Genomic DNA, 55,277 nt, shown 5'->3' with positions numbered 1-55,277 from the left:
CCCGCCCTCGAACATGAAGCACAGCGCGCTCGCCGCGGACAGCCCCAGCGCACACAGCAACACCGGGCGCCGGCCCACCTCGTCGGAGAAGTTGCCCGCGAACAGGAGGACGGTGATCACGCCGATTGCGTACACGGCGAAGACCACGGTCACCATCAGCTCGGAGAACCCGAGCTGCTCGCGGTAGAGCCCGTACAGGGGGGTGGGCAGTGTCGTGCCGGCCATGCCGATCGCGAACACGCCCGCCGCCACCGGATAGCCGAGACGCTGATTCCCGTTATGGCGATCGATGGTCATGGCCTCAAACGTAGGCTCCGGCCGGCCGCGCGCCGTCGAGGCCCACCGGACGGACCCGGTGGCCGAGAGACTGAACGAGGGCCGGACGGCCGAGAAGCCATGGTGCCCCCGCAGGACAGCGGGGGCACCACATCGGGCCAGGTGTCAGTGCTTGGCCGACGGAGCGTTGGCTGCCGTCACATTGGCGGCGGCCCAGGCCTTGTCCACCGTCTTGTACTCGGTGCTGCCGGCCCCGTACAGGTCCTTGGCCGCACGCAGGGTCGCGGTCCGGGCGTCGTGGAAGTCGGTCGTGGAGACCATGTACCGGGTGAGCGCCTGGTAGAAGATCGCGGTCGCCTTGTCACGGCCGATTCCGGTCACCTTGGAACCGTCGTAGGTAGGGGAGTCGTAGGAGACACCGCCGATCACCTTCTTCCCGCTGCCCTCGGCGAGAAGGTAGTAGGCGTGCGAGGAGACACCGGAACCGGCGTGCACCTCGGTGTCGAAGGACTCCTTCGACCAGTAGTCGACGGTGCCTTCGAGCTTGTCCAGCGACGGCTTGTCCAGCCGGCGCAGGAACTTCTGCTCAAGACCGAGCTTCTCGCCCATCAGGTAGTTCGGCGGGTTCTTCGGGTTGTTGGTGGAGAACTCGACCGCGCTGCCGAAGATGTCCGCCAGCGACTCGTTGAGGGAGCCCGGTTCGCCGAACTGGTTCCCCTCCGCGTCGACGCGGGTGGGCTGGAGGCGGGCGGTCGCATCGACGACCCCATGGGTGAGCTCATGCCCGGTGACGTCCAGTACGACCAGCGGCTTGGCGAAGGTGTTGCCGTCACCGTCGCCGTAGAGCATGCATCCGCAGTCGGAGGACCAGAAGGCGTTGCCGATCTTCTTGCCGAAGTGCACCAGGGCGCGCGCCCCGCGGCCGTCGTTGTTGATGCCCTTGCGGCCGAAGGTCTTCTTGTAGAAGTCGAGGGTGCTGGTGATGCCGTACTGGGCGTCCACGGCGGCGGTCGCCCGGTCGCTCGTGGTGCCGTTGCCCCAGCGGTTGTTGGTGCTGGTGAACGCCTTGCCGCTGGAGAACTTCTCCAGTTCCTTGTCGCCGGCGTCCCGGGTCTCGGTGTTCCCGCGGGTGGAGTCCTTCAGGGTGAAGGCGTTCTTCGCGGTCTGGGTGGTGGACAGCGGGACACTGCCGACGAAGAAGGACGAGCCGGTGCCGTTGGCCGCGGCCGGGAAGCCGGCGGTCTTGGCCGGCTTGCCCGTGGCGGGCGGGGTGGGGGCGAGCAGGCGGGTCGAGGGGTTGAGCCGCTCGCCGCGCTTGCGCAGCTTTTCCTGGAGCGCGGGCGACAGGAACGAGTCGTTGGCCGGGATGTTGCTGAGCACCGCTCCCGTCTCCGCGTCGATGACGACCGTACGGGCGCCGCCGGCTTCGGCGGTACGGCTGTCGGCCACCTGCACCTGGTAGGCCAGCGTCGTCCGGTCGTCCCGGGCGTCCACGACCAGTTCGGCCTGGCCGGCGTCGCCCTTCGCCACGGCGGCGGCCTTGGCCTCGGCCTGTCCGGCCGACAGCTTCGGGTCCGTGGTGGAAACGGCGACCTGGTGGCGGTAGGCCCGGGTCACGCTCTCGTACGCCGACTTGGCGGTGAGGTGGACGACGAGGTCGCCGCCGAGGACCGGCAGCCCGCGGTGGGTCCGGATGAAGCGGACGTGCTGCTTGCCGTCCCGGTCGATGAGTGTGTCGACGGCCTTGAGGGTGTCCTTCTTGCCGATGCCGGTGGCCGAAGCGTGCGTATACGCGGCGGCGCGGGCCGTGTCCACGACCTTCTGGAGGCCGGGCGATGAGGAGAGGGAGGAGGGGGCGGCGGCCGGCGAGGCCGCGGTGATCGCGGAGGCGGTGCCCGCCACGCCCGCCGTGAGGGTCGCTGCCGTGGTCACGGCGATGGCGACAGCCAGGCGAGGCCTGCGTATGTGGGGTCTACGCACTGCTGTGGGTCCTTAGCGCTGCGGGGGCGGTCGGCTGGCCAACCGCCCGTACACGCGGTGCTGTTGTGCACCGCGGGGGCCGTGTGGCCCCGCGCAAACCCTGGTGGGTCTGGCATGAGCATGTAAAGCGAAATGATCAGATTTCAAGATTCCTGGGCGAAATTTAACAATTGATCAGCTTTAGGTAGCCGCAAGGTGACCAACTGTGCTCCATGGGAGGAGACATGATGTGGCGCGAATTGGTTGCTCCGTCGTCGCGCAGATATGTGTCGGCGATTCCCGGGAGGGCGCGCGCCGCCCGAAAGGCCCGCTAAGGGATCAAGTTGACCAGTTCCAGCGGGATTTCAGCGAAGATGTCCCGGTACGGGCCGGGGCTGGTGCCGAAAGCCTCGGCGGCGCGGGCGAGTTCGCGAAGTGCCCGGGGAGGAGGGAGCAGGGCGACCACCGCAGGACGACGATGCGCGAGCAGGTGCTGTGCAGAGCGCATACCGCGGATCGCGGATCGCGGATCGCGGATCGCGGATCGCAGATCGGTGCGGGGAAGGAGCGGAAGGGCGCTGTCAAGGGTGCTGTCCGGACCGAGGACGGGGAGCGGGCGGCCAGAAGTGCATGTGCGCGCCGCCAGGGAGTGCTCCTACGGTGCTGTCAGCGTGGCCGCCGGGGCCGGGGCCGGGGCCGGGGCCGGGGTCGGTCCGGGCCGTGGGCGGCGGGTGGCCTCAAGGGTTGAAGAGCTCTTCGAGGGAGGCCTCGGCGCGCTCTCCGCCCCGTACCGCTTCGACCACGGCCTGGTGAAAGGCGCGGCTGGCCTCCTCGGAAGGGCAGGGGACGGGGCTGCCGGCCATGGTGTACCAGTCCGACGCGCCGCTGTATTGCACGGCGACGTGCGCCATGTTGTCCGACCAGGTCGTGTGGATGGTCAGGTCGCCGTTGATCACGCCGTTCTCCACGGTTCGCACCACGCCAGGGAGCGCGTGGATCCCGACAGTGGTCCAAGATGCCCAGGTCATGATGTTCCCCTCGGCGACAAGGGCCCCGGCCGGCGGCAGGGCGCGGTGTCTCAAGTTTGGCACTTGGTGTGCGGTGGCGCACCGCATGCGGGGCCGCCGATTCCGCAATCGGCCGCTCAGCCCGCGGGGGCCGGCTCTTCCCTGGTGAGACAGGCGTGCAGGGCACGGGATCCTGCGAGCATCGCCGTCGAGCGCCGGGTGAGCTCCTCCTGGCGCTGGGTGATCGAGCGCCTCGCTCGCCGCTTGCAGGGAGAGCCGCTGCTCATCCAGCGCTGCATGACCGGCATCGACGTGGGTGAGCGCCAGGGGGGCGTCCCCGGCGTGCACGGCCTGCATGAGCGCTTGCGTGGCGCCCGTGCCGTACCCCCGTGCGAGCGACCGGTACGTCAGCAGAGCGTGCCGGTGCCCGGCTCCGAACGCGCGGTAACCGGCCGGGGGCCGCGGGCAAGGGCGGCAGGATCCCGGCGTCGCGTACTTTCCGCACGATTTGAAGGTTACCCACGCTGGATCACGGCTCAGTACGCCTCCTCGGGCGAAAAGTCTCAAGAAGAATGCACAGGAACACTTGAAGGCATGGATGCCAGCAGCCACGCGATCCGCATCAAGGGCACGCGCCTGCACCACGCACTACGGCTTCACCTTCGACACCCGGCTGCCGGTGCACGCGCTTGCCGACGCCCAGCGCGTCGACGCCGCCGCCTACCGCGAGAAGGCCCATCGGCCTGCACCCGGCCGACACCACCCGCCCGATCGAAGTGCTGTGCCGGCTGCGGGACTTGGGCAACACCGTGCCGGTCATCGAGCACGACGTCGAGGTGCTGCCGTCATCCGCGCCTCCGACCGGGTCATCGATCTCGGCCCGGCAGGCGGCGCCGCGGGGGGTGAGATCGTGGCCGAAGGCACACCGAAAGAAATTGCGCCGCAATCGGCCGTCTCGCGGACGGGGGCGTATCTTCACGGATAGCGCCGTTTATCAGCGGAGCGTGCCATGAATATCCCGGGCGGGAACTCACGACCCCATACCTCAGTCGATGACCGTATGGAAAAAGGTGACGCCGGCACCGAATGCAGCGCCGCCGACGAGGGCCGCGGAAGCAAGGGTGCCGCCGTTGCAGCAGGTGAGTACACCGGCGCCCAGGGCGATCAGGGCGCCCAGGAGAAAAATGACGGCGGCGCGCTGGCTGAGCAGGGCTGATCTGTTGTCGGACACATCAACTCCGATCTGCGCAGGAGCGTGGAATCGCTCGGTGCGGATGCTGATGCTCTGGTTGATCTTCTCATCCCACCCGCCGGAAGTTCCGCAGCACACGAAGAAATTCCGAAAGGGGTATGAAAAAGGGTCAACCTGGCCCCTGGGGCATGGGTTTTACCTTTGCCGCATTGCCGAGGGGCTGCCGGGTGATCGCCAGGACCGCCATATCGTCGTCGCGCGGCCCGCCGGTCCAGCGTTCGACCTCCCGCGCCAACAGGCCGATCACTTCCTCGGGATCTTGGAACGGCCCGTGGCCCGCCAGCTGCGTCGCCGGATCGTAGAACGCTCCGGCGTGGTCCCGGGCCTCCGTCACACCGTCGGTGACCAGCAGCAGCGTGCTGCCCGCCGGGAACGGCCAGTCGACGGGGGCCGGCCGTGCCACGCCCAGCGCGCCCATCCCCAGCGGAAGGCCCGGATCGACGGCCTCCAGGGCGCGCACCTCGTCGTCGTGGCAGAGGTACGGCGGGGGATGGCCGCAGTTCAGCACCCGCAGCCCCGTGGCGTCCGGGAGAATTTCACAGAGCAGGGCCGTGATGAAGCCCTCCAGCCGGTTCTCCTCCGAGAGTTGCTCGCTCTCCCGCAGCAGCGCGCGTTCCATCCGGTCGGCGAGCGCCGTCAGCTCCGGCTCCTGCTCTGCGGCCTCGCGGAACGCGCCGAGCAGCACCGACACCGCGCTCACCGCGCCCAGCCCCTTGCCGCGTACGTCGGCGATCAGCAGCCGGACACCGAAGGGGGTCCGCTGGACGGCGTAGGCATCACCGCCGATGTGCGCCTCGGTCTGCGCGGCCTGGTAGCGCGCCGCGATGGTCAGCGAACCGATGCGCTCCGGCGGGGCGGGCAGCACGGCACGCTGGGCGGCCTCTGCCACCGTACGCACCACGTCCAGATGGCGTCCGTGGCGGGCGATCACCCGGTTCACGCCGAGACCCATGAGCGCGGCGAACAGGGTGTTGACGAGCTCCAGATGGCCCTCGATGCCGTGGGCGGTGCCGTCCTTCACCGTCAGTGCGAAGACGCCGACGACGATCGCGGCGCCGACCGCGAGGGTGTGCCGCAGGGAGAGCAGCGCACCGGCCGTCACGCTGGCCGCCGTCAGCATGGGATCTCCCCAGTAGTCCTGCGGCGACAGCGAGTCCCAGACGAGCCCTCCGGCGACCAGGACGCTCGGCGCGAACTCGACGTACCGGGGCCACCGGGTGGGGAGCGGGTCGGTAGGCACCCCGTGTGCTCAGCGATGCTCGGGGTTGGGGGAGTCCGCCCGGCAGCCGGCGTCCCACTCGGTGCGCCGGCTGCCATGTGCCGGGATGCCGCCCGCCTGCTTGAGCATCGCCGCGATGGGCATCAGGTTCCCGGACATGAACGTCGTGTTGCGGTTGGTGAAGTCGTTGTCCGGGCCGCCCGACCCCGGATCCAGATACGAGGGTCCGGGCCCGGCCTCACCGATCCAGCCGGCGTCGGCCTGCGGCGGAATGGTGTAGCCGAGGTGCTGAAGGCTGTAGGGGACGTTCATGGCGCGGTGCTTGATCCCGTCCTCGTTTCCGGTGATCGGACAGCCGCCCGCCCGGCTGTAGTAGGCGTACCGGCCACGGTCGTTGAGCACGCTGGAGCAGGCGTAGAGCCGCTCGATGACCTGCTTCATCACCGAGCTGTTGTCGCCGAGCCAGATCGGCCCGCACAGCGCCAGCATGTCGGCGGCCTGCACCTTGGCATACAGCTCGGGCCAGGCATCGGACTGCCGGCCGGGCTCCGTCATGTCCGGCCACACACCGGTCGCGATGTCGTGGTCGATCGCGCGGATCACCTCGGTCGTGACACCGTTCTCCGCCATCAGACCGCGGCTCTTGTCGACCAGCCCCTCGGTGTTGCTCGTCTCCGGGGAACGCTTGAGCGTGCAGTTGATGAACAGCGCGCTCAGCTCGTCGTAGCGGTACGTGGGGGCCATCGAGAACTCCTTGGGCGGTACGGACGCGCCCTCAGCCTTCAGCCACCGGCCCCGGCGGGCCACCCGGACGACCCGAATGCATGAGGCGCTCCCTCACCCGGCCGGCCCACCCGGGAGCTTGTCTCCCCGCCCGCCCCACCCTTTCTGCCTCACCCCTTCGATACGAGCCGGGCGTACGCGCGGACATCGGCGTCCGGGTCCTCGGCGACCGAGGCCAGCGCGCGCAGGGCGTCCGCCCGCCCGGAGTGGGCGCGCAGTGCGAGGACCCCGGCCTTGCGCACGTCCGCATGCGGGTCGGAGAGGGCGGAGCGCAACGCGGGCACGGCGAGTTCGGGTTCGGCGGCGGCCAGGGCCGTGGCGGCGCCGGCCCGGACCTGCCAGGCGGTGTCGCCGAGTGCCGCGACGGCCATCGCGTCGTAGGGCGGCGGGCAGCCGGTGGTGGCCAGGGCCGCCAGCGCCGCGGCCCGTACGAGGAGATCCTCGTCGCGCACCAGCGCCGCCAGGTCGCCGGCGCTCCCGACGGTGCCGAGGCCGTGTGCGGCGGCCACCCGGACCTCGCGGGAAGGGTCCGTGGCGGCGCTCTGGAGTTCGTCGGCCGCGTCGATGGAGACCAGGGCACGGACGGCCTGGATACGGACCTCCACGGCAGGGTCGGTGAGCGCGGCGGCGAACAGCGCCCGGTCGCCGAGCCGGAGCGCGCGCAGTACGTCCACGGCCGCCGACCGGACGGGGGCATCGGGCCCGTGCACGGCGGCGACCAGCGGTTCCCGCAGATCGGGTTCCGGCGGGAGGACCTCGACCAGTTCGCGCAGCGAGGCGCCGGCGGCCGCCCGTACGGCAGGGTCGGTATCGGCGAGGGCGGTGGCGAGGGCCCGGCCCGTGCCGGCGGGGACGCTTTCGGTGAGCGTGTCGACGGCGGCGCGGCGGACGGCCGGGTCGGGGTCGGCGAGGTACGGGCGCAGCGTGGGGAGGTCCGGCTGGTCCTCGGCGAGGGCGAGCAGGTCGAGGATGCGGGGGGAGGGGCCGGGGGCGGGATCGGCTCCTGCCGGGGCTCCGGCCGCGCGTACGGAACCGGCTCCGGCCCCGACACCGGCACCCGTCGCCCCGGCACCCGTCCCCGCGGAAACCTTCGCCGCAGAAGCCTTCTCCGCCGAGCCCGCGTCCGCCGAACCCACCGGCGGTGTATCCCGCCGTCCCGCCGTCGCGACCTGCTCGGGATGGACCTCGCCGATGAACCGGGGAGCGCCGCCCGTCGGGGCGTACTCCTCGACCGGGACGAGGTACGGCTCCACCGGGCGCGCGCTGAACTCCATCCGTCCCGTGGCGGATTTGCGCAGGTCGAGATGGTGCAGCCAGTCGCTGTCGTTGCGCTGCGGATGGTCCGTCCGCTCGTGGTAGAGGCCCCAGCGGGACTCGGTGCGGGCCAGTGACGACCGGGCGGCCATCTCGGCGCAGTCGCGGATGAAGGTGACCTCGGCGCAGCGCATCAGTTCGTGCGGGGTGCGGGCGCCCATGCCGGCGATGTCGGCGCGCATCCGCTCGAAGTGCTCGACGGCCAGCGACAGACGGGCGCCGCTCTTGGGCGGGGCGACATAGTCGTTGACGAAACGGCGGAGCTTGTACTCGACCTGCGGCTGGGGCGGGCCGTCGGGGTGGCGCAGCGGCCGGTAGATCAGCTCATGGGCATCGTGCAGCTGGTCGGCGGGCAACTCGCCCTCGTACGCCCGGTGCCGGGCCGCGTCCGCGCCCGCCAGATCGCCGAAGACGAACGCGCCGATCATGTAGTTGTGCGGGACACAGGCCAGGTCGCCGGCCGCGTACAGGCCCGGCACGGTGGTCCGGGCATGCTCGTCCACGCGTACGCCCGACGCCGAATGTCCCCCGCACAGACCGATCTCGGAGATGTGCATCTCCACGTCATGGGTGCGGTAGTCGTGGCCGCGCCCGGCGTGGAAGGTGCCGCGGGTGGGACGCTCGGTGGTGTGCAGAATCGTCTCCAGCGCGGAGACGGACTCCTCCGGAAGGTGGCTCAGCTTCAGATAGACCGGGCCGCGCTCGGAGGCGACCTCGGCCGCGAACTCCGCCATCATCTGCCCCGACCAGTAGTCGGACTCGACGAACCGCTCGCCGTGCCGGTTGACCTGGTAGCCGCCGAACGGGTTGGCGACGTACGCGCAGGCCGGGCCGTTGTAGTCCTTGATCAGCGGGTTGATCTGGAAGCACTCGATGCCGGTCAGCTCGGCGCCTGCGTGATAGGCCATGGCGTAGCCGTCGCCCGCATTGGTGGGGTTCTCGTACGTGCCGTAGAGGTAGCCGGAGGCCGGAAGGCCGAGCCGTCCGCAGGCGCCGGTCGCGAGGATCACCGCGCCCGCGCGGACGCGGACGAACCGTCCCGTACGGGTGTGGAAGCCCGCCGCGCCCACCGCGCGCCCGTCCGCCGTCAGCACCCGCACCGGCATCACGCGGTTCTCGATGCGGATCCGCTCGCGCATCTCACGGCGCCGCAGCTGCCGGTAGAGGACCTTCTTGACGTCCTTGCCCTCCGGCATCGGCAGTACGTACGAGCCGGAGCGGTGCACCTGCCGGACCGCGTACTCGCCGTGTTCGTCCTTCTCGAACTTCACGCCGTACGACTCCAGCCGCTGCACCATCGCGAAGCCTCGGGTCGCGGTCTGGCGGACGGTGGACTGGTCGACGATGCCGTCGTTGGCGCGGGTGATCTCCGCGACGTAGTCGTCGGGCTCCGCGCGGCCGGGGACGACGGCGTTGTTGACGCCGTCCATGCCCATGGCGAGCGCGCCGGAGTGGCGGACATGCGCCTTCTCCAACAGCAGGACGGATGCGCCGTGTTCGGCGGCGGTGAGCGCCGCCATGGTCCCGGCGGTGCCACCGCCGATGACGAGGACGTCGCAGGACAGCTCCTCGGCGGAAGCGAGCGGGGGGATCTCCATGGCGGTGCCTTTCGGTTGCCGGGGCACGTCGGATACGGCGCCGGTCGGGTAGAGGGGACGGTGAGGGGCGAATCCCGGGCCGGTCGGTCAGGCGCCGGGCCGGTCGCCCAGGGATGCCAGGACCTCGCGGCGCAGTGCGACCGTCGCCGGGTCGGCGGATGCCCCGCGGTCGCGCGGCCGCGGTACGTCCAGCACCCGGCCGGTGCCCAGCAGCGCGACCCGGTCACCCAGGAACAGCGCCTCGTCCACGTCGTGGGTGACGAAGACGACCGTGGCCCGAGTGCCGTGCAGCACCGTCACCAGCAACTGCTGCATCCCCGCCCGGGTCTGTGCGTCCAGTGCGCCGAAAGGCTCGTCCATCAGGACGGCGCGCGGCCGTCCGGCCAGTGCGCGGGCCAGTTGGGCGCGCTGTCGCTGGCCCCCGGAGACGTGGTGCGGCAGCCGGCCGGCGTGCTCGGTGAGACCGACCCGGGCCAGCCAGTCCTCGGCCCGCGCACGGCGCTCCGTGCGCGCCACTCCCCGGACGGCCAGCGGGAGTTCGACGTTGGCCCGCAGGCTGCGCCAGGGCAGCAGCGCGTCCTCCTGGAAGACCAGCGCACGGTCGGCGGCGGGGCCTTCGAGAGGCGCGCCGTCCTGGCTCAGCCGGCCGCCGAGCGGCGGCAGCAGACCGGCCAGGGTGCGGAGCAGGGTGGACTTGCCGCAGCCGGAGGGACCGACGACGGTGAGGATCTCGCCCGGCGCGACATCGAGGTCCAGGCCGCGCAGGACGGGGGCGCCGGGCCGGCCGAGGACGGCATCGGCGAGGGTCAGCCGCATGCCCTGTCCAGGAGCCTGAGTGGGAGCCGCGATGGTGACGGTGACATCGGTGCCGGTCACGATGGCTCTCGCTCTCTGCGGAGGGTTGCTGCGTCGACCGCACCACCGGCCCCGGCCCGCACCCGTCCGGCCGCACGTCGGTGGAGACGGCCGCCCGGATATGTGACCGTGCCGCTCGCGGTCCGCGGCAGCCACCGGGTCAGGCGCCGGCCCAGCAGTTCCACCGCCGTGGAGGTGAGCCGGCCGAGCAGGCCGATGGTGGCCATCCCGACGAAGACGCCCGGGTAGTCGACGATGGTGTAGTCCTGCCAGGTGCGGTACCCCACGCCGTACTCGCCGGAGATCATCTCGGCGGAGATCACACAGATCCACGAGACGCCGATGCCCACCGACAGCCCGCCCAGGATCCCGGGCAGCGCCCCCGGCAGCACCACCGACCACAGGACCCGCCACCGGCCGCCGCCCATCGTGCGGACCGCCTCCTCCCAGACGGGCGTCAGCGCCCGCACCGCATGCCGGGTGGAGACCGTGACCGGGAAGAACGCCGCGGCGAAGGTGATGAAGACGATGCCCTGTTCATTGCTGGGGAACAGCAGGATCGCCACCGGCACCAGTGCGATCGCCGGTATCGGCCGCAGCACTTCGAGCAGCGGGCCGAGCAGATCGGAGGCGACGGAGGAGCGCGCGATCGCGGTACCGACGGCCACACCCAGGACGGCCGCGAGGGCGAAACCGGCGACGATCCGGGTCAGGCTGTCGGAGACGTCCTGCCAGTACGTGGCGGTGCCGAGCCGCCGGCCGAACTCGCGAGCCGTCTCGATGACCGTCGGGAACTGCGAGAACCGCAGCCATAGGTCCACCCGGAACTGGGCGAGCAACTGCCATACGGCGAGCGCCGCGAGGACCGCCGCCGTACGCCGGGCGTGGCGGGCCCCGGGCCAGGGCCGGCGGCCTGGGAACACCGGCCCTGGAACGACGGCTGCCGGTGGTGCGGGCACCGAGCGGGCGGAGGCGGGCGCGCTCACCGGGACTGTTCCAGCGCGGTGGCGTAGCTCAGGGTGTGCGCACCGGGGTGGCGCCGTGTCCAGGCGTCGGCGGTGGCCGGGGTGGCGAAGGGCAGCAGCCGCGCGCCGTCGCGGACCCAGACCGACTTGTCGGCGAACCAGCGGCTGCCGGTCGTCGCGTCCGCCACATACGCGGCCCGCACCGTGCCCCGGTGCGCGGCAACGAACCGCAGCAGGGCCGGCGGGCCGTCGAAGGAGTGGGTGCGCACCTCACCGCGCAGCCATACCTCGTCGGCCGACGGGTGGGCGGTGGAGCGCAGGGCCTTGGCGTACCCGCTGCCGTAACTCTCCTTGACGTAACGGTCATCGACAAACGAGTCAACGAACGAGTCAACATTGACCGGCCCGGTCAGCTTGGCCGCCCGCAGCACCGGTACGTCCTTCTTCAGCGCGGCAATCAGCTGCGGCTTGAGGGTGGGATCGAAGGTGGCGAGGCCGCCGGCTCCGTCGTAGAGGTAGACCACCTCGGGCGGCAGCCCCGTGGCCTTCGCGACCTGCTGGGCGGCGTCGACCGGGTGGGCCTGCAGAGAGCGGGTCGCGTCCCGCTGCGCGGCGAGGAACGCCTTGACCACGGCGGGGTGCAAGTCGGCGAAGCCGCCCCGTACGGTCACGCCGTGGAAGGTGGGCAGGCCGAGCGCGCCGCCGTCGTAGAGCGCCTGCGCCTTGCCCTGGAAGGCGAGCAGCCCCGGCCAGGCAACGAACTGCGAAAGGGCGTCCACGCTGCCCGACTGGAGCGCCGAGGCGCCCACGGCCGGCTGCTGGTTGAGCTTGTGGATGTCCTGTTCCGGGTCGAGCCCGGCCCGTTGCAGGGCCCGTACGAGGGTGCCGTCGGCGGCCGAACCGACGCTGCTGGAGACGTTCTTGCCGCGCAGGTCCGACAGCGAGCGCAGGCCGGATCCGGGTTTGGTGACAATGGTGTTGAGCGCCCCGCGCAGGTTGTAGCCGGTGACCGAGACCAGCCGGGTCGGGGCGTGCAGCTGTTTGCCGCGGGCGGCGTTGATGAGCAGCGGGAAGTCGCCCATCGAACCGATGTCGACCTTCCCGGCGACCATCTGCGCGGTGATCGGGGCACCGGTCGCGTAGTCCTGCCACCGCACCCGGTACGTCTTGCCGTCGCGCCTGCCCTGGGCGCGCAGTTCACGTTCGAAGGAGCCGAGCGAGCGCAGCAGGGTGCCGGCGGTGACGGTGTTGATGGTCTTGGACTGATAGCCGACGGTCACCGTGACGGTTCTGCCGTCGCCCGCCGCCGCTTCGCTGCCGCAGCCGGTGAGAGCGAGGGGGAGGAGCAGGACCGCGGCCGCGAGGGGGATCGTGCGCTTCATGAAGACGTACTGCATGGGACGTGCCTCTCATCGCAACAAATAGGGCATGTTGACCGTGACCGCGCCGGTGGGACAGCGAGCGGCGCACGGGCCGCAGTACCAGCACTCGTCGACGTGCATATACGCCTTGTTGCCGGCCGGATCGATGGCGAGCGAGTCGAGCGGGCACATGTCGACGCACAGCGTGCAGCCGTCGATGCACTTGGACTCGTCGATCGTCACGGGCACATCGGCCCGCTGGGGCGCAAGAGGCATGGCGGTCTCCAGGACACGGGTGGCGGAGAGGGAAAGGGGAGTGCGGAGGAGGGCACCCGCCGGCACGTCGGCCGGCATGCGGAGGACCATACCGACGCCATCCGGCCGGAGGTGTTGCCGCAATATTGCGCCACCTACGGCCCTGCGGACACCGGCGCTGACCTGGTGGTTCTGTGCTGCCGCGGCAAGATCTGCCACCGGGCGGCCAAGGTGGCGGACGCCGGATGCGGTCGTCCGGCGCAGCGAATGCGGCCGTCCGGCGCCCGTGTCGGCAGGCGGTCCACGGCGCCGCACGGATAGCGTCAAAGCCGAGTGCCGGCGCCGCCCCGGTGTCTGGGCGGCCGACGAGGAGGTAGGTGCGTAGCCATGTGGCCGGCCGTGCTGTTCGCACTGCTCGCGGCGGCCAGCAATGCGCTGGCCACGGTGTTGCAGCGACGTGCGGCGCGCACGGTGCCGCTGTCCACCGGCCTGCGCCTCGGCCTGTTCGTCGATCTGCTGCACCGCGCCGCATGGCTCGGCGGGATGCTCGCGGTCATCGCCGCGGCCTGCTTCCAGGCGCTGGCGCTGTCCCAGGGCGCGCTGTCGGTGGTCCAGCCCATCTTCGTCCTCGAACTGCCGCTCGCCCTGCTCATCGGACGGCTGCTCCTCGGAGGACGGATCCCGCGCGGCGGCTGGACGGGGGTGGGCCTGCTCGTCGTCGGACTCGGCACCGCCCTGGCGTCCGCCGCGCCCACCATCGGCACCGACCATGCCCCGTTCAGCCGCTGGGTGCCCGCCCTCGTCGTCTGCGCCGTGGTGATCGCCACGGCGGTCGGCGCCGCGCTGCGCCAAGGGGCGGGCGGGGTACGGGCGGCCTGCTTCGCCGCGGCGGCAGCGGTCGCGTACGCACTCACCGCGGCCCTGATGAAGGACGCCACCTATACCTGGCAGATCGGCGGCCCTGCCGAATTCTTCGTCTCATGGCAGACCTACGCCTTCGCGGCCGTCGGAGTGGCGGCCCTCTTCCTCTTCGAAAACGCCATGCAGTCCGGCCCGCTGACCGCCTCGCAGCCGGTCCTCACCCTCGGAGACGCGCTGGTCAGCCTGTCGCTGGGCGTCACCCTCTTCGACGAACGGCTCCGCGCCGGCTGGTGGCTGGTCCCCGAATGTCTGGGCATCGCGCTGGTCCTGTGGGGCGCCGTACTGCTCTCCCGCGTCGCACTGGCCCGCGAGCTGGCGGGCGGTCAGGACACCGCACCCACAGCCGCCCGCACAGCCGGCACGGACCCGGCTCCAGGCTCCCCGGATACGTGAGCGCGCGCTGTACCGAGCGGCCCAGCGACAGGTGACCGACCCTCACGACGGTCGTTTCCAGGTGGTGAAAGAAACGATCACCGCAGAGCCCACCACGGCGCACCCCCTCCCCGCCAAGACGAACCCCACAAAGACCCTCCTCACAAAGACGGTCACCGCGAAGGCCGTCACCGCCGTAGCCCTGACCCTCTCCGCGCTGGCACTGGCCGGTGTGGCCCACGCCGACGGAAGGACCATGCCCGACGTGACCGGCAAGGGCCTGGTCAACGCTTACCAGGCGCTGAACTACGACACCACCATTCAGTTCAAGGACGGCCTCGGGGCGCGCCGCCTGGTGCTCTGGCCCGGCTCCTGGAAGGTCTGCGGCCAGAACCCGGCGCCGGGCACGCCCCTGGAAGGCAAGAAGATCACGCTCACCGTGGTCAAGGACCACGAACAGTGCGGGGCCCCCGCCGCCGGATGACCGGCAGCCACCCGCCACCTGCCGCCATGTGATCATCTCGGGATGGGCGCAATCGGTGGCAGCACAGCGATGCAGGGGGCCGGGACGACCGAGCCCGCGCCCCCTGTGTTCACGGGGGACTTCGAGGTGCATCTCACCGTCCGGGACGACGGCGACCGCGCCGGTGCGCAGCGGCTGGCCGGTTACGCGGCGGCGCGGGGACTGAAGTGCGTGCACATCGTGCTGGAGCAGGGGGAGGTGCCCTCGCAGCCGATGCTGACGATGCGCGGCTCCGGGACGTACGACACGGTCCGGGCCGAGGCCGCCGCGGAGGCGGACGGACTGCGCGCCGCGGGTCTCGACGTGGTGCGGACAAAGATCGAGGCGACGCCGTGGAGCGCGGGCGTACCCCGCACGGACGAGGAAGCCGCGCGCCTCGGGCCGCACTACTACTTCGAACATCACCTCAAGCTGCTGCTGGAGCGCTCCGCTCCGCTCGCCCCGCTGCTGTCCCTCGTCGAGGGACACTGCGCGCACCTCTCACGCAACGCCCGCAGGGTGCGGGCGGACGGCCGGCTGGAGCGGTTTGTGACGCAGCGGTGCCGGATGGCCGGCATACGGACGGCGGGGCAGCGGCTGGACGAGCTGGCGGGCCGGCTGAGTGCAGCGGGCTACGAAATCGCCTCCACCGAGCGGGAGTTCGTGGTCCACGACGGCAACGAGGCGCTCGACACGGGCTGGTTGGATGCGCCGTACGCAGCGGCAGCGCCCCCGACCCACCCGCACTAGCTAACCCATGCTGCTGATGCTCTCCGGTTCGATGACGAAGAGCACGCGCACTTCGTCGCGGCCTCCGTACCAGGGGTAGGGAGTGCCGAGGTATTTCTGGGCGAGCGTCTCGATGTGGTCCACCGCGCCCTCGGTGGTGATCTTGACCACCCGGCCGCGCACCTGGAAGTAGCGCGAGGGGTTGTCCGGGGATGAGATGGCGACGGCCACACGGGGATCGCGCCCGATGTTCCTGGTCTTTACATGGCTCTGGACGCTGTTGATGAGCACATGCTCGCCGTCCGTGTCGACCCAGGTCTGGGTCAGCTGCGGCGAACCGTCCGGCATCGAGGTGGCCAGGTAGCAGATGCTCGGCCGGCGCAGCAGCGTGAGGAGTTCGGGGGGAAGGTGCACAAGGGTCTCCCGGGTGGGCGTCACGGCCGGGGGATGTCGGCCGGTTTGCGGGCCATCAGACAGGCCTGCTGGGTGGTCTCCGCGCCCTCGTCGGGCTCGCGCCGGGCGAACGCGACCATCTGCGGTGACAGGTCGATCCCGAATACGGACAGCCCCAGGGCGTCGAGGTGCGCCGTCACACGGCCGGGGCCGCACCCGAGGTCGGCGACCGGCCCGGCATCGGCGGCCCGCACGAGTTCGGCGAACCCGGCGAGCACCGCCCGGTCCAGCGGCCTGGCCGCCAGCGCGTCGCGGAAACGATCGGCATAGTCGGTGGCCACGGCGTCGTAGAACGTCCGGGTGGTGCGCAGGAAGTCCGGTTCGGTCACGGTCGGGCACCCTACTCCGTGGGCGTCGGGGGTCGGCGGGTGGGGATACGTGCCGCTGCGGGGCGTGTTCTGCGGGTGGTGCCCCGGACGGGGGCGGCGGGTGGACGGGGCCGCGCGCCGCCCCGCGGCCCCATCTCCTCTTCCTGGCACCGTTGTTGGGCGGTGCGGAGCAGTCATCCCCAGCCGATAGGCTTGCTAGGTACAAGCAATGTATTCAGCGGATTCGACAGAACGTCACCGCGGCACTGCACCACCGCATCACTGCATCAATGCGAAGGATCACGACGATGAGTAACGGCACGCTCCATGCCTGCGACGGGGCGGCCCCGCAGGTCACCGCCTCGTCGAAGCTGGATGAGGCTGCTGCCGGGCTGGGGGCGGAGATCGTCCGCTTCTCCCGGCTGATCGCGGCCTGGAAACAGCGCGCCAAGACCGACGGTGGCGCCGCCGACCGGGTGCTGCTGGCCCGGCTGGTGGTCGGCGGGGACCGGCGGGCGACCGACCTGGCCGCCGATGCGTTCCTCGACCTGTCGACGGTCAGCCGCCAGGTGCGCTCACTGGTCGAGCGGGGTCTGGTCGCCCGTCGCCCGGACCCGGAGGACCGCCGTGGTGTGTTGCTGGCCGCGACCGATGCGGGGCGTGCCGCCTTCGAGAACTACCGCCGTCAGCGCGATGCCGAACTGGCCGGGCTGCTCGCATCGTGGTCGCCCCAGGACCGGGCCGATCTGATCCGGCTGATGGGCCGGCTCAACGAGGACATGGCAGAACGACAACACACACGGCTGGGCCCCGGGGGAGACCAGGGCGCATCCGTGGAGCAGGGAGAGACACGTACATGAGCACAGCCACCTCTCCGCCCGAGGCGGGGGCCAAGGCGATACCCGGACCGGTAGACCTGAGTCACCGTCAGATACTCACCATCCTCAGCGGCCTGATGCTGGGGATGTTCCTGGCCGCCCTCGACCAGACCATCGTCAGCACCTCCATCCGGACCATCGCCGACGATCTGCACGGCCTCAGCCAGCAGGCCTGGGCGACCACTGCGTATCTGATCACCTCGACGATCGCCACACCGCTGTACGGCAAGCTGTCCGACCTGTACGGCCGCAAGCCGTACTACCTGGCCGCGATCAGCATCTTCGTCGTGGGCTCGGTCCTGTGCACCTTCTCCACCTCGATGAACGAAATGGCCGCGTTCCGGGCGGTGCAGGGTCTCGGCGCCGGTGGTCTGATGTCGCTGGCGCTGGCGATCATCGGTGACATCGTCCCGCCCCGGGAACGCGCCCGGTACCAGGGCTACATGCTGGGCACCTTCGCCACGTCCAGCGTGGCGGGGCCGCTGATCGGCGGGGCCCTCGCCGGGCAGGACCAGCTGCTGGGCATCACCGGCTGGCGTTGGGTCTTCCTGGTCAACGTACCGATCGGCATTCTCGCGCTGTTCGTGGTCGCCAAGGTCCTCAACATCCCGCACACCAGGCGCGATCACCGCATCGACTGGTGGGGCGCGCTCACCATCTCCGTCGGCGTCGTGCCGCTGCTGCTCGTCGCGGAGCAGGGCCGGGAGTGGGGCTGGGACTCGTCCCGGTCGATCGCGTGCTACGCCATCGGCGCCGTCGGCATCATCGCCTGGATCTTCGTCGAGCGGTGGGTCGGCGACGATGCGCTGATCCCGATGCGGCTGTTCCGCAACGGCACCTTCAGCAAGACCAGCCTGCTGTCCGTGCTGATCGGTATGGGCATGTTCGGCGGGATGTTGATGATCCCGCAGTACCTCCAGATCGTGAAGGGCGCCAGCCCCACCAAGTCCGGCCTGGAAATGCTGCCGTTGATGGCGGGCATGCTGATCTCCTCGATCGCCTCCGGCCAGATCACCGCCAAGACCGGCCGCTACAAGATCTTCCCGATCATCGGTACCGCGCTGATGATCCTGGCGATGCTCCTCTTCCACTTCGAGGTCCAGTGGGACACCCCGCTGTGGGAGACCATGCTCTTCATGCTGGTTTTCGGCCTCGGTCTGGGCGGTTGTATGCAGACCCTGGTGCTGGCCGTGCAGAACGCGGTGCCGCCTCGCGACATGGGAGTGGCGACCGCCTCGTCCACGTTCTTCCGTCAGATGGGCGCCACCGCGGGTACCGCGATTTTCCTGTCGGTGCTGTTCAGCACGGTCGGTGACAAGATTGCCGCGGCGTTCCGCAGCGCCGCGTCCACCGAGGGCTTCCGGGCCGCGCTGCACGACCCCGCCGTGCTGCGCGATCCCGCCAACAAGCCCGTGCTGGACATGCTCAAGCACCCCGGCAACGGAAACTCCTCGGGGGTGCTCAGCGACTCGTCGTTCATCCAGCACCTCGATCCGCGACTGGCCGAGCCGTTCAAGCGCGGCTTCGCCGACTCGATGCACACCGTGTTCCTCATGGGGGCGATCGTTGTCGCACTCGCCTTCCTGCTGATGCTGTTCATCAAGGAGGTGCCGCTGCGGCAGCTCTCCGGTCTGCAGGCACGCGCCGAGGCCGAGGCCGAGGCGGCGGCCGGCGCTGCCGACGGCGCCCGCACCCCGGCGGGGACCGAGCCGTCCGACACCCCGGCCGCCGACGCCGTACCGGCCGTCGCCGAGCCCCCCGCGGACCCGGAACCCGCCCCTCATCCCGACACGGCCACCTCCGTGGCCGACGCGACCGGCCCTCTGATCCGGGGAACGGTCCGGGACGGCGACGGCAGGCCGGTGGCGCAGGCCGCGGTCACCCTGATCAGCGTGGGCGGCCGGCAGCTCGGCCGTACCTCGACCGCTGCCGACGGCGGCTACGCACTGCCCACGACCGGCGCCGGCACCTATGTCCTGATCGGCTCCGCGGGCGCCCGCCGGCCGCAGGCCATGACCGTCGTGGTGGGCAACGAGCCGCTCTCCTACGACCTGACCCTCAGCGGCGCGGCCGGCCTGGCCGGTGAGGTCCGTGCGGAGAAGGGCGACGCCCCGATGCCCGGCGCACTCGTCGTGGCCACGGACGTACGCGGCGAGGTCGTGGCCTCGGACGTGGCAGGCCAGGACGGCGGCTTCGCGTTCGGCGAACTGACCCCGGGCAGCTACACCCTGGCCGTCAGCGCCGAGCACCACCGCCCGTCCGCCCTCCAGGTCGAGGTCACCGCCGGCACCCGCAACCGGTATGTGATCCGGCTGACGCCCGGCGCTCGGGTCCGCGGCACCGTACGCACGGTGCGCGGCGTCCCGGTGGACGACGCCCGGGTGACCCTGCTCGACCCCGCGGGCAATGTGGTGGGCACCGCCACCAGCGGCCAGGACGGCGAGTACGTCTTCACCGACCTCGACGGCGGCGACTACACACTGATCGCCAGCGGCTACCCGCCGGTCGCCGCCCCGCTGCGCCTGAGGTCGGCCGGACACACCGAATACGACATCGAGCTGAGTCACGACTCGGTGAGGTGATGTGACAACTCACGGTTGAGGCATGACAAGGGCCCGGCGCTAGCGAAGACGCTGTTGGTTAATTCGGGCCTTGGTTACTTCGCCCCGTCGTTATGCGGCGGGGCGAAGTGCTGCGAGGGGGCTGGTGCGGGTGCGGGCGTGGGGTTGGCCGGTAAGCCAGGCATTGATGCGGATGAGGTTGGTCGCGGCGCCGGTGAGCTGGTGCTGAAGGCTGGTCCTGGCTAGGCCGCGGTAGCGGGATCTACGCAGACCACAGGCTGTACCGCCTGGGAGACAGTGCCCTCTACCCCGGCACGGATCTTGTAGCGGTCCTTCCACTCATCGGTCTGCTGGAGCTTGCGGGCCTGCTGAAGCGCTTCGTATTCCTCGCGGGGTTTGAGGTTGATCTCCCGGCGTTGGGCGTTGGGGGAGTTGACGCATGCCCGCAGCTGGGGGCAGGTGCGGCAGTCGGCCGGAGAGAACCGGACCCGGATGGCCGGCAGCCCGTCTTCCGAACGGCGCTGGTGCCACTGTGTGCTGGTGACACCGTTTGGGCAGGCACGTGCTGGTTGTCCCAGTCGATGGTGAACGCGTCCTGCCCGTAGGCGGCCTCACCACGGGCGTGCGGGACGGTCACGGACTTCAGCGGTCCGTGCAGCGCGATCCCGTGATCACGCTGGGCGGCGGCCAGGGCGCCGGCATTGGCATAGCCGGTGTCGACCCAGTGCTCGCCGGGCAGGAGGTCTCGTTCGGCAAGGCCCGTATGCACGACGGCGGCCATCCGGTCGTCGGGCACGGTGGCGGCGGTGGTGGCCACATTCGTGACGAGGTGCACCGTCCCCGGCTCGCACGTCTCGGTGAGATGGACCTTGAAGCCGTCCCAGAAGATGTCGCGTTTGACGCTTCCCCGGGCCTCGATGTCATAGGGGGTGACCAGGCGTTGGGCGCCCGGCGGCCGGTCTTTTGGGTCCCGCCGCTCCACCTCGCCCTCCACCACGTGGAACTGCTGGATCCACAGCTGCCGCAGGAGCTCCACCTCCGGCAGTGCCCGAAGCGCCAAGGGGGCGTCATCGGCCCGCATCATCTCCAGCAGCCGCATGCCGTCCCTGCCGATCCGGCGCCCCACCTCAGCCCGCTTGGCCTGGGCCTTGGGGAAACGGGAGTCTTCGATGCGGGTCGAGTAGTGGGTGAACCAGTCCGGCAGGGCGTGCGCGCCGAGCCAGTCCGGTTCGGTGCACGCCACCGCGTTCAGTGCCGCCCGCAGACTCTCGCCGACAAGCTCCAGCCAGTTCAGATCCCGTGCCGCAGACAGCACATGCGTAGAGTCGGTCCGTGCCCTGCCACCACAGCTGAGCAGCCCTTTCTCCCGGGCGGCGGTCAGGATGCCGTCCAACACCGGCCGACCGCCGTCGGCGCTGACCAGCCGGTCCCGGAACTCTGACAGCACGGAGAAGTCGAACCCTGGATCGGCCAGCTCCAGTGCCAGCGCGTACTTCCAGTCGATCCGGGCCCGCACCGCCTCTGCGGCCTGCCGGTCGGTCAGCCCCTCCACGAACTGCAACACCAGCACAAGCGCAAGCCGCCCCGGCGACCAGGCAGGCTTGCCTCGCACCGCAAACAGGCCCGCGAACTGCTCATCGGTGAACAGGACACCTAACTCGTCCCTCACCCGGATCGCCAGGCTCCCCTTCGGGAACGCGGCCTGCGCGATCCGCACCGTCTCCGCCGGGATCTCCCCCGACCCCTTCGGCTGCATCGACACCCGCACCCACCCCATACGACAACGTCGGCCTTCAAGACCACAACCAGGTCTTGAAGGCCGACGTCACGCAGGGCCCCGAATTAACCAACAGCGTCTAGCGAAGCGCCGGGCCCTTCGCCGTACGAACCGCGGGGCGGCGACGCGGGGCGTCGAGGGCCCTGCCGAGGACATGGCGCCGTGATCAGCAGCCTGACCACCCCGGCCGGGTTTGGCGGACCCGCCCCTGCATACGTACAGTTCCGCCGAAGCGTGAAGCGAACATACGATCCATACGATCCAGAAAGCGGCAGCGGCGATGACGGTGACCGAAACAGGCCGGGCCGATGGCGCGGGAATCGACTCGGAGCGGATGGCGGTCTGCCTGAGCGTGATCGAGGAGCTTGACGCGCTGCCGCTCGACCACCCCGACGCGATCGCCATACGCCGGGCCACCGCCGGCATTTACCGCAAGGTCAAGCAGCGTCGGCGACAGGAACGCCGGGCGGCCAAGACAGCCAATGACAGGGCGGTGACCGAGGCCACGGCCACCGGAGCGTCCGACCGGATCGACGACGAGACGCAGGGCCTGGCCCTCACCAGCTCCGTGACCACGGAGATCGCCGGAATCCTGCAGCGGCCCCGGTCCTGCTACACCTGCAAGACCCGTTACACCGAGGTCGACGCGTTCTACCACCAGCTCTGCCGCCCCTGCGCCAAGGAGAACCGGGCCCGCCGCGACGCCCGTACCGACCTCTCCGGCAGACGCGCCCTGCTCACCGGCGGCCGGGCCAAGATCGGCATGTATATCGCGCTCCGCCTGCTGCGCGACGGCGCGCACACCACCATCACCACCCGCTTCCCGAACGATGCGATCCGGCGCTTCAAGGCGATGCCGGACAGCGCGGAGTGGCTGCACCGCCTGAAGATCGTCGGGATCGATCTGCGCGACCCGGCCCAGGTCATCGCGCTCGCCGACGAGGTGAGTGCCGAAGGCCCCCTGGACATTCTGATCAACAACGCCGCCCAGACCGTCCGCCGGTCGCCCGAGGCATACGGACAACTGGTCGCCGCCGAGTCCGCACCGCTGCCCGCCGGGGAGCTGCCCGCCTCCCTCGTCCTCGGCCACTTCGGCAGCGGCACCCCCGCGGCCCTCCCCGCCGCCTCGACGGCCGCCCTTCCCGCGCTGACCGCCGAGAACCTCACCTCCCTCGCCCTGACCAGCGGCTCCGCCTCGCCGGCCCGGATCGAGGCGGGCACCGCGATCGACGCGGGCGGGCTCGTACCGGACCTGCACGAGACCAACAGCTGGATCCAGAAGGTGGACGAGGTCGACCCGGTCGAGCTCCTGGAGGTCCAGCTGTGCAATATGACCGCGCCCTTCCTGCTGGTGAGCCGGCTGCGCCCGGCCATGGCCGCGGCCTCTGCGCGCCGTAAGTACGTGGTGAACGTCTCCGCGATGGAGGGCCAGTTCAGCCGCGGCTACAAGGGCGCCGGCCACCCGCACACCAATATGGCCAAGGCGGCGCTGAACATGCTCACCCGCACCAGCGCCCGGGAGATGCTGGACACCGACGGCATCCTCATGACCGCCGTGGACACCGGCTGGATCACCGACGAGCGCCCGCACCCCGACAAGATGCGACTGGCTGACGAGGGCTTCCACGCCCCGCTCGACCTGGTCGACGGAGCGGCCCGCGTCTACGACCCGATCGTGCGCGGCGAGCTCGGCGAGGACCTCTTCGGCTGCTTCCTGAAGGACTACGCGCCCGCGGCCTGGTGACCGGCGCCCGTCGAGAAGGTCACCCATACCGGCTGCTCTCCGCCGCGCCGGTCAGCCGGCGGTTCATCACCGCGCGACGCTGCCCGGCGTGGGGAAAGCGGTGCGCAGCCGCCCCAGCAGCGCCCGTGCCGCGGGGCCGGCCGGCCCTTCCGTACGCCAGGCCAGCGCGATCCGGCCGCGTGGCCGCGGGTCGGTGATCTCCAGCGTCCGCAGCCCGAAGTCCGACGCCGTGCCGGCCGGCAGCGCCGGCACCACGGCCACGCCGAGACCACGGGCGGCGAGCTGTGCCAGCACGGGCGGGGCGGCTGCCTCGAAGGCGATGCGGGGCCGGAACCCCGCTTCCGTACAGGCGCGTTCGAGCACCCCGCGCAGGCCGGTGCCGCGCGGCAGGCTGATCAACGGGCGATCGCGGAGCGCGGCCAGCGGGACGCTCGTACGGCCCGTGTGCGTCATGAGCGGGTCGTGCGGGGTGACGGCGGCGACCAGGGGCTCGTCGACCACGACCTGTAGGGAGAGGCCCGGCGGCGGCTCGTGACCGGGCAGGCCGGCCACGGCGATGTCCAGTTCACCACGGTGGAGCGCGGCGAGCATCCGCTCCGAGGTGTCTTCGGTGAGGGAGATCTCGACCTGGGGGTGGTCGTCGTGGAAATCGGCCAGGAGGGAGGTCACATCGAAGGTGTGGGCAATGCTGGCGCCCGAGACCAGGCCGATCGCGACATGGCCGCGGAGCAGTCCGGTGAACTCGTCCACGGTCTGCCGAATCCCCTCGACCGCGGCGAGCGCGGCCCGTGCGTAGGTGAGTACGGCCTCGCCCACTTCCGTCACGGTCACCGACCGGCCGGAGCGGTCGAGCAGCGGCTGCCCCAGCTCCCGTTCGAGCTGCCTGATCTGGGCGCTCACCCCCGGCTGGGCCACGTGCAGACGCGCGGCGGCGCGGGTGAAGTTGGCGTCCTCCACCACAGCGACGAAGTACTGCAGCTGCCGAAGTTCCATAACCGGTGATTCTAGTGACGAGAACATCAAGCTCTTGGACTTATGACGGAAGGATCAAGAACCATGTAGCCATGGGGAGTTCGAGCACCACCTGACGCCGGGCCCCGGCCCCAGTGCTCCAGAACGGACGGAGAGCGGAACACCGATGGACATCAAAGCGCTGATAGCGGCCGAACGCCGGGAGCTGGCGGCCATGTTGGACGGTCTGTCGGCCGAGCAGTGGGACGCTCCGTCCCTGTGCGCGGGGTGGCGGGTACGCGAGGTCGCGGCCCATATGTCGATGGGATTCCGCTACTCGCTCCCCAAGACCGTGTCCGAACTCGTCAAGGCGGGCGGCAACATCCACAAGATGGCCGACCGTTGCGCCCGCAGGGACGCGGCCGCCGCTTCGACGCAAGAGCTCGCCGACTTCCTCCGCAACAACGCGGATCATCCCTGGAAGCCGCCGGTCGGCGGAATCGCGGCGGCGCTGGGGCATGACGCGATCCACGGCCTGGACATCACCGTCGCGCTCGGCCTCGACCGCCGGATTCCCGAAGACCGGATGCGGGTCCTCCTGGACAACGTCACCCCCAAGGGCGCCAAGTTCTTCGGAGCCGACCTCAGCGGCATCGAACTCCGCGCCGACGACCTCGACTGGTCCTTCGGTACGGGAACGCCGCTGTCCGGCGCCGCCCAGGACCTGTTGCTGGTCGCCTACGGCCGGAAGGTCCCTCCTGGCCGTCTGCGCGGAGAGCCGCACAGCCGTTTCGTCGCCGGCTGAGGCGGGCTCCGCAGATCAGCCGTCCAGCCCGTGCCGGGCCAGCAGCGGACCGATCTCCGCATCGCGCCCGACCACGGCACGGAAGGCCTCCATGGGGTCGACGCTGCCGCCCTTGCCGAGGAGTTCCCGGCGGAAGATCTCACCACTCTCGCGGATCGTCTTTCCGTTCTCGCGGAACCAGCGCACGGTGTCGGCGTCCAGCACCTCGGCCCAGCGGTAGCCGTAGTACCCGGCCGCGTAGCCGCTGCTGAAGATATGGGCGAAGTAGCCGGTGCGGTACCGCGGCGGGATCGCGGCCACCGCGAGACCCCAGCGCTCCAGCGCGGCCGCCTCGAACGCCTCCGCATCGCCTTCCCCGGGCGTATCGCCGTCGGCGGCAAGGGTGTGCCAGGCCCAGTCCAGCACCGCGGCGGCCTGGTGCTCCACCATCCGGAAGCCGGCGCCGAAATTCTCCGCCTCGCGCAGTCGGGCCGGGAGTTCGACCGGCATCGGCTCGCCGGTGACGTGATGCCTGGCGTAGTGGGCCAGTACCTCGGGCCAGTCCGCCCACACCTCATTGACCTGGGAGGGGAACTCGACGAAGTCGCGCGGCACCTGGGTACCGGCCAGCAGCGGGTAGCGGACGTCGGAGAACAGACCGTGCAGCGCATGCCCGAACTCGTGGAACAGCGTGGTGACTTCGCTCCACGTCAGCAGTGCGGGCTCGCCCGCCGGGGGCTTGGCGATGTTCAGGTTGTTGACCACCACGGGCTTGTGTCCCAGCAGATGAGACTGCGTCACCAGCGATTCCATCCAGGCGCCGCCGCGCTTGGACTCGCGGGCGTGGAAGTCGCCGATGTACAGGCCGAGCGGGCTGCCGTCGGCGTCGTGCACCTCGAAGACACGGGCGTCCGGGTGGTACGCCACCAGGTCGGGGCGCTCGGTGAAGGTGATCCCGTAGACCAGTCCGGCGGCGTGGAAGACACCGTCGTGCAGTACGGTCTCCAGTTCCAGGTAGGGGCGCAGCGCCGCGGCGTCCAGGTCGAACCGCTCCCTGCGGACCCGCTCGGAGTAGTACTGCCAGTCGGCCGCCCGGATCTCCGTGACGCCGGCGGCCCGGGCCAGGGCAGCACCCTCGCGCTCGGCGTTGGACACGGCGGGGGCGACCAGCCGGCTGAGCAGGTCCTCTACGGCGTCCGTGGTGCCCGCGGTCCGGTCGGCGACCTCCCAGGCGGCATGGCTGGGGTAGCCGAGCAGGGCGGCGCGCTCGGCGCGCAGCGTGGCCAGGGCGACGGCGATCGGACCGTTGGTGTCGGCACCGCGCCCGAGCGAGGCGGCGAGCAGACGCTCGCGCAGTACGGGATCCGCGAGCGCGGCCAGCTCGGTCTGGTTGGTGAAGTTCTTCAGGCTGAGGACGAACTTGCCCTCGTGGCCGAGCGCGTTGGCGTTCTCGGCAGCGGCGGCTATCTGGTCCTCGGGCAGACCCGCCAGATCCTCGGCGCTGTCCAGCACCAGCGCGGCGGCGGCCGTGGCCGCGCGCAGGTTCTTGCGGAACTCGGTGCTGCGGGTGGCGATCTCGGTGTTCAGCTCGCGCAGGCGCCGCTGCTGCTCCGGGGCGAGGCGCGCACCGGCCCGGACCCGGCGGGTGTGGTGCCGCTCCAGCAGACGCAGCTGCTCCGCGTCCAGCCCGAGCCGCTCGCGCTGCGCGAAGAGCGCGTCCAGGCGCGCGAACAGCGCGGCGTCGAGCAGGAGCGCATCGTCGTGGGCGGCGAGCCGGGGAGCGATCTCGCCTTCGAGCGCCTGGATCTCCTCGTCCGTGTCCGACGCCGCCTTGTTGAAGAACACCCGGCGCACCCGGCCCAGCAGCGCGCCGCTGCGCTCCACCGCCTCGACCGTGTTCTCGAAGGTCGCGGGCTCGGCGCAGGCACCGATCGCCGCCACCTCTGCCAGTTGATCGGCCATCCCCCGCTCGAAGGCAGGCAGATAGTGATCGTGCCGGATCCGCGCGAAGGGCGGCAGCTCGTAGGGCAGATCACTCGGCTCGAAGAAAGGATTCGATGTCACAGGCACCGACATTACGCCCGGGGGTGGCACCAGGTCCGGCGGTCGTCCGATGCGGCCGACCGGGGGAGCGCCTTCCGGAGCCCGTTCCCGGGAAGCGTCGTTGGACCATTCGTGGTGTCATCGAAGGCGAGGCAAGCAAATGCTCCTGAGACGGGAGGAATCTCATGGCCAGCAAGCTGCGAGCCCGAGACATCATGACCGGCGGAGTGCGCTGCGTGGGTGCGCATGAATCGCTCTTCGACGCGGCCAAGATGATGCGCGATCTGGATGTCGGCTGCCTGCCCATCTGCGGTGACAACAACAAGCTCATGGGCATGATCACCGACCGCGACATCGTCGTCACCTGTTGTGCCGAAGGCGTGGACCCGGCGACCGTGCAGGCCGGTTCCCTGGGCGGTTCGCTGCACTGGATCGACGCCGATGCCGACGCCTCCGAGGTCCTGGCGACCATGGAGAACAACCACATCAAGCGCCTGCCGGTGATCGACGTCAAGGGCGGCCACCGCCTGGTGGGAATGATCACCGAGGCCAACCTCGCCAAGAACCTCAGCGACAAGCAGATCGCGGAGTTCGCCACCCGCGTGTACGCGCCCGCCTGATACCTCGGCACCGGCCGGTGCCGGGAAACACCAGCGACGCTCCACCGGGCCGGAACACGCTCGGCGCGCCCGAGCCGAGAACGCTTCAGCCCGGCGCGCCGCTTGCGTGTGCGGTCCGGTCCGGCGCCGGGCCGGAGCGGATCTTCCTGGACGGACTTGGGCGGAGATCCTCCCGGACGGGCTGTCAGCCACCGGCCTCATCGGGCCGGTCCTTCGTGTGGCCGGCTCTGCGCCAGATCACCGTCATCCCGAGCGCCAGGACGGCCAGCGCGACGACAACGATGATGCCCTTGACCGCATGGTCCACCAGCAGGTGATGGACGAGGTCGGCCGAGTCCATCGCGAGGTCGGTCATCGCCTACCGTCCCGGCGCCGCGCACCGGAGGGGCCGTCCTCCAGTCGCCGGGCAGCGGCACGCACTGCCGCACGCACGGCGGGCTCCGCATACCGGCGCGCCTGATCGAGCCGGCCCCTGCGCTTGAGGGCCAGAGCGATGGCGAAGACCACCAAGGCCAGCACCACGAGGGCGCCCGCGATCAGGCCGAACCTGATGAACATGAGGTTGAGGTACCGCTCCATGATTCCCTCCAGCATTTTTGTATCACACCCATGATAAAAAACAATTTATCACGAGCGTGATACAAAGAGGCCATGCCGAAGCTCGTGGATCCGGAAGCCCGCCGCCGCGAGGTCGTCGACGCCCTGTTCCGCGTCGTCGTCCGGGATGGCCTGCAACGCACCTCGCTGCGCGCCGTCGCCGACGAGGCCGGACTCAACATCGGCTCGCTGCGCCACTACTTCTCCAGCCAGCAAGACCTGATGGACTTCGCGATGCAGTCGATGCTCGACGGCCTCACCGACCGACTGCTCCAACACGTCGAGCGGATCGGAGATCTGAGCCGGCACCCCCACCCAGAACGACTCCGCCTCGTGGCCGACCTCCTGGCTGAGCTTCTGCCGCTCGACGAGCGCCGCCGCGCGGAGGTCACCGTCTTCCTCGACTTCAACGCGGCCGCCCGCACCAACCCCGCCTTCAGGGACCTCTCGCACCAGGCCGCCACCGGCACGAGACGACTCGTGCGCCGCGTCCTCACCCGGCTCGACGAAAGCGGCACCCTGCGCCCCGGCCGCGACCTCGACATCGAGACCGAGCGCCTGACCGCACTCCTGGACGGCCTCGGCCTCAGCGCCGTACGGCACCCCGACGTCCTGAGCGCCCAGACATGCGCCGAGGCGCTACGCGTCCACCTGGAGGACCTGTCCGACGGGCGATAGCGGGCCGGGGTTCGCCAAGCTCACCGCATACGCCGGCAGCCCCATGACCGTAAGCCCCGCGCCCCGGGACTACCGGTTGACGGCGGACATCCCCAGCTCGTCGTAGCGCTCACCGGCGGCCAGGGGGAGCGCGTTGAGCTGCTCGATCTGGCGGTAGGGCGCCGACGATGTCCTCGCCGGGTGTGTTCCGGTCGCCCCGATGCGGCCGACCACGTACCGGAATCCGGCAATACGACGGTTACTGTCCCACTCTCCCGTCGATCCGCTCGCGCAGCAGGTCGGCGTGGCCGTTGTGCCGGCCGTACTCCTCCACCATGTGCACCAGCGGCGGCCCGTCCTGCCGCGCCAGCCGCGCCCTGAACAAGCGGCGCTCCACGTCCGTCAGATGGCGCACCAGCCCGAGCAGCGACATCGTGGAGGGCTCCACGGAACGATGCGAATCCGCCACAGATTTCCGCGCGGCCCTCGGCCCGCAGCCCTGTCACGCGGGCAGGCCGCCCGCGGCGCCACGGACGGCCTGCAACCCGCTTACGGGCTGTAAAATACCCGGGTATTCCGGATTGCGCTCAGGTGCTCATGTGCTCAGTTGCCGCCGGAGTGCGGTACAGCCAGTCGCATCCCCGGGAAAATGAGGTTCGGATTCGCGCCGATCACCTTGCGGTTCAGCCGGTAGAATTCCCGCCAGTTGAAGCCGTGCGCATGCGCGATACCGCTCACGGTGTCCCCGGGATTGACGATGACCGAGCCGCCGGAATTCGGCAGGCGCCGCGCCTTGTAGCGCTTCTCGTGGGACGGCGGGTGACCGACCCGCTTGCGGGCGGGCCGATGGGTTTCCCGCCGCGGCGTCGTGCGCGGGGTGGTGGTCCGCGGGGCGCTGTGCGCCGTGGACGAGTTGAGCCCCAGGCGGGCCGAGCAGGCGGGCCACGCGCCCCACCCCTGCCGGGCCAACACCCGCTCCGCCACCTGGATCTGCTGCGCCCGGCTCGCATGTGCCGCCCGTGCCCCGTACGCCCCGCCGCCGAATGAGCGCCAGGTGGAGTGGGCGAGCTGCAGCCCTCCCGAGAACCCGTTCCCCGTATCGATACGCCAGTTTCCCCCGCTCTCGCAGCCGGCCAGGCGGTCCCAGGCCCCGCCGCCCCGGGCCTCGGCCGGCTGCTCGGACGTCAGGTTCAGCGCGCCCGCCGCCAGCAGTACGGCGGCCGCCGTGATGCCGCGTACTCCGCAGCCCCGAAATTCGCTCCGGGCGGTCGATTCCGATACCTGAGGAAATTCCATGCGTGTGCTCCCGTCGCTCGCCGCACAGTTGCCTGCCGGCTATTGAGGAAACGTGACGCCTTGGCGGGTTATCGCATCGAGTTGTGTTCGGGTGAGCGATATCCGTCCGGCGTCATGAATTCGACGGGGATGAGACAACCACGCACCGAGTTCGCATCGGCAGAGCGCGCGGTAGCGCCGTCCCGGTCCGGCCTGCCCCCTTGCCGCCGGAGCGGGAGCGTGCCTGGGCGGGACGCCCCCGTTCTGACGGGAGGGGCGCACCCCTCATGCCTCAGGCGCATGACTCCCCGCTGCCGGACGATCACCTGCTCGGTGCAGGGGGTGTCCGCCGAGCGCATCCGGCGCATCTGATGCACGCGCTGCGCAGGTCCGCACGCACCGCGCACGGACCCCTCGGCGGTGCAACGGCTCGTCCCGCCCTGGCGCGCGGTGCAACGGCCCACCCTGCCCGCATCGTTCGGAGCGGACCGCGGGCCCGCGAGACCGCCCGTCCGTGAGACCGGCCGTCCACGAGACCCGCTCCGCCGGCCGCAGAGGAACGGTCGCTCGGCGGCAAGCCCCCGCCGAAGCTGCTGTGCAGCTGCCACTGCTGACACCCCGTCGCCTCCGGCTCGAAGGAGAACTGACGGTTATCGAACGGGAGTTACTGACCATTAAACCTACCGTCAATGTGGCGTTGATCACTCCTTGTGAAGGAAAGTGCAGGTCGGGAGCACGTTCTGCAATTGATCGATCACTTTCTGCTGATTATGTGCGCAGCCTGATTAACCCTGAAGGGGCCCCTCGTCGGTGAGAGGGATAGGAACGCACGTCATGTTCCGCCCCACCCGCAACGACGCGGGTGGCCAGCAACTTTCATGAAGGGAGGGCTCGTGGAGCACTTGGGGCACTCATGGCCCTGGTACGCGCTGGCACTGGTCGGCGTCTACCGGTTGACCGCCACAGGACTCGACGCCCTTGTCCGGCGAGTGGTCCGCACCGCCTCGCAGGCCCGTGCGGAGCACCACCACGTCACCGCCCGTACCGCCCCCGCCGCACCGATGCAGCGCGGCCCGCACGCCCAAGCCCGCCCGGGACATGGCATGTTCCCGGACGCCGCCATTCCGCCCTCGCTGCGACCACCGACGACCTCCTGCTGCGAGGAGGCCCGGTGAACGAGCACTCTCCCCTGGCCAGCCCGACCGACCTTCCGCTGGACTTCGAAGTCTTCTTCCAGCGCGAACAGAAAGCCCTCCTCGCCGTCGCCGCGTCCCGGCTCAGGGACCGCCGGGACGCGGAAGAGGCCACCTTGGAAGCCGGCCGCCGTATGTACATCAAGTGGGAGCGCATCCTCGCCCACGTCAATCCCAAGGCCATGACCTACACCATCCTCAACGGCGTCATCTCCGACTTCTACCGCCGAGAGATTCGCAACAGCTGTGTACAGCCCTTCGCCGACCCGCCCGACACCGCCTACCTTCAGGAGCTGCGCAGCTGCGAACCGCTCGATCTCGCCCTGGACGAACTGGAGTCCACCGCGCCCCTCCAGGCCAACTCCGTACGCCTGCGCCACCTGGCGGGCCTGTCCTACGACCAGATCGCCGAGCGGCTGGGCACCACACCCGGCGCCGCGAAGGTCAGCACGAGCATCGGACTGCAACGGCTCAAAGCGATCATGACGAACGGTTCCTGCGGGGACGGAGAGGACATGTGATGCTCGAAGACCTGCTACGACGCCAAGCCGAAGCCCTCCACCGCGAGTTCGCCGACCACGACCCGGTCGCCTTCACCCAGCGCCTGGCCGCCCGCATCGCCGACGGCACCGGCCGCGAACCGGACCGCATCACCCGCGGCGCGGTCAGCGGCATCCGCCCCACCCCCGTACGCCCGTCCCACGACCGTGGCCGCCGGCGCCGGCGCCCGACCCCCATCGCCGACCCGGCGATCGCGCCCGCGGCCGTCCTCGCGGAAGCCCGGCGGCTGTGCAATGTCGTGTTGCGCTCCAAGGACATAGACACCCTCGGTGCCTTCGCCGCGGACTACGACCCTGCCGGCGCGAGAACCTTCGCCTGCCTCCTCTACACCCTCGACAAGTGGGACAGCGCGCTGTACTGGTGGCGCTTCGCGGCCGGCGCCGGCGACGAGCTGGCTGCCCATCTGCTCGCCGTGCACCATGCCGCGGTCGGCAGCAGCACCGACGCCCGGGTGTGGCGGACGATCGCCCGAATGATGGGGTTCGCCCTCGACCTGCATCTGCCGGTCCCGATCCGCGGAACCTCGGAGCTGGCCCAGGGCTTCGCCCGCTCCTGGGACAGCAGCCTGCAGACCTTCCTCCGGCAAAACCATCTGCCCCGCGAACTCGTCACACACTGACGAACCCGCGGCTGTCCGACGGGCGCGCCATGCCTGTCGGGCAGCCGCGGCGGTTCGGTGTCCCCGGATGGCGGCCCTCGGCGTGGCCGATCGGAAGGCGGGGCAGGGGGACGGGTAAGGGCAGAGAGGGGACGGCTGGTCGCTGGCGGGGTACTGGTTCCCGGACCAGGTATTCGGCGTTCGTGGGCCGGAAGGATGCCGGAAGGATGCCGGAAGAGCGCCGGAAGAAACGCCGGAACGACGCCGGAAGGGCCCCGGAGGGCGCCGGGACGATCGAGCACGAGGAGCGAGAACGCGATGGGCACCGCAGAGAGCGCGGGAGAGAGCGTGAACGCCGGGACGGCAGGTCAGGGCGAAGCCGCAGTGGGCACCGGCGTCGGCCGGAAGCTGCTGTCGGGCAGCGTGGCGTTGGTGACCGGTGCCTCCAGCGGCATCGGCGCGGCCGCCGCTCTGGCGCTGGCCCGGGAGGGCTGTTCCCTCGCGCTGGTTGCCCGCCGTGCCGAGCGACTGGAGGAGCTCACACAGGAGATCAGCGAACTGGGAAGCCCGTCCCTCGCCCTGCCTGCCGATCTGAGTGATGCGGCTCAGGCGCGTCAGGCGGTCGAGAAGGCGGTGGACCGCTTCGGGCGGCTGGACGTGCTGGTGAACAACGCCGGCTTCGGCGCGCGCAGCTCGGTGGAGGACAGTGATCCCGAGGACTGGGACCGGATGATCGACCTCAACCTCAAGGCCGTTCTGCGGATGTCGCACGCCGCGCTCCCACACCTGTTGCGCGCGGCGAAGGAGGGGCCTCGGGGCGTCGCCGACCTGGTGAACGTCAGCTCGGTCGCGGGCCGGGTGCCGCGCAAGGACAACAGCGTCTACTCGGCCACCAAGCACGCGGTGTGCTCGTTCAGCGAAGCCCTGCGCCAGGAGGTGACCGGGCGAGGCGTCCGGGTCGGACTCGTCGAACCGGGCATGACCACGACGGAGATGACACTCGGCAGCCAGGCCGCATCGGCCCACGGACTTCCGCAGGACACCTGGCTGAAGGCCGAGGACATCGCCCGCTCCATCGCCTTCATGATCACCCAGCCGGCGCATGTGGCGATCAACGAGATCACAGTGCGCCCGACCGCCCAGGAACGCTGAGGTCTGGACGCTGACTGCCGCTCACACATCCGTGAGTCGGTCGAGGGGAGAGAGGAGAGGGGAGAGAGGGAGAGAGGGGAGGCGGTCGAGGGGAGGGCAGAGGCGTGCCGGGGTGCCGGACGTCGTAGTGTCCGGGCCCGTCGACGGCTACGGTCACCTCGTGCGACTCCTGCTCATCTCCGACACCCATCTGCCCAAGCGCGCCAAGGCGCTGCCCCCGCAGCTGCTCGACGAAGTGCCGCGCGCCGACGTCCTCGTACACGCCGGCGACTGGGTCGACACCGCCACCCTGGACCTGCTGCAGGCCCGCGCCCAGCGGCTGATCGGGGTGTACGGCAACAACGACGGTCCGGAGCTGCGGGCTCGGCTGCCGGAGGTGGCGTACGCGGAACTTGAGGGAGTGCGGCTCGGCGTGGTGCACGAGACCGGCCCCGCGCAAGGGCGTGAGCGTCGTTGCGCCGAACGCTTCCCCGAGCTCGATGTGCTGGTCTTCGGCCACAGCCACATCCCCTGGGACTCCACGGCCGAGGACCGGCTGCGCCTGCTGAACCCCGGTTCGCCGACGGACCGCCGGCGGCAGCCGTACTGCACGTATATGACGGCGGAGGTGGCGGCGGGCCGCCTGACCGCGGTGGATTTGCATCGCTTGCCGCGGGGGAGTTGAGGCCGCGGCAGCTCGAGGCACTCGGGCGGCCCGGGCCGACTTATGGACTGTGCCGGCACATGGACCCGTCCGACTTGTGGACCGGGCCGGTTCATGGACTGTGCCGGCACATGGGCCAGGCCGACTCGTGGACCGGGCCAGTTCATGGACCGGGTGCACTCCCGGCTACCGAAGGCGCTGTCTCAACTCCGTCGGCGCGCTCAGTGGCGTGACGTGGCTCAGTCCTGGCTGCCAGTGGCGCCCGGGGGGCGCTCCTCGGCCGGGAACAGAATCGGGCTGATCAGGTGTCGGGTGCGCTCCGGTGAGGGGGCGTTGCCCATCCGGGACACGATCACGCTGCGCATCTCACCGATCATCTCCGTGAGCTCGTCCCGGCTGAGCCAGAGCGCGTGCTGGCGATACCCCACGAGGTCGGCCGTCGGGTCGGCGTGGCCTCGGTCGAGATAGGCGTTGAACTCCGCCAGCAGGGCGGCCATGGCGACGGCGAACCCACGGCGGTGGTCGTCCAGCGAAATCGACGCGGCCGTATCGGCGTCGATCATCGACCGCGCTCGATTCAGCCGGTAGCGGCGCTCGACCGCGCCCCGGACCCGCTGCTCGCTCTCGACCTCGAGGATCCCCGCATCCGCGAGGAGGCCGACATGCCGGTACACGGTCGCCTTGGATACGTCCGGCAGAAGGTCGCACAGCTGGGCGGTGGTGAGTGTGCGACCGCCGGTCATGGTGTGCACGATGCGCAGCCGGACCGGGTGCAGGAGGAGGTCGACCGTGTCCATGTCCATGGACATACGATCTCACGCCAGATACCTTTCTCAAACCTGAGAATGTAGTTCCAGGGATGCAGAAATGCAGAGCTACAGATCCGCAGAGGGAGCAACCGTGCCGCACCGATCACCGGCCCACCCGCAGACCACCGTCCCCGCGCCGCCGCTGGGGAGCCTGTTCGATGTCGCGGGACGGCGGCTGATGCTGCACCGATCCGGCCACGGAGGCCCGGCCGTGGTGTTTCTGCCAGGCGCCGGACTGGTCGGCCTGGACTACCTGAACATGCACCACCGCGTCGCCGAGCTGACCACCAGCGTCCTCTACGACCGCGCAGGGACCGGTTGGAGCGAGGCGGCCGAACTTCCCCGCACCGCCACCGAGGTCGCCGACGAACTCCTGGAGCTGCTGCGCGCCGCCGAAGTGCCCGGCCCCTATCTGCTGGTCGGCCACTCCTTGGGCGGCGCCTACGCACGCCGCCTGACGCAGCGCTACCCCGAAGAAGTGGTGGGCCTGCTCCTGCTGGACCCCTTCCACGAGGACCTCCACGCGCGCGGGCCCCAGGAGGCCCGGGACAAGGTGAAGGAGATGGCGAGCCAGCAGGTGCCGGAGCTCACCGAGGAGCAGATCCAGCTCTCCCGCAGCCAGATAGCGCCGCTCTTCGCGAGCTGGCCGGACTCCGTCCGCGAACCGCTCATCGAGCACCATCTCCACAGCGCCTGGCGAGCCGGCCTGGACGAGAACAAGAACATCTACGACCACGTCGCCGACGAACTCCGGCACGCACCGGCCCTCCCGGACGTGCCGATGATCGTGCTCACCGCTCTCGGACATGACGCCACCCAGGCCCACTTGTGGCCCGAACCCGTACTGCGCGAGATCCACCGCATCACGCACGCCCTCCACGCCCAACTGGCCGCGTCCGTACCCCGTGGCGAACACCGTGTCCTCCACGATGCAGGACACGGTTTCCTCCACGAGGAGCGCCCGGACGCCGTACTCCAAGCGATCACCGACCTACTCCGCCAAGCGGACAGGTAACGGCAGCGAGCACATCGCGCACCCCTCCGCATTCCGCGACGTAGAGGCTGGCCGGGGGGCGGCGGCAAGCTGCCGACGCCTCCCCCCGATGTCACACACGGCCAAGGTGCCCGTGCGGGGATCAGCGGAATGCGGTATCCGCCCCTATCGCCTCCACCGCGTCTAACTCCTCCAGCCGGGACCGGAGATGCGCACGGATCCAGCCGAAGGCCTCGGCCCCCAAAAGGAGCCGGAGCGGCGGGTCGTCGAGGCCGACGGCGGCGATGATGGCCTCGGCCCCGCGATGGGGGTCGCCCGGCTGGGTGCCGTGGGAGGCTTCGAGCGCCTGGCGTGCCGGAGTGATGAGCTCGGCGTAATCCTCCATCGGCTCGCCCCATCGCAGCGATCGCCCGCCGAAGTCGGTACGGAAGGGGCCGGGTTCCACGATGGTGACGCGAATGCCGAGGTGGGCGACCTCGGCCGCGAGGGCCTCGGACATCCCTTCCAGGGCGAACTTCGTTCCGGCGTACGCGGTGCCGCCCGGCCCCGCCACCACACCGATTCACCGACGACATCTGCACGATATGGCCCGACCGCTGCCGTCGCAGAAGCGGCAGAACGGTGCGGTTGACCGCCACCGTGCCGAAGACGAGGCCAGTCCCGGCACGGGTGCCGAACACCAAACCGGTGGTGCCCCGGGGCACCCCGGCCGGGGCGGCAGGTCCGGCTCGGCCCATCGCGTCCCAAAGGGGCGCGGCGCTCAACGCCAACTCGACGAGCCGCGCGACATCGGCGCTCAAGGTCTCCTCGGTCAGGGTCTCGACGGCCTTGCCCCGTGCGCGGGTCGCGGTGCTCTTGGCCACCGTCACGATGCCGTCCCGCCGGAATCGCGGGCGTACTCGTAGTCCGTGCGCAGACGGTGCACCTGTGGCACCAGGTGATAGCCGTTCGCGGCGTAGTCGTCACCCTGCATCGTCACCTCGTCCCGCCCGTCGGACGACGAGGCATGGAACGCGCGGATTTCCCTCCTCAGCCCCGTCTCCGCATCGAAGACGTACCACTCGTCTCCGCGCAGGTGGCCACCGAGCATGGTCGTCGGCATCGTCGGTCAACCCCCCGGCCTTCGCCGGGCTGTTGTAGTTCCTCGCAGGGGCGATGCTCAACGGCCGAGCATGCCGCGAACGTAGGCGGCCTGGCCGGCGTGCTGGAGATCGTCGGCGATGACGCTGATGAGGCGGACTCCCAGGGTGACGGGTGGTGTCCACACCCGGTCGACGATGCGCTTCAGGTCCTTGTCGCCAACGCCGGCGAGGAACTGCACCGTGTTGTCGTGGACCGCCTCGTGATAGTCGGTCAACAACTGGGCGCTCAGGTCGCGTACGGCTGCCACGTCCTTGCTGGAGTGGCCGTAGCCCGTGGCATCCGCCGCGAACGGCAGATCGAAGCGTTCGTACCAGCCGCCCGAGGTCCAGATCTGCTCGGTGTCGGCCGCACCGGCGACGTGATCGTCCTGGATCCTGGTGAGGTGCCAGACCAGCCAGCCGATCGAATTGGCATCGTCATCGGGCTGGGTGCTGAGCTCGTCGGGGCTGAGCCCGGTGACCACTTCTTCGACGACCTCGCGGATGCGCCCGAAGGCGTCGACAAGCAGGTCCGTGCTGGCGGTCATACAGGCTCCTTTACGGCGACGGAGATCTTCGCGCGAGGTTCCGCGGACGGACACCGTTTGCTGGTGACCGACGTAGCCGGTCGACCGGCCTATGTCCGGTTGACCGGCGCAACCGGCCGACGGAGGTATCCGGTCGACGGAGGTACCCGGTTGACCGACGTCTCGCGGTATCGCGCTCCGGCGGCGGCCAGGCACCCGAAGGCGTCAGCCCCGGCAGCTCGCTCATGGTCGCAAGTCGGGCGGAGGAATGGGGAAGGGCAGGCCGGGAGGCTGCATTTTCGCCAGTCACCGAACTCGATCGGCCTCTTCATGCCGCCTGCATGGCGACTCAGGGCTATTGGCATCCCCTCTCGTGGCATCTGGTCATCTGGTCATCTGGTCATCTGGCTATCTGTGCCGTCTGCGGCATCCCCGCCGCCTCCTTGTCACATCCCCGCGCAGCCTCGGCGTGCGCCGCCAGATGCGAGAAGATCGCTGACGAACACGTTCGTAACGAACTTGTTCGCTACGAACGTGTTCGTTACCTTGGATACATGACAGCACACTCCGATGCACGGCGGAGCCGCCGGGAACGACCGTCGAAACCGGCGCTGACCCGGACCGGCATCATCGCGACCGCGGTCGAGCTCATGCGCGCCGAAGGCCTGCAACGGGTCACCATGCGTCGCCTCGCGCAGGAGCTCGACACCGGGCCGGCTTCGCTCTACGTCTACGTCCGCAACACCGCCGAGCTGCACGCGGCGGTCCTCGACGAGCTGCTCGGAGCGGTCGACCTGAGTCCGGTCGAGGCCACCGGCGACTGGCGTGACCGGGTCGTACAGGTTCTCACCTCCTATACGACGGTGTTGTTCGAACACCCCGGTCTCGCCCAGTCGGCCCTGGTCGCCCGCCCCTCCGGGCAGCGCTACCTGGACCTGCTGGAGGCGCTGCTGTCGCTGCTCGGCGAGGGCGGCATCCCGGACGACCGTGCGGCGTGGGTGCTCGACCTGCTGCTGCAGTTCGGGACCGCGACCGCGGCCGAGCACGCCACCCCCGACCGGGCCGCCGCCGCCCAGGCCGAACAAGATGCCCTCACCACGGCGCTACGGACCGCTTCCAGCGAGACGCACCCGCACATCGCCGCGCTCGGCACCGAGTTGCTCTCCGGGTCCGGCCAGGCTCGCCTGGCCTGGGGCTTCCATGTGCTGATCAACGGTTCGCTGCACACACCCAGGCCGGACACCGCATCGCCCGAAGGCGGCAAGTCGTAATCCGTCATCACACTGCACCCGGGAGTCACGAAAGTGTCATCACGCCAGTCGATCACCGTGGTCGGCGCGGGTCTCGGCGGCCTGACGCTCGCCCGCGTACTGCACTTCCACGGGATCGAAGCGGCCGTCTACGACCTCGACGCCTCGCCCACCGCCCGCGACCAGGGCGGCATGCTGGACATACACGAGGAGTCCGGCCAGGCGGCACTGCGGGCCGCCGGCCTCCACGACCAGTTCCGCGGGATCGTCCACCCCGGCGGCGAGGCCATGCGCATCCTCTACAAGGACGCCACCGTCCGGTGGGAGGACAGCGGCGACGACGGCAGCCGGCCCGAGGTGACAGCACCTGCCGCGAAGCCGCCGATCGTTCGCAGCGTTGCGCACGAGCCCGTGCCTCACACCTGCGCCATCCCGCCGTCCGCAAAGAGCTCCACGCCGGTGATGAAGCTTGAGGCGTCGCTGGAGAGGAACACCGCGGCCTTTCCCATCTCGCGGGGTTGCGCGACCCGCCCTGTGGGGTTGCCCTCGCCCATGGACTTGACCGCGGCGTCGACCTGATCGGCTCCCAACGCCTGTCCCAGAGCGCGCCGGAGAGACTCGGTGTCGACCGCCCCAGGGCTGAGCACGTTCATCCGGACGCCTGACCCCTTGATGTCCTGGATCCAGCCCCGGACGAAATTGCGTACCGCGGCCTTCGCGCCGCCATACATGCTCATCCCGCGCGGAGGCTGGATGGAAGCCGTCGACCCGATGATGACGACCGTTCCGCCGGGCGGCAGCAGCGGCAGCGCCGGCTGGACGGTGAACAGGACGCCCTTCGCGTTGACGTTGAAGGTCCGGTCGAACTGCTCCTCCGTGATCGAGCCGAGCGGGGAGTGATCGCCGATCCCGGCGTTGGCCACGACAGAGTCGAGCCGCCCATGCCGCCGCATCACCTCCCGGTACATCGCTTCCATCTCCGCGAGGTTCGTGACATCAGCCACGATTCCTGAACAGTTCGCTCCGATCATCGCGACCGCTTCGTCCAACTGCGCCTGCTGGAGATCTGTGATGACGACGCGGGCGCCGTGCTCCACGAATTCCTGGGCGATACCCAGGCCGACCCCTGACGCGCCGCCCGTGACAACGGCGACCTTTCCTTCGAGCGAGAGGCTCATCTATATCTCCCGTGACGTTTCTTGGTTGCTCACGCGGTGCTTTGCCGCGGGCACTGCGAGTAGGGATGTAAAGGCTCAATCCGCAACAACGCCGGAACTGGTGGCGCACCCCTTGATTCCCGGGGCCGGCTGCGGCGCCTATTCGGCGGCAGTCGGGGGACGCGGGGTAGGGGAGTCACTCCCCTTCGGGGAAGCGGAAAGGGGGGCAGTGCATGCCCTTACAGTGGAACCGGAGGCGCCGCCACTTCATCGACTGTAAGTGGGTGCACCTCCACTTAGCAACCGTGACGACAGGAGACCTGCCGATGACCAGAGAGACAGGGCGCGCGCTACGGGCCGACGCGCAGCGGAACCGCGACAAGATCCTCTCCGCCGCGGTGCGGGTCTTCGCCGAACAGGGACTGGACGCACACCTGGAACGCATCGCCAAAGAGGCCGGCGTGGGCACCGGCACCCTCTACCGGAACTTCCCGACCCGGGAGATCCTGATCGAGGCCGCCTACCGCAACGAGCTGAGCCGGCTGTGCGACGCCGCCCCCGACCTTCTGGCCACCATGCCGCCGCGCGAGGCGTTGCGCGCCTGGATGGGCCGCTTCATCGACTATGCGACCGCCAAACTGGGCATGGCCGATGCCCTGCGGGCCCTCGTCGAGTCGGGCGTCAACCCCTACGCCCAAAGCCACGAGATGATGCTCGCCGCCCTGACCTCTCTCCTCGACGCCGGCGTCAGCGCCGGCACCATCCGGTCGGACATCGGCGCAACCGACATGTTCGCCGGCCTCACCGGCATCGCACTCACCTCCGGAAAACCCGAACAGCGAGCGCAGGCCGAACGCCTCCTCGATCTCGCTCTCGACGGATTGAGCACCGGCAAGCACTGACGCGGTGGTGGTCATCGTCCAGGAAGAAGGGTCGCTTCTGCTCCGGGCGCGTGGGCAGTTCGCCGAAGCAGGCCCGTAGGTGACGGCCTGCTCGTCGGTCAGATACGCATGATCACTTCAGCCTGGTGGGGTGGACGGAACCGGCTGCCCCATCCCTTCCCGGGAGGGCTACCGGGCTGACCGGACAGGCCCTGGCTATGACGAGCCCCCGCCCTGACCGTGACGGGACCAGCCCAGGCCGTGACGAGCCCGATGGGCCGGGACCTGACGAAAAGGTCGGAAGGTGTGGCGCGCGTCCCCCGACGGCCCGGCCACGGTACGGCGTATCAGATATTTCGGGTCGGTCACGCCTGCAACCGGCGGGTCGGGCAAACAGTCGTACAGGGCATGAAACGACGATTGAACCTGCGTATACGGCGGCCCCGCGCCGTCCGCCGAGCGGGCGCGGCGCTCGCCCTCACGGCACTGACCGTTCCGCTGACGGTGGCCTTCGGTTCCACCGCCCAGGCCGCCACCGCGTCCGCGTGCACCGCGAACCGCGGCCCCTACCAGAAGCAAGCCGAGAAGTTCCTCGGGCTTCGGGTGGACGGCCGGCAGTCGGCGGCGGACTGCCGGGCGATCCGTGCCTTCCAGACCAGTCACGGCATCACCCCGAACATCGGCTACGCAGGCCCCGTCACCTGGGGCGTCATGCGCGTCGTCGCACAGCAGCAGGCGGCCGGGCACAACCCGAACAAGGCCCACAAGTGCCCCACCAACAAGGGGCGAATAGCCTGCGTCGATCTGACCCGCCAGCTCAGCTGGATCCAGGACGGATCAAGGCTGGTGTTCGGGCCGGTGCCGATCCGCAGCGGCCGCGACGGTTACGAGACCCGCACCGGCGCCAAGAAGATCTACTGGCGCAACCTGCACCACGTCTCGACCATCTACGACGTGCCCATGCCGTACAGCCAGTTCTTCGACGGCGGCCAGGCGTTCCACTCCATCAGCGGCAGCGTCTGGTCGGCCCCTGGCTCGCACGGCTGCGTCAACATGCGTAGCAACGACGCGAAGAAGTACTGGTCGCTGCTGAAGAATGGTGATGACGTCTACGTCTACGGCCGCAAGTCCGGGACCTGAGAACGGCCCACGCCGGCCGGACTCTGCAACAGGGCCAGGGAGCCGTTCGGCGGCGGGCGCGTATGCCGGCCACCACGGGCTGACCTCACGAAGCGACGTGGGACGAGCGTGGGATGAGGGAGCGGGACAACGGCGGCGGACAACGGGGATCGAGCGCCCGGATGGCACGAAAGCCACCGGGCGCCGTGCCGTCATCACGCCGACTGCCGACTGCCGACTGCCGACTGCCGACTGCCGACTGCCGACTGCCGACGACGCGTCTGCGCGACCAGGCGTCTGCACGACCGCGCCTCGGCGCAGCCGGAAGGGCGCCGACCGTGGCCGCTACCCCTGCTTCTGCGTGGCGCGGGAGGCGGGCAGCGCACAGGCCGGTGTGCCGCCCGGCATCTTCTGCCGATTGTTCGCGACGACCCTGTACACACCGCGAGCGAACCAGCGCACGGGCGGGAGGGTGAGCAAGGCCCCCACGAGCGGCCACCCGCCATGTGCGCTCAGCAGCAGCTTGGCGACAGCCTGGGCTCCACCGTGCACGGATCCATTCGGCGTCACCCACAACACTTCGTGCTCGGCACGCTGTTGCGTAACGCCCAGCTCCTCCAGATCGGTGAACTGCCATGGCGCCGCTTCACAGCGCGGGCGGAGGCGTCGCTCCGCGAACTGGACCGAGGAAGTGCAGAAAGCACAGTCTCCGTCGTAGACCAGTACGGGTTGCCTCCGCATGTTCCCGTAACCCCTCGCACGGTGGATGACAACGACACCTGCACGTCCCAGGTGGTGTGACTCTATGATCGCCCCAGATGGCGCGGCAAGCATGCAGGTCAGAGCTACTGAGTCGGTCGCTCCGGGCATATACACGTTCGGCGGGGCGAAACCAGGTCTGGCAGGGCTGATGCCGACCCAATGCTGACTTTACTGATGGGGAGTCAGGTGCGAGGCGCTTACTGCTGCGATAGCCCGCTCGCTGCGTCGGCCGGTACTGTGTGGGGCCGCGGCGGCGACGAGGGGTGCCATGGTCAGGCAGGGACGCCCACCGGTCGGCGTTCGGCCGGCGTAGTACTCGGTTCGCGCCACGGTCAGCCGTCCTGTCGTACGGGCTTCGCTGTCGCGCACACCACGTCGAAGCTCTCGGCCTAGGTGTCGAACATGCCGCCCTCCCGGTTCCGGCGAAGATGCCATACCGGGACGCCGTACGCGTTCACGCCCCAGACGTGGGCGTTGACCAGCTGCTGATCGTCCGCCTGGTGGAGCGAGTTGTAGACAGTACGTCCGTACCTCGATACGTCCGTACCTCGATGCCCGGGGTCTCGACCAGGGCGCTGTAGTGCATGAGTGCCAGGCGGCAACGTGACTCGATGCCGTGGCCGAACCGCTCCTCCTGGCCCCGCGCCCTGATGTTCTCAGCTCTCGCAGAGTCGCCCGTCGAGAATCGCGGTGACCATGGACAGGAGCCGTTCACCGGCCCGCTCGACGCTCCCGTTCTGGGCGCTGACCTGGGCGCCTTCCAGCGCGAAGGTGACCGCGACTGCCGCCCCCGCGGGATCGGGCACCCCGGCCCGCGCGCACAGGTCGGTGATACGCCGCACCTGGCCGGCCTTGTGGTCCGCGATAAGCCGGCGCGCGGGATGATCGCGGTCGGGCAGGGCGGCGATGGTGTTGACGAACGGGCAGCCGCGGTAGGAGATCTCGGAGAGCCCATCGGCGAAATGCCGTGTGACGTCCAGGATTTGCGCCCGGGGATCATCCGGGTGGGCGCGCGCCGCCTGGTCGAGGACCGCCGTGTAGCCGGCGGCGACGATCCGCAGCCACTCCAGGATCAGGGCGTCCTTCGTGGTGAAGTGGCGGTAGAGCGCCATCTTGGTCGTCCGGGCGCGGTCAGCGATCGCCTGGACGCCGACGGCGTTGATTCCCTCGCGTGCGAAGAGCTCCTCCGCCGCGTCGAGAATCCTTTCCCGCGGGGGCAGTTCGGCGATCCGTCGCTCGCGGCCCGGCTGCACCTCGCCGGCCGACCCGTTTCCAGCGGCGGGCTGTTGCTGTCTGCTCGACATGGCCATCGGCCCTCCTTGATCCCGTGCTACGTTACCACTCAGTCCTATGCGATACCGATCGGTATCGCATAGGACTGTCCGTTATCGCAGGGGCTGGGGAGCAGCAGGATGGATCTTTCGGAGTACGTGAGCTACGACGCGACAGGGCTCGCGGAACTCGTCGCCCGCAGGGAGGTCACCGCGGCGGAACTCGCCGAGGCGGCCCGGCGGGCGATCGAGGCGGTCAACCCCGTGCTGAACGCGGTGGTGGAGAGCTGGCCAGCTGAGGACGCTCCCGCCACCGGAAGCGCACCGCTGCGCGGAGTACCGTTCCTGATCAAGGATCTCGCCATCGCGATGGCGGGCAAGCGCACGGAACTGGGCAGCCGCCTCGCCGCGGGCCATGTCGCCCGTGCGGATTCCTCGCTCATGCGGCGCATACGCCGGGCCGGGCTGGTGACGCTGGGACGCACCGCCACGCCGGAGTTCGCCTACAGCACGACCACCGAAAGCATCCTCTATGGGCCCACGCGCAACCCGTGGGACCCCTCCCGCACGCCTGGCGGTTCCAGCGGAGGATCTGCCGCCGCGGTGGCAGCGGGGATGGTCCCGATGGCGCACGCCACCGACGCCGCGGGATCCATCCGGGTCCCGGCCGCCAGCACCGGCCTGTTCGGACTCAAGCCCACCCGCGGCCGGGTGACGATGGGACCCGACATCGACGAGGTGTTCAACGGCCTCGCCGTGCACGGGGCGCTCAGCCGCTCGGTCCGCGACAGCGCTCTGCTGCTGGATCTCGTCCAGGGTGCGGAGGCCGGCGACCCGTACTCCGCCACGCCGCCCGAGCGCCGCTACACGCAGGAGGCCGACCGCGACCCGGGCCGGCTCCGCATCGCAGTGCTCACCACCCCCTGGAGCGGCCGAACCGTAGACGCACCGATCACGGCGGCGACGACGCGGACCGCGCGACTGGCGGAGTCGCTGGGCCACCACGTGGAGAGCGCCGAAGTACGGCTGGGCGTCGACTGGGAGGACTTCGTCCTGGCCAATGCCCGGATCTGGAGTGCCAACCTGGTCACCTGGATCGACGACTTCGCCGCGGCCTTCGACCGGCCCGTGGACGCCTCCACCGTCGAGCCCGAGATGCTCGCCTCCTACGACTACGGACGCCGGGTGACGGCAGACCAGTTCGTGCGGGCGCTCGCCGTCCGCAACAGCGTGGCCCGCCAGCTGGCCCGCTCCTTCACTGTTCACGACGTCCTGCTGACGCCGACTCTGCCGGAACTGCCCAGAGCGCTCGGCACCTACACGCGGGGCCTGAAGGGAACCGACGGCCGCTCCTGGTTGGCCCACCTCTTCCACCGCTCACCCTTCACCGCGGCATTCAACGTGGCGGGCACCCCCGCCATGTCCGTCCCTCTGGAGAGCGATCCGGCCACCGGAATGCCGATCGGCGTGCAGTTCGCCGCCGCCTACGGCAGAGAGGACATCCTCTTCCGACTCGCGGGCCAACTGGAACGCGCACGCCCGTGGGCCGGACGCCTCCCCGAGGTGTGGGCCGGAAGCGTACGAGCCTGACGTCACGACACCCGGACAGCCCCCCAAGCGCAGCCGACTGGTCAGTCCCGCCCCCGGCTTCGATACGCGGGCCGGAGAATGATGCAAGGGATGCTGAGCCCGAGCAGGACCTCGAACAGGCAGCACCACCAGGCCATTCCCAGCAATGCCAAGAGCGCCGCCACAAGCTCGAACAGCAATGTGACGAGCACTGCTATCCGCCAGTGCCGCCGCAGCCGGTACTGGCTTTCTGCGTCGGTCAAGGGGGGCTCAGTGGCCGCGCAGGTAGGCGAGTGGTCAGGGGCGGCGGTCCGGGCGTTCGTCCCAGCGGTGGGGCGTCCATGTCCGACGGATCAGGCTGCGCACGGTGATGATGGTGTCGGCGAGGTCGAAGAAGGCGTCGATGACGGTGGCTCGGCGTTCGTAGCAGCGGGCGAGGCGGTGGAAGGCGTTCTGCCGGCGTGCGTCCGTTCGACGTGCCACCTCTGGCTTGCCTGGATCAGTGCCTTCTCGCCCTTGTGCGCGATGCGGCCGTGCAGGCCGCGTTCGTCGAGCAGGGCGCGGGTCTTGTCCGAGTCGTAGCCGGCGTCCAGGTGCACGGTGATGTCGCCGGGCAGCGGTCCCGGGGCGTCCAGGCAGTCCAGGGTCGGGGCGAGTAGCGGGGAATCGTGGCGGTTCGCTCCGGCCGGCGGGCGCCCAGCGGGATTCCGTAACCATCCGTCATGCCTGAGCGTTTCAGGCCCTGTTTGCCGCGATGGATCGGTGAGCGCCCTGCGACCTCTCCGCCGCCGCGGGCTTTGGCGATGGAGCCGTCGACGGCGATCTGGTCGAGGACGAGGCCGACGATCCGGTCGTAGGCCTCCAGCGCGCCACTCGTCGCGATGGTTGCGGATCGTGGTGGCCGAGCAGGTCGTGTCGGCGATCGCCTGGTAGGAGCAGCCGAATCGCAGGAGCTGCAGCATCTTGTCGAAGACGATCCGGTCGCTGATGCGTGGGCGGTGGCAGCCCAAGGGATGGGTCGCGGCGTAGGCCGGTCGCTCGGGCAACGGAGCGGCGAATTGGCCCCAGAGCGGTTCAGTCAGCCCCGGTAGCAGTACAGGCACAGATCTCCCCGGCAATCACAGAGCGTCGCAACTCCATGATCACCAAGACCTGTGCCTGTACTGCTACCGGGGCACCACCACCACGCCTATCGGTGCGGCCTCTCGACCAGAGGCCCAGGGTGGTCATCTTCGCGAGTGGGATGTGGCAACTGTGCGGACCAAGATCGCCACTCCCAGTTCAGATCGGTCAGGAGGCTGTCGTCGCGGGGGGTTGGCGAAGCCGGGCCAGGAACTCCTGGAAGGCGTCGACGCCTGCGTGCTTCAGAGGTGCGCCGTGTGCGAAGCCAACCGCGTGGATATCGGCGGGTACGCGGGTGAGGCTTTCTACGCGCAGGCTCGGGTCGGCGGCCAGCGCGGCCGGCCCCAAGGCGAGTTCGCCGCGGTGGAAGACTGCGTCCCCGACCAGGATGGTGCTGCTGGGCTCATGGTGGAGCACGATATGGCCGGGACTGTGGCCCGGGGTGTGGATGACCCGCAAGCCGTCCGATCCGTCGATCAGCTCTCCGTCGGTCACCGTCCGGTCCGCGGTGAAGGGCGTCCAGTGCAGCTTGGGTAGCCGGTCGATGATGCGCCCCAGGGCGCCAAAGCGGCCGTGTGCGGGAACGCGGCCGACCGGCAGCCAGTCGGCGTCATCGCGGTGGATGACAACCTGCGCTCCTGTCAGGCGCCGCAATTCGGAGGCCCCTTGGACGTGGTCGGGGTGGGCGTGGGTGAGCACGATCCGTTTGATGTCGGTGGGTTTGAGGCGGCGCTCGGCGACGACGTCGAGCAGCTTCTTCGGGGCGCTGCTCCAGCCAACGTCGACCAGTGTGAGGCCGTCGTCGCCGTCTAGGAGGAAGGCGTTGTCGCGCTTGGTGGTGGCGACGTGCAGGACGCCGGGGGCAAGGAAGGGCATGGGGGTTCCTGGAATAGCGGAAGGTTACGGTGTCGAGGTCGCTCCGTCCGGCGCGGGCGCCCGGGCGGTGAACCGGCTCTTCGGGGCTCCGGGCTGGGCTGGGCTGGGCTGGTTGAGGCTGCCGGAGCAGTTGCACGGCCCACTGGCACTGTGTGCCCCTGCAAGATGCAGCGACGGGGCGCTGATTGATGCTAAGAAATGTGCCGGACGTGCTCTCATCCGCATCGCCCCAGGCTGCTGCTCGGTCTGTCTCTGTCAGGTGCCACTGCCTGCGGCTTGGGCCTGTAGTGCGGGCGAGCGCAGGGTGTCGGCGAGTTCAGGCGGGAGGAAACCCTGTTCGGCGAGCCTGGGCAGTACGCCGCCGCCGGCCAGGATTTCCAGAATAAGGGGGGCGAGGGGCTGCACCTGGCCGGTGGTGCCTGTGGTCTGGTTGCTCCATGTGCCGGCCGGGAAGTCGAGGCCGGCGGTGTCCTTGTCGTGGAACAGCTGGGTGGCGTCCGGGATGGTCATGGCCGGCAGTCCGGCGTTCACCGCGTTGCGGAAGAACAGTGAGTTGAACTCCTCGGCCACCAGGGCGGCGACCCCGAGCTGGTTGAACAGCGCAGCGACGGGGCGCGAGGAGCCGACTCCGAAGTTCTTGCCCGCCACGACGATGTCGCCGGGAGAGACCTGCTCGGTCCAGCCGGGTCGCACGGCGTGGAAGACGTGCTTCGCTGCTTCGGAGACGTCCAGTTTCATGGCGTGTGCTGGGTACATGGCGTCGGTGTTCAGGGAGTCCCCGAACACCCACACCCGTCCGGTGACGGTGAGGTCGGTCATGAGTTCACGTTCCTCGGGTCGGTGATGAAGCCGGCGACGGCGGAGGCTGCCACGGTGGCGGGCGAGGCCATGTAGATCTCGGCTTCGGTGCTGCCCATGCGGCCGCTGAAGTTGCGGGTGCTGGAGGTGATGCAGACCTCTCCGGGGCCGACGACACCCATGTGGTAGCCGAAGCAGGCGCCGCAGGTGGAGTTCGTGACGACGGCTCCGGCGTCGGCGAGGTCCTGGAGGTAGCCGGCGCGCATCGCGTCTCGGTAGACCTGCTGGGAGGCGGGGGTGATCAGCAGTCTCACGCCGGGGGCGACCTGCCTGCCGCGCAGGATGGAGGCGGCGATGCGCAGGTCTTCGAGCTGGCCGTTGGCACACGAGCCGATGAAGGCCTGGTCGATCCTGCGGGGCTCGATCTGGGAGACAGGTACGCCGTTGCGGCTGACGGTTCCGGGGCGGGCGACGTAGGGCTGGAGCGTGGACAGGTCGATGGTGCGCACGTCGAGGTAGGTCGCGTCGGGGTCGGCGTCGGCCGCCTGGTAGCCGGTGACGCCTCGCTCGGCGAGGTGGTCGGCGAGGAGGTCGTCGACGCCGAAGGTGCTGAAGTCCGCGGAGATTTCGGCGCCCTGGGTGGCTATGGTGCGGCGGTCGTTGAGGGGGATGCTGGCCAGACCTGGGCCGCCGTATTCGAGGTTCTGGTTGGTGGCGTCGCCGTACTGGTGGGCGATGTGCAGGAAGATGTCCTTGCCGCTGACGGTGTCCGGCCGGGTGCCCACGAGTTCGTAGCGGACGGTGGGGGCGATCTGGAACCAGGTGGTGCCGGTGCACAGGATCGAGTAGACCTCCGCCGGGCCGAGGCCGCGGGCGGCGGTGTTGAAGGCGCCGCCGGCGCAGGTGTGGGAGTCGGTGCACGCGAGGATCTCGCCGGGTCTGGCGAGGCCGTTCTCGGCGATGACCTGGTGGCAGATGCCGTGCCGGCCGACGTCGTAGAACTTCTTGATGCCGAAGTCGGCGGCGAAGGTGCGGGCCAGCGGGCCGCCGGTGGCGTCCTTCAGGGTCGGGGCCGGCACGGCGTGGTCCATCACGATCGCGGTCTTGTCGGGGTCGTGGATCCGCGTGGGCGGGATCCACATGGTGGCGAATTGGAGGTCGATGAGTACGGCCATGTCGACGTCCACGGTCACCGTGTCGCCGGCGTGCGCTTGTGCCAGCCCGGCCTTGCGGGCCAGGATCTTCTCGATCATCGTCATGCCGGTGCTCATGCCTGTGCCTCCGTGCGGTAGCGCTCGCCGATCTCGAACCACTCGGCCATGCCGACCAGGTTGAAGAAGTCCTCGGGTCCGGCCGGCAGGAAGGGGCCCACTTCCTTGCCGTTCAGCTCGCACAGCGACGAGAGCATGCCGAGGGCCGCGTGGGCGAGCAGCGCGGAGGGGTGGATGGCGATGGCGTAGCCCAGTTCCTGCAACCGCTCGGCGGACTCCAGCGGCGTGAGGCCGCCGATGACGAGGTTGAGGAGCAGCGGCGCCTGGACCTCGGCGGCGATGCGTTCGATCTCCGCGGTGTCCTGGGGGGCTTCGATGAAGATGACGTCGGCGCCGGCGGCGGCATAGCGACTGGCCCGGTCGATGGCCTCGTCCAGGCCCAGCGGCCCGCGGGCGTCGGTGCGCGCGATGACGAGCATGCCGGCGTCGGTGCGGGCGTCGAGCGCCGCGCGCAGGGTCAGCTCGAACTGTTCGGGGCTGACCAGCTCCTTGTCGGGGAGGTGGCCGCAGCGCTTGGGGAAGGCCTGGTCCTCCAGCTGGATCGCGGCCACGCCGGCGGCTTCGTACTCCTGGACGGTGCGGGTGACGTTGATCGGCGCGCCGTATCCGGTGTCGGCGTCGGCGATGAGCGGCACGTCGCCCAAGGCGCGCACCATCATCCGGGCTCGTCCGGTCATCTCGGTCTGGGTGACCAGGCCGATGTCGGGCAAGCCGAAACCGGAAGCGGCGACCCCGGCGCCGGTGAGGTAGGCGGCGTGGTGGCCGGTGCGCTTGGCCAGCTGGGCGGAGATACCGTCGAAGACCCCTGGTGCGACGACGAGTTGCTTTTCGTCGATCATGCGCCGTAGGGACGCGCGGGCTGGTGTCGTCATGGGAATTCCTAGTCGAGTACGCGGCCAACGGCGGGCGCCAGCAGGTCGATGAGGGGACGGATGTCGTCGGCGTCGGCGATGGCAAGGACGGTTTTCTCGATCACGGCTTGCCGGTCGGGGCCGAGGACGCGTGCGGTCAGGGCGCGGTACTTGTCGACGACCTCGTCGCGGGTGATGGGGTCGAGCGGGTTGCCGTGCGGGCTGATGACGGCCTCGCAGAGCACGCTGCCGTCGCGCAGGGTGATGTCGAGGTAGGTGCTGAAGCGCTCCATAAGCGGGAGCGCGTCGATCTTCGGGTCGAGGGTCACGTGGGTGCGGTCCACCAGTGCCCACACGTCGTCGGCGTCGAGCCGGGCCTCGGTGAACTGCTCGGGCAGCGCGGTGCCGTCCAGCAGCGCGACGGCGGTGGCGTAGCCGATGTTCATCTGACCGCCGATCGCGGTCAGCGGTCGCTCGGGGCGCCACCATCCGTGGTGGTAGACCACGTTGCCCACCCGCAGGTCGATGCGCTCGATCTGCGCGGGGTCAACGCGTTCGCGCAGCGCCCGTGCGGCCTGGACGGCGCCGTGCAGGCCGCCCATCACGGCGTAGGACTTGACCATGATGAACGTGGTCTCCCAGTCCTGGCCGAGGCCCTTGGTGATCCGGTCGGGCCGCGGGTCGTGGCCCTCGCCGTAGACCGCGAGGAAGCCGCCGTACTCGCGCTCGAAGACCCGCTTGATGCCGGTGTACCCGCCGGCTGCCAGGCCGGCGGCGTAGAAGCCGTTGCGGGCGGCGAATCCGTGCTGCATGCGCTTGCCCATCGCCTCGTACTGCGCGGACATCAGGCCGGCCGACTGGGTCGCGGCGAAGCCCAGGGCGTCCTCCAGCCGGTCCGCCGGCAGAGTGCGCAGCTTGCCGGCGGCCATCGCGGCAGGCAGGGTGCCGAAAACGGCACCGGAGTGCCAGCCGCGCGAGAGCATCTCGGAGCCGTGCAGCGCGTGGCCCACACGCGGGCCGGTCTCGAAGCCGGCGACGGCCGCGGTGAGCAGATCCCGGCCGGAGACCGGACGCCCGAGGAGCGAGGCGGTGGAGAACAGTGCCGGGAAAACGAGTGAGGCGCTGTGCAGCGGGGCCAGGGGGTGGAAATCGTCCAGTTCGAAGCCCTGGATGAACGTGCTGTTCAGTACGGCCGCGGCGGGGGCGCTCGTGGTGCGGCCGGTGCCGATGACGGGGCAGTCGCCGGCACCTTCGAGTGCCAGGACGGAGTCCGTGGCGATTCGTGACCACGGCAGCTGTGCGCCGACGAGCGCGCAGGCGATGCCGTCGAGCAGGAGGTCGATCGCGCGATCCTGGACGTAGGCGGGGATCGCGTCCCAGGTCAGGGTCTCGACCCAGGAGGCGAGTTGCCCGGTGGGCCCTGGGGCGCTGTTCGCCTTGCTGTTTGTTGTACCGGTCATCGGATCACCGTCTTGGTGAGGGCGTTGAGGTCGGCGGCATTGTCCAGGGAGTCGACGGCGGCGACGATCGTGTTGCGGCCGGTGTCGTTGTTCACCGGGGGATCGCAGAGTTGTACTGGTACGTGGGCACCTCGTAGGCGGTGTGTCCCGGCAGGACAGCAAGACGCGGCGCATGCGGGATGCCGTGCGTCAGGGTGGAAAGCGAGCCGAGGATCGCTTCCTCGCCGTAGTTGATGTCGTTCGCCATGCCGGCCGCGCCGCTGTAGCCCTGCTTGAGGACGGCCGCCCCGATGTCGGGATCGGCGAAGAAGCCCTCATGCTCGACGGCGTGCGTATGCGGCGAGCGGTGCAGCATGCACTCAAGGTTGGAGAAGACGGCGTCCGCCTCGCCCAGGAGGGCCGAGCCCTGCCGCCGGGGGACCGCGAGGTCGCCGACGTGCATCAGGTTGATGTCGCCGGTGAGGAACGCTCTGGCCATGGTGTGCTCTTTCTGCTGGGTGCCGGTGGAACGGGAGGTGGCTCTTGCCGCCCTGTGAAGAGGGGCGGTGAGGAGATCAGGCCCGTGCTGCGGGGCTGGGGGCAGGAGTGGCGGCGGCCTTGGACCGCCGCGCGGCAGCGCGCAGCAGGAACCCGAACGCCACCGCCAGCGGCTGCATGATCAGGGTGTAGATCCCGGCGGGCAGCGCCATCTCGGGGCTGCCGATAACCGTCTGAGCGATGACGATGGCGACCACCGCGTTGTGCACGCCGATCTCGAAGGCCGCGGAGACGGCCTGCGCGTGGGTGAATCCGAACGCCCGGGGAATGGCGAAGCCGCTGGCGAGGCTGATCAGGCCGAAGGTAAGGGTGACCCCGGCAAGGTCACTCACGTGCTTCGACAGCAAGTCAAGGTTCTGCACGACGGCTGCGAGGATGACGGCCACCAGCAGGACGACCGAACCGATCCGCACCGGCCGGACCACCGCCCGGGCCGCAGCCGGCCGCAGACGGCGCACCGCCATTCCGACCACCACTGGCACCAGGGCCTCGGCAAAGACCTCCAGGACCTTGCCGAACTGCAGACCGAGGCCCGCTGCACCTGGCGTGAACGCGTGCGCGGCAAAGTTGTAGCTGACCGGCAGCGTGAAAGCGGCGATAACCGAGTTGACCGCGGTGAGGGAGATGCTCAGGGCGACATCCCCGCCGAAGATGTGACTGAGTACGTTGGCTTTCGGGCCGCCGGGACACGCCGCCAGCAGCATCATCCCGACCGCGAGAACGGAAGCCAGCCGGAAGAGGTGCACCAGACCGAAGCAGACCAGCGGCAGCAGAACCAGCTGCACTACCAGAGCCACCCCTACCGCCTTGGGATGCCGCCCTATACGCCGGAAGTCGGCTGGGGTGAGGGTGAGGCCGATCCCCAGCATGATCACGCCGAGAGCGGCCGGCAGGCCCAGTGTCACCAGGTTCATCGGGCCGACTCCTCGGTTTGGTCGACGTGCACGACATCGTCTTCTCGTGTGACGCCCTTATTTCCTCCCAGCTACGCGAACGGCGTCCACGCAACTTGCATCACACGCAAGTACGGTCCTAGCGTCGCCGCATGGCAGAAGGGCCGATGCGCGGACTGCGCATCCTGGAGTTGATGTCGGGCATGGAGCAGCCCGTGAGTCTGCGGGCCGTCGCCGCGCGTGTGGGGCTGTCGCAGTCCCAGACCTTCCGGATCCTGAAGTTGCTGGAAGAGGACGGATACGTCGACCACCTCGGCCGCAGCGGCTATCGCCTCGGGAGCCGGGCCGTAGCCCTGTCCTTCCTTCTGGGACCCCGCCCAACCCTCCTGCGGGTCGTCCAGCCGGTCGTCGCCCGGCTCGCCGCCACCACCGCCGAATCGGCAGCGATGCACCTACGCAGCGGCGCCAACCGGGTCCTGGTGGCAGGCATCCCCAAACCGAACAGCCCCCTACGCGAAACGGTGGCCCTGGGGGAACGAGCCCCCCTCACCTCCGGCTGTGGCGGACTGGTCATCCTGGCGCACCTGCCGGCCGAGCAGCAGGAAGCAATCTTGACCGCCCAACCCGCCACCGAGCGGTACCCCAGTCGGGAGACGCTGAGCCGGATCCGCGAACAGGGCCACGCCCTCTCCTTCGGCGAGAACCACCCGGGCGTATGGGGCATCGCCGTCGCACTCCTGGACCCCACCGACGGCACGCCGCTCGGATCACTGACCGTCGCCTCGCTGGAGGAACAACTGGCCGAGACGAGAATGAGCCTGTTCAGCGGGCTCATGCACGCGGCCGGCCACGAACTGGCACCACGCCTGGCCGCCCTGCTCGGCCCCCATTCCCGCGGTCGGCTCAGCGCCCTGGACGTCACCGTTCAACAGCTCCTCCACACCGAACCCATCGGCGAACGCGACGTGTAACCGGCCACGACAGCACCGCCCCGCCTTCTCAAGGGCTTAACGCCTGGCTTCCCTCACGGAAACGGCGCCTCTGACCCACGCATAACGATGCGCAGACGGCCGGATACCGTGTGGAACCGCTGGCAGACCTGGTGCGTTCGGCCGCGAACGATCCGGCGAACGGCCAACGAGCCGCTGCGCGAGGGAGTTTGACATGCAGGAGGCCGATGCTCGGTGGGCGCCATCAGCTGCGGGAGCCACTCGGTTCTGGAGGTATGGGCACCGTACGGCGGGCCAAGGACCAGTTACGGCGTCAGCGGGTGATCTGTGTGGCGGGCCCTAGGGACTATTGCGAAAGTGGATCTTGGTTGTGAATGATCACGTTCTGTGGGACATGGGGATCTGACGAACGGTCAGTGGGCCCGGCTTGAGCCTTTGCTGCCGCAGGGCATCAAGCCGGGTCGTCCGCCGGTGTGGACGCGGCGGCAGTTGATAGACGGCATACGGTGGCGGACCCGGACGGGTGCCCCGTGGCGCGAGGTGCCGGAGCGTTACGGGCCGTGGGACCGGGCCCACGACCGGTTCCGGCGCTGGCAGCGGGACGGCACATGGGTACGGATCGTCACCCAGCTCCAGTCCGAGGCGGACGAGAAGGGCCTGATCACCTGGGACGTGAACGTCGACTCCACGGTCTGCCGGGCCCACCAGCACGCCACCGGGGCGGCGAAAAGGAGGATCTCCAGAAGGAACCGCCCGGCGGGGTCTCCGTCGAGCCGGCCGACCACGGGCTCGGTCGGTCCCGGGGCGGGCTGACCACGAAGATCCACTTGGCGGTCGAGCAGGGGCAGAAGCCGCTGTCGGTGGTGATCACAGCCGGTCAGCGGGGTGATTCCCCG

General features: G+C 69.9%; 57 protein-coding genes and 5 pseudogenes (1 of these 62 running past the window's edge). 22 read left to right on the top strand and 40 right to left on the bottom strand.

All coding sequences use genetic code 11. The features are described from left to right. From DY245_RS10070 to DY245_RS10015, 13 genes are all read right to left on the bottom strand, one after another. A protein-coding gene (locus DY245_RS10070; RefSeq protein WP_128505730.1) for an MFS transporter crosses the window boundary here: on the bottom strand, nucleotides 1-297 show its beginning. 903 nt of this gene lie to the left of the window's left edge; the window shows 297 of its 1,200 coding nt (coding positions 1-297); its start codon is at nucleotides 295-297; its stop codon lies beyond the left edge, outside the window. Nucleotides 298-441: 144 nt separating this feature from the next. Next, nucleotides 442-2,256: a M4 family metallopeptidase gene (locus DY245_RS10065; RefSeq protein WP_128505728.1), complete on the bottom strand. Its 1,815-nt coding sequence runs from the start codon at nucleotides 2,254-2,256 to the stop codon at nucleotides 442-444. A 310-nt stretch (nucleotides 2,257-2,566) separates the two neighbouring features. Then, nucleotides 2,567-2,743, bottom strand: a complete 177-nt coding sequence (locus DY245_RS44250) for a hypothetical protein (protein WP_181923602.1) — start codon at nucleotides 2,741-2,743, stop codon at nucleotides 2,567-2,569. A 229-nt stretch (nucleotides 2,744-2,972) separates the two neighbouring features. Next, nucleotides 2,973-3,263: a hypothetical protein gene (locus DY245_RS10060; RefSeq protein ID WP_128505726.1), complete on the bottom strand. Its 291-nt coding sequence runs from the start codon at nucleotides 3,261-3,263 to the stop codon at nucleotides 2,973-2,975. Nucleotides 3,264-3,864: 601 nt separating this feature from the next. After that, a complete protein-coding gene (locus tag DY245_RS10055; RefSeq protein WP_128505723.1) occupies nucleotides 3,865-4,221 on the bottom strand; it encodes a hypothetical protein in 357 nt (118 codons plus the stop codon). Between the two features lie 66 nt (nucleotides 4,222-4,287). Continuing rightward, complete coding sequence (locus tag DY245_RS10050) at nucleotides 4,288-4,473, bottom strand: hypothetical protein (RefSeq protein WP_244942956.1); 186 nt, start codon at nucleotides 4,471-4,473, stop codon at nucleotides 4,288-4,290. Nucleotides 4,474-4,603: 130 nt separating this feature from the next. After that, entirely contained in the window at nucleotides 4,604-5,734 is a 1,131-nt protein-coding gene (locus DY245_RS10045) for a PP2C family protein-serine/threonine phosphatase (protein ID WP_128505719.1), read from the bottom strand. A gap of 9 nt (nucleotides 5,735-5,743) precedes the next feature. Further along, entirely contained in the window at nucleotides 5,744-6,457 is a 714-nt protein-coding gene (locus DY245_RS10040; RefSeq protein WP_128505717.1) for a flavodoxin family protein, read from the bottom strand. 149 nt (nucleotides 6,458-6,606) lie between these two features. Then, the gene (locus DY245_RS10035; protein WP_128505715.1) at nucleotides 6,607-9,408 is read right to left on the bottom strand and encodes a fumarate reductase/succinate dehydrogenase flavoprotein subunit; all 2,802 of its coding nucleotides are present in this window, start codon (nucleotides 9,406-9,408) and stop codon (nucleotides 6,607-6,609) included. A gap of 87 nt (nucleotides 9,409-9,495) precedes the next feature. Next, complete coding sequence (locus DY245_RS10030; RefSeq protein ID WP_128505786.1) at nucleotides 9,496-10,224, bottom strand: ABC transporter ATP-binding protein; 729 nt, start codon at nucleotides 10,222-10,224, stop codon at nucleotides 9,496-9,498. 56 nt (nucleotides 10,225-10,280) lie between these two features. Continuing rightward, entirely contained in the window at nucleotides 10,281-11,186 is a 906-nt protein-coding gene (locus DY245_RS10025; RefSeq protein ID WP_128505784.1) for an ABC transporter permease, read from the bottom strand. Between the two features lie 59 nt (nucleotides 11,187-11,245). Next, entirely contained in the window at nucleotides 11,246-12,610 is a 1,365-nt protein-coding gene (locus DY245_RS10020; RefSeq protein WP_128505782.1) for an ABC transporter substrate-binding protein, read from the bottom strand. Between the two features lie 27 nt (nucleotides 12,611-12,637). After that, nucleotides 12,638-12,865, bottom strand: coding sequence for a 4Fe-4S dicluster domain-containing protein (locus DY245_RS10015; protein WP_128505780.1), 228 nt, complete (start codon nucleotides 12,863-12,865; stop codon nucleotides 12,638-12,640). Nucleotides 12,866-13,231: 366 nt separating this feature from the next. Here DY245_RS10015 and DY245_RS10010 point away from each other — a divergent pair, with 366 nt between their 5' ends. From DY245_RS10010 to DY245_RS10000, 3 genes are all read left to right on the top strand, one after another. Next, nucleotides 13,232-14,158 carry a DMT family transporter gene (locus DY245_RS10010; protein WP_128505712.1) on the top strand — a complete coding sequence of 309 codons (927 nt, stop codon included), beginning with the start codon at nucleotides 13,232-13,234 and terminating at the stop codon, nucleotides 14,156-14,158. Between the two features lie 61 nt (nucleotides 14,159-14,219). Continuing rightward, complete coding sequence (locus tag DY245_RS10005) at nucleotides 14,220-14,621, top strand: PASTA domain-containing protein (protein ID WP_244942955.1); 402 nt, start codon at nucleotides 14,220-14,222, stop codon at nucleotides 14,619-14,621. 42 nt (nucleotides 14,622-14,663) lie between these two features. Further along, complete coding sequence (locus DY245_RS10000) at nucleotides 14,664-15,389, top strand: hypothetical protein (protein WP_244942954.1); 726 nt, start codon at nucleotides 14,664-14,666, stop codon at nucleotides 15,387-15,389. Here the strand turns inward: DY245_RS10000 and DY245_RS09995 are convergent, their stop codons facing one another. Next, nucleotides 15,390-15,806 (bottom strand): PPOX class F420-dependent oxidoreductase, encoded by a 417-nt coding sequence (locus DY245_RS09995; protein WP_244942953.1) that lies wholly within the window; start codon nucleotides 15,804-15,806, stop codon nucleotides 15,390-15,392. Next, nucleotides 15,803-16,150, bottom strand: a complete 348-nt coding sequence (locus DY245_RS09990) for a methyltransferase domain-containing protein (protein WP_425329362.1) — start codon at nucleotides 16,148-16,150, stop codon at nucleotides 15,803-15,805. The genes DY245_RS09995 and DY245_RS09990 overlap by 4 nt, the downstream gene beginning before the upstream one ends. A 287-nt stretch (nucleotides 16,151-16,437) precedes the next feature. On the opposite strand from DY245_RS09990, the gene DY245_RS09985 reads away from it, so the two are divergent. Together DY245_RS09985 and DY245_RS09980 are read left to right on the top strand one after the other, a co-directional pair. Then, nucleotides 16,438-16,989, top strand: coding sequence for a MarR family winged helix-turn-helix transcriptional regulator (locus DY245_RS09985; RefSeq protein WP_128505710.1), 552 nt, complete (start codon nucleotides 16,438-16,440; stop codon nucleotides 16,987-16,989). Continuing rightward, nucleotides 16,986-19,589: an MFS transporter gene (locus tag DY245_RS09980; protein WP_128505708.1), complete on the top strand. Its 2,604-nt coding sequence runs from the start codon at nucleotides 16,986-16,988 to the stop codon at nucleotides 19,587-19,589. Before DY245_RS09985 ends, DY245_RS09980 begins: the two co-directional genes overlap by 4 nt. A 90-nt stretch (nucleotides 19,590-19,679) precedes the next feature. On the opposite strand, the pseudogene DY245_RS09975 reads toward DY245_RS09980, so the two are convergent. Further along, nucleotides 19,680-21,330, bottom strand: a pseudogene (locus tag DY245_RS09975) (IS1182 family transposase). Nucleotides 21,331-21,625: 295 nt separating this feature from the next. Between DY245_RS09975 and DY245_RS09970 the strand changes: the two are divergent. After that, nucleotides 21,626-23,089, top strand: a complete 1,464-nt coding sequence (locus DY245_RS09970; protein WP_128505706.1) for an SDR family oxidoreductase — start codon at nucleotides 21,626-21,628, stop codon at nucleotides 23,087-23,089. Nucleotides 23,090-23,155: 66 nt separating this feature from the next. Here the strand turns inward: DY245_RS09970 and DY245_RS09965 are convergent, their stop codons facing one another. Continuing rightward, the gene (locus tag DY245_RS09965) at nucleotides 23,156-24,082 is read right to left on the bottom strand and encodes a LysR family transcriptional regulator (protein ID WP_128505704.1); all 927 of its coding nucleotides are present in this window, start codon (nucleotides 24,080-24,082) and stop codon (nucleotides 23,156-23,158) included. 145 nt (nucleotides 24,083-24,227) lie between these two features. On the opposite strand from DY245_RS09965, the gene DY245_RS09960 reads away from it, so the two are divergent. Then, nucleotides 24,228-24,845, top strand: a complete 618-nt coding sequence (locus tag DY245_RS09960) for a maleylpyruvate isomerase family mycothiol-dependent enzyme (protein WP_128505702.1) — start codon at nucleotides 24,228-24,230, stop codon at nucleotides 24,843-24,845. A gap of 15 nt (nucleotides 24,846-24,860) precedes the next feature. On the opposite strand, the gene DY245_RS09955 is transcribed toward DY245_RS09960, so the two are convergent. Next, the gene (locus DY245_RS09955) at nucleotides 24,861-26,900 is read right to left on the bottom strand and encodes a M3 family metallopeptidase (RefSeq protein ID WP_128505699.1); all 2,040 of its coding nucleotides are present in this window, start codon (nucleotides 26,898-26,900) and stop codon (nucleotides 24,861-24,863) included. Nucleotides 26,901-27,052: 152 nt separating this feature from the next. Here DY245_RS09955 and DY245_RS09950 point away from each other — a divergent pair, with 152 nt between their 5' ends. After that, on the top strand, nucleotides 27,053-27,487 hold the full coding sequence (locus DY245_RS09950; protein ID WP_128505697.1) for a CBS domain-containing protein: 435 nt from the start codon (nucleotides 27,053-27,055) through the stop codon (nucleotides 27,485-27,487). 184 nt (nucleotides 27,488-27,671) lie between these two features. Here the strand turns inward: DY245_RS09950 and DY245_RS44245 are convergent, their stop codons facing one another. Together DY245_RS44245 and DY245_RS09945 are read right to left on the bottom strand one after the other, a co-directional pair. Next, nucleotides 27,672-27,842, bottom strand: coding sequence for a hypothetical protein (locus DY245_RS44245; RefSeq protein WP_181923601.1), 171 nt, complete (start codon nucleotides 27,840-27,842; stop codon nucleotides 27,672-27,674). Beyond that, nucleotides 27,839-28,081 carry a hypothetical protein gene (locus DY245_RS09945; RefSeq protein ID WP_244942952.1) on the bottom strand — a complete coding sequence of 81 codons (243 nt, stop codon included), beginning with the start codon at nucleotides 28,079-28,081 and terminating at the stop codon, nucleotides 27,839-27,841. The genes DY245_RS44245 and DY245_RS09945 overlap by 4 nt, the downstream gene beginning before the upstream one ends. Nucleotides 28,082-28,138: 57 nt before the next feature. Here DY245_RS09945 and DY245_RS09940 point away from each other — a divergent pair, with 57 nt between their 5' ends. Continuing rightward, nucleotides 28,139-28,762, top strand: a complete 624-nt coding sequence (locus tag DY245_RS09940; RefSeq protein ID WP_128505694.1) for a TetR/AcrR family transcriptional regulator — start codon at nucleotides 28,139-28,141, stop codon at nucleotides 28,760-28,762. Nucleotides 28,763-28,831: 69 nt separating this feature from the next. Here DY245_RS09940 and DY245_RS44240 read toward each other — a convergent pair whose 3' ends face one another. From DY245_RS44240 to DY245_RS47505, 3 genes and pseudogenes are all read right to left on the bottom strand, one after another. After that, a complete protein-coding gene (locus DY245_RS44240; protein ID WP_181923600.1) occupies nucleotides 28,832-28,975 on the bottom strand; it encodes a hypothetical protein in 144 nt (47 codons plus the stop codon). A gap of 25 nt (nucleotides 28,976-29,000) precedes the next feature. After that, nucleotides 29,001-29,201 (bottom strand): annotated as a pseudogene (locus DY245_RS09935) (mycothiol transferase); the annotation flags it as partial. A 143-nt stretch (nucleotides 29,202-29,344) separates the two neighbouring features. Next, complete coding sequence (locus tag DY245_RS47505; RefSeq protein WP_128505690.1) at nucleotides 29,345-30,037, bottom strand: LysM peptidoglycan-binding domain-containing protein; 693 nt, start codon at nucleotides 30,035-30,037, stop codon at nucleotides 29,345-29,347. 872 nt (nucleotides 30,038-30,909) lie between these two features. Here DY245_RS47505 and DY245_RS09925 point away from each other — a divergent pair. From DY245_RS09925 to DY245_RS09905, 5 genes are all read left to right on the top strand, one after another. Next, a complete protein-coding gene (locus DY245_RS09925) occupies nucleotides 30,910-31,191 on the top strand; it encodes a hypothetical protein (protein ID WP_128505688.1) in 282 nt (93 codons plus the stop codon). After that, the gene (locus tag DY245_RS09920) at nucleotides 31,188-31,730 is read left to right on the top strand and encodes an RNA polymerase sigma factor (RefSeq protein WP_128505686.1); all 543 of its coding nucleotides are present in this window, start codon (nucleotides 31,188-31,190) and stop codon (nucleotides 31,728-31,730) included. The genes DY245_RS09925 and DY245_RS09920 overlap by 4 nt, the downstream gene beginning before the upstream one ends. Further along, complete coding sequence (locus DY245_RS09915; protein WP_244942951.1) at nucleotides 31,730-32,389, top strand: hypothetical protein; 660 nt, start codon at nucleotides 31,730-31,732, stop codon at nucleotides 32,387-32,389. Before DY245_RS09920 ends, DY245_RS09915 begins: the two co-directional genes overlap by 1 nt. A 297-nt stretch (nucleotides 32,390-32,686) precedes the next feature. Further along, the gene (locus DY245_RS09910) at nucleotides 32,687-33,520 is read left to right on the top strand and encodes an SDR family oxidoreductase (protein WP_128505684.1); all 834 of its coding nucleotides are present in this window, start codon (nucleotides 32,687-32,689) and stop codon (nucleotides 33,518-33,520) included. 160 nt (nucleotides 33,521-33,680) lie between these two features. Continuing rightward, the gene (locus tag DY245_RS09905) at nucleotides 33,681-34,184 is read left to right on the top strand and encodes a metallophosphoesterase family protein (RefSeq protein WP_128505682.1); all 504 of its coding nucleotides are present in this window, start codon (nucleotides 33,681-33,683) and stop codon (nucleotides 34,182-34,184) included. 218 nt (nucleotides 34,185-34,402) lie between these two features. Here DY245_RS09905 and DY245_RS09900 read toward each other — a convergent pair whose 3' ends face one another. Next, nucleotides 34,403-34,960 (bottom strand): helix-turn-helix domain-containing protein, encoded by a 558-nt coding sequence (locus tag DY245_RS09900; RefSeq protein WP_128505768.1) that lies wholly within the window; start codon nucleotides 34,958-34,960, stop codon nucleotides 34,403-34,405. A gap of 103 nt (nucleotides 34,961-35,063) precedes the next feature. Here DY245_RS09900 and DY245_RS09895 point away from each other — a divergent pair, with 103 nt between their 5' ends. Further along, nucleotides 35,064-35,987, top strand: coding sequence for an alpha/beta fold hydrolase (locus DY245_RS09895; RefSeq protein ID WP_244942950.1), 924 nt, complete (start codon nucleotides 35,064-35,066; stop codon nucleotides 35,985-35,987). 121 nt (nucleotides 35,988-36,108) lie between these two features. On the opposite strand, the gene DY245_RS09890 is transcribed toward DY245_RS09895, so the two are convergent. The 3 genes from DY245_RS09890 to DY245_RS09880 form a co-directional block, all read right to left on the bottom strand. Next, a complete protein-coding gene (locus DY245_RS09890) occupies nucleotides 36,109-36,522 on the bottom strand; it encodes an SDR family NAD(P)-dependent oxidoreductase (protein WP_220377874.1) in 414 nt (137 codons plus the stop codon). 309 nt (nucleotides 36,523-36,831) lie between these two features. Next, nucleotides 36,832-37,068: a hypothetical protein gene (locus DY245_RS44235; protein ID WP_181923598.1), complete on the bottom strand. Its 237-nt coding sequence runs from the start codon at nucleotides 37,066-37,068 to the stop codon at nucleotides 36,832-36,834. 57 nt (nucleotides 37,069-37,125) lie between these two features. Beyond that, entirely contained in the window at nucleotides 37,126-37,635 is a 510-nt protein-coding gene (locus DY245_RS09880; protein ID WP_128505677.1) for a mycothiol transferase, read from the bottom strand. Nucleotides 37,636-38,168: 533 nt separating this feature from the next. Here DY245_RS09880 and DY245_RS09875 point away from each other — a divergent pair. Then, nucleotides 38,169-38,885, top strand: a complete 717-nt coding sequence (locus DY245_RS09875) for a TetR/AcrR family transcriptional regulator (RefSeq protein ID WP_128505675.1) — start codon at nucleotides 38,169-38,171, stop codon at nucleotides 38,883-38,885. Nucleotides 38,886-38,918: 33 nt separating this feature from the next. Continuing rightward, nucleotides 38,919-39,224, top strand: a pseudogene (locus DY245_RS09870) (FAD-dependent oxidoreductase); the annotation flags it as partial. 56 nt (nucleotides 39,225-39,280) lie between these two features. Here the strand turns inward: DY245_RS09870 and DY245_RS09865 are convergent. Continuing rightward, a complete protein-coding gene (locus DY245_RS09865) occupies nucleotides 39,281-40,042 on the bottom strand; it encodes an SDR family NAD(P)-dependent oxidoreductase (protein WP_128505673.1) in 762 nt (253 codons plus the stop codon). Between the two features lie 305 nt (nucleotides 40,043-40,347). Between DY245_RS09865 and DY245_RS09860 the strand changes: the two genes are divergently transcribed. Both DY245_RS09860 and DY245_RS09855 read left to right on the top strand, forming a co-directional pair. Next, a complete protein-coding gene (locus DY245_RS09860; protein ID WP_128505671.1) occupies nucleotides 40,348-40,923 on the top strand; it encodes a TetR/AcrR family transcriptional regulator in 576 nt (191 codons plus the stop codon). 387 nt (nucleotides 40,924-41,310) lie between these two features. Next, nucleotides 41,311-42,042, top strand: a complete 732-nt coding sequence (locus tag DY245_RS09855) for a L,D-transpeptidase family protein (protein WP_128505668.1) — start codon at nucleotides 41,311-41,313, stop codon at nucleotides 42,040-42,042. 324 nt (nucleotides 42,043-42,366) lie between these two features. On the opposite strand, the gene DY245_RS09845 is transcribed toward DY245_RS09855, so the two are convergent. The 3 genes and pseudogenes from DY245_RS09845 to DY245_RS09835 form a co-directional block, all read right to left on the bottom strand. Next, nucleotides 42,367-42,762, bottom strand: coding sequence for a thiol-disulfide oxidoreductase DCC family protein (locus tag DY245_RS09845; protein ID WP_128505666.1), 396 nt, complete (start codon nucleotides 42,760-42,762; stop codon nucleotides 42,367-42,369). 410 nt (nucleotides 42,763-43,172) lie between these two features. Next, nucleotides 43,173-43,471, bottom strand: a pseudogene (locus tag DY245_RS46100) (XRE family transcriptional regulator); the annotation flags it as partial. After that, nucleotides 43,440-44,087: a TetR/AcrR family transcriptional regulator gene (locus tag DY245_RS09835; RefSeq protein ID WP_128505664.1), complete on the bottom strand. Its 648-nt coding sequence runs from the start codon at nucleotides 44,085-44,087 to the stop codon at nucleotides 43,440-43,442. The pseudogene DY245_RS46100 and the gene DY245_RS09835, both read right to left, overlap by 32 nt. A 108-nt stretch (nucleotides 44,088-44,195) precedes the next feature. Here DY245_RS09835 and DY245_RS09830 point away from each other — a divergent pair, with 108 nt between their 5' ends. After that, nucleotides 44,196-45,644 (top strand): amidase, encoded by a 1,449-nt coding sequence (locus DY245_RS09830; RefSeq protein ID WP_128505662.1) that lies wholly within the window; start codon nucleotides 44,196-44,198, stop codon nucleotides 45,642-45,644. Between the two features lie 41 nt (nucleotides 45,645-45,685). Here the strand turns inward: DY245_RS09830 and DY245_RS09825 are convergent, their stop codons facing one another. The 9 genes and pseudogenes from DY245_RS09825 to DY245_RS09785 form a co-directional block, all read right to left on the bottom strand. Beyond that, the gene (locus DY245_RS09825; RefSeq protein ID WP_128505660.1) at nucleotides 45,686-45,886 is read right to left on the bottom strand and encodes a hypothetical protein; all 201 of its coding nucleotides are present in this window, start codon (nucleotides 45,884-45,886) and stop codon (nucleotides 45,686-45,688) included. A gap of 34 nt (nucleotides 45,887-45,920) precedes the next feature. Continuing rightward, nucleotides 45,921-46,726 (bottom strand): annotated as a pseudogene (locus DY245_RS09820) (IS5 family transposase). Between the two features lie 187 nt (nucleotides 46,727-46,913). Further along, nucleotides 46,914-47,621 (bottom strand): MBL fold metallo-hydrolase, encoded by a 708-nt coding sequence (locus tag DY245_RS09815; RefSeq protein WP_128505657.1) that lies wholly within the window; start codon nucleotides 47,619-47,621, stop codon nucleotides 46,914-46,916. 255 nt (nucleotides 47,622-47,876) lie between these two features. After that, the gene (locus tag DY245_RS09810; RefSeq protein ID WP_128505655.1) at nucleotides 47,877-48,440 is read right to left on the bottom strand and encodes a LeuD/DmdB family oxidoreductase small subunit; all 564 of its coding nucleotides are present in this window, start codon (nucleotides 48,438-48,440) and stop codon (nucleotides 47,877-47,879) included. Next, entirely contained in the window at nucleotides 48,437-49,690 is a 1,254-nt protein-coding gene (locus DY245_RS09805; protein ID WP_128505653.1) for a 3-isopropylmalate dehydratase large subunit, read from the bottom strand. The genes DY245_RS09810 and DY245_RS09805 overlap by 4 nt, the downstream gene beginning before the upstream one ends. Next, complete coding sequence (locus tag DY245_RS09800) at nucleotides 49,687-50,562, bottom strand: isocitrate lyase/PEP mutase family protein (protein ID WP_128505651.1); 876 nt, start codon at nucleotides 50,560-50,562, stop codon at nucleotides 49,687-49,689. The genes DY245_RS09805 and DY245_RS09800 overlap by 4 nt, the downstream gene beginning before the upstream one ends. A gap of 8 nt (nucleotides 50,563-50,570) precedes the next feature. Further along, nucleotides 50,571-52,001, bottom strand: a complete 1,431-nt coding sequence (locus tag DY245_RS09795; protein ID WP_128505649.1) for an MmgE/PrpD family protein — start codon at nucleotides 51,999-52,001, stop codon at nucleotides 50,571-50,573. A 91-nt stretch (nucleotides 52,002-52,092) separates the two neighbouring features. Beyond that, complete coding sequence (locus DY245_RS09790) at nucleotides 52,093-52,479, bottom strand: metallophosphoesterase family protein (protein ID WP_128505646.1); 387 nt, start codon at nucleotides 52,477-52,479, stop codon at nucleotides 52,093-52,095. A 76-nt stretch (nucleotides 52,480-52,555) separates the two neighbouring features. Then, complete coding sequence (locus tag DY245_RS09785; protein ID WP_128505644.1) at nucleotides 52,556-53,452, bottom strand: bile acid:sodium symporter family protein; 897 nt, start codon at nucleotides 53,450-53,452, stop codon at nucleotides 52,556-52,558. Between the two features lie 131 nt (nucleotides 53,453-53,583). Between DY245_RS09785 and DY245_RS09780 the strand changes: the two genes are divergently transcribed. Beyond that, entirely contained in the window at nucleotides 53,584-54,402 is an 819-nt protein-coding gene (locus DY245_RS09780; protein ID WP_128505642.1) for an IclR family transcriptional regulator, read from the top strand. 366 nt (nucleotides 54,403-54,768) lie between these two features. Beyond that, entirely contained in the window at nucleotides 54,769-55,194 is a 426-nt protein-coding gene (locus DY245_RS09775; protein ID WP_244942949.1) for an IS5 family transposase, read from the top strand. Nucleotides 55,195-55,277 lie beyond the last annotated feature (83 nt).

The sequence above is a fragment of the Streptomyces inhibens genome (assembly GCF_003389455.1).
Lineage (GTDB): Bacteria > Actinomycetota > Actinomycetes > Streptomycetales > Streptomycetaceae > Streptomyces > Streptomyces inhibens.
The sequence above is the reverse complement of the archived record's forward strand: the minus strand, read 5'-3'. Positions and strand labels throughout refer to the sequence as shown.

Bases quoted from the DNA above. Each gene is read 5' to 3' on its own strand.
- DY245_RS09805 (WP_128505653.1), bottom strand. From the start codon at position 49,690: ATGAGCACCGGCATGACGATGATCGAGAAGATCCTGGCCCGCAAGGCC.
- DY245_RS09955 (WP_128505699.1), bottom strand. From the start codon at position 26,900: ATGTCGGTGCCTGTGACATCGAATCCTTTCTTCGAGCCGAGTGATCTG.
- DY245_RS10015 (WP_128505780.1), bottom strand. From the start codon at position 12,865: ATGCCTCTTGCGCCCCAGCGGGCCGATGTGCCCGTGACGATCGACGAG.
- DY245_RS09985 (WP_128505710.1), top strand. From the start codon at position 16,438: ATGAGTAACGGCACGCTCCATGCCTGCGACGGGGCGGCCCCGCAGGTC.
- DY245_RS09970 (WP_128505706.1), top strand. From the start codon at position 21,626: ATGACGGTGACCGAAACAGGCCGGGCCGATGGCGCGGGAATCGACTCG.
- DY245_RS47505 (WP_128505690.1), bottom strand. From the start codon at position 30,037: ATGGAATTTCCTCAGGTATCGGAATCGACCGCCCGGAGCGAATTTCGG.
- DY245_RS09960 (WP_128505702.1), top strand. From the start codon at position 24,228: ATGGACATCAAAGCGCTGATAGCGGCCGAACGCCGGGAGCTGGCGGCC.
- DY245_RS09785 (WP_128505644.1), bottom strand. From the start codon at position 53,452: ATGAACCTGGTGACACTGGGCCTGCCGGCCGCTCTCGGCGTGATCATG.
- DY245_RS44245 (WP_181923601.1), bottom strand. From the start codon at position 27,842: ATGACCGACCTCGCGATGGACTCGGCCGACCTCGTCCATCACCTGCTG.
- DY245_RS44235 (WP_181923598.1), bottom strand. From the start codon at position 37,068: ATGCCGACGACCATGCTCGGTGGCCACCTGCGCGGAGACGAGTGGTAC.
- DY245_RS10030 (WP_128505786.1), bottom strand. From the start codon at position 10,224: ATGCGGCTGACCCTCGCCGATGCCGTCCTCGGCCGGCCCGGCGCCCCC.
- DY245_RS10020 (WP_128505782.1), bottom strand. From the start codon at position 12,610: ATGAAGCGCACGATCCCCCTCGCGGCCGCGGTCCTGCTCCTCCCCCTC.
- DY245_RS09845 (WP_128505666.1), bottom strand. From the start codon at position 42,762: ATGCGGAGGCAACCCGTACTGGTCTACGACGGAGACTGTGCTTTCTGC.
- DY245_RS09810 (WP_128505655.1), bottom strand. From the start codon at position 48,440: ATGACCGACCTCACCGTCACCGGACGGGTGTGGGTGTTCGGGGACTCC.
- DY245_RS09865 (WP_128505673.1), bottom strand. From the start codon at position 40,042: ATGAGCCTCTCGCTCGAAGGAAAGGTCGCCGTTGTCACGGGCGGCGCG.
- DY245_RS09965 (WP_128505704.1), bottom strand. From the start codon at position 24,082: ATGGAACTTCGGCAGCTGCAGTACTTCGTCGCTGTGGTGGAGGACGCC.
- DY245_RS10010 (WP_128505712.1), top strand. From the start codon at position 13,232: ATGTGGCCGGCCGTGCTGTTCGCACTGCTCGCGGCGGCCAGCAATGCG.
- DY245_RS09980 (WP_128505708.1), top strand. From the start codon at position 16,986: ATGAGCACAGCCACCTCTCCGCCCGAGGCGGGGGCCAAGGCGATACCC.
- DY245_RS09795 (WP_128505649.1), bottom strand. From the start codon at position 52,001: ATGACCGGTACAACAAACAGCAAGGCGAACAGCGCCCCAGGGCCCACC.
- DY245_RS09880 (WP_128505677.1), bottom strand. From the start codon at position 37,635: ATGACCGCCAGCACGGACCTGCTTGTCGACGCCTTCGGGCGCATCCGC.
- DY245_RS09835 (WP_128505664.1), bottom strand. From the start codon at position 44,087: ATGTCGAGCAGACAGCAACAGCCCGCCGCTGGAAACGGGTCGGCCGGC.
- DY245_RS09950 (WP_128505697.1), top strand. From the start codon at position 27,053: ATGGCCAGCAAGCTGCGAGCCCGAGACATCATGACCGGCGGAGTGCGC.
- DY245_RS09780 (WP_128505642.1), top strand. From the start codon at position 53,584: ATGGCAGAAGGGCCGATGCGCGGACTGCGCATCCTGGAGTTGATGTCG.
- DY245_RS09900 (WP_128505768.1), bottom strand. From the start codon at position 34,960: ATGGACACGGTCGACCTCCTCCTGCACCCGGTCCGGCTGCGCATCGTG.
- DY245_RS10000 (WP_244942954.1), top strand. From the start codon at position 14,664: ATGGGCGCAATCGGTGGCAGCACAGCGATGCAGGGGGCCGGGACGACC.
- DY245_RS44250 (WP_181923602.1), bottom strand. From the start codon at position 2,743: ATGCGCTCTGCACAGCACCTGCTCGCGCATCGTCGTCCTGCGGTGGTC.
- DY245_RS09855 (WP_128505668.1), top strand. From the start codon at position 41,311: ATGAAACGACGATTGAACCTGCGTATACGGCGGCCCCGCGCCGTCCGC.
- DY245_RS09910 (WP_128505684.1), top strand. From the start codon at position 32,687: ATGGGCACCGCAGAGAGCGCGGGAGAGAGCGTGAACGCCGGGACGGCA.
- DY245_RS10060 (WP_128505726.1), bottom strand. From the start codon at position 3,263: ATGACCTGGGCATCTTGGACCACTGTCGGGATCCACGCGCTCCCTGGC.
- DY245_RS09940 (WP_128505694.1), top strand. From the start codon at position 28,139: ATGCCGAAGCTCGTGGATCCGGAAGCCCGCCGCCGCGAGGTCGTCGAC.
- DY245_RS09945 (WP_244942952.1), bottom strand. From the start codon at position 28,081: ATGCTGGAGGGAATCATGGAGCGGTACCTCAACCTCATGTTCATCAGG.
- DY245_RS09800 (WP_128505651.1), bottom strand. From the start codon at position 50,562: ATGACGACACCAGCCCGCGCGTCCCTACGGCGCATGATCGACGAAAAG.
- DY245_RS10035 (WP_128505715.1), bottom strand. From the start codon at position 9,408: ATGGAGATCCCCCCGCTCGCTTCCGCCGAGGAGCTGTCCTGCGACGTC.
- DY245_RS09830 (WP_128505662.1), top strand. From the start codon at position 44,196: ATGGATCTTTCGGAGTACGTGAGCTACGACGCGACAGGGCTCGCGGAA.
- DY245_RS09915 (WP_244942951.1), top strand. From the start codon at position 31,730: ATGCTCGAAGACCTGCTACGACGCCAAGCCGAAGCCCTCCACCGCGAG.
- DY245_RS09875 (WP_128505675.1), top strand. From the start codon at position 38,169: ATGACAGCACACTCCGATGCACGGCGGAGCCGCCGGGAACGACCGTCG.
- DY245_RS09790 (WP_128505646.1), bottom strand. From the start codon at position 52,479: ATGGCCAGAGCGTTCCTCACCGGCGACATCAACCTGATGCACGTCGGC.
- DY245_RS09815 (WP_128505657.1), bottom strand. From the start codon at position 47,621: ATGCCCTTCCTTGCCCCCGGCGTCCTGCACGTCGCCACCACCAAGCGC.
- DY245_RS10040 (WP_128505717.1), bottom strand. From the start codon at position 6,457: ATGGCCCCCACGTACCGCTACGACGAGCTGAGCGCGCTGTTCATCAAC.
- DY245_RS09860 (WP_128505671.1), top strand. From the start codon at position 40,348: ATGACCAGAGAGACAGGGCGCGCGCTACGGGCCGACGCGCAGCGGAAC.